Origin of the sequence: Amycolatopsis roodepoortensis (genome assembly GCF_024628825.1) — a bacterium.
GTDB lineage: Bacteria > Actinomycetota > Actinomycetes > Mycobacteriales > Pseudonocardiaceae > Amycolatopsis > Amycolatopsis roodepoortensis.
This window is the reverse complement of sequence record NZ_CP102415.1, coordinates 737517-794097: the sequence shown is the minus strand read 5'-3', so window position 1 is coordinate 794097 and position 56581 is coordinate 737517. Positions and strand designations below refer to the sequence as shown.

Here is a 56581-nt window from a genome sequence, read left to right as displayed (position 1 = left end):
GTCCGCCCAGCGGGATCACTACCTCCCGCTGAAGGTCATCAAGGAACAGCTGGACGCGGCGGATCAGGGCGCCGCGTCCGCCGAGCACACCGCGGCGATGCCGCGGCTGCCGCGGAAACTCGTGTCACTCGACGCCCCCGGGGAGAACGGCGGACTGCCGTCCCCGGGGGACTTCGAGACCGATCGCGAGATCAGGCTGACCGAGGAAGATCTGCTCCGCCAGGCCGGAATCGACGCCGCCACCCTGGCTGAGCTGCGGCAATACGGTCTCGTCCGCCCGGGAGCGGCGGGGTTCTTCGACCCGGACGCGGTCCTCGTGGCGAAGACCGTGAAGGCGATGACCGAATTCGGTATCGAGCCGAGACATCTGCGTGCCTTCCGGGCCGCGGCCGACCGCGAGGTGGGCCTGCTGGAGCAGATCGTGACCCCGGTGTATCGGCATCGTGACGAGGACGCCCAGGCGAGGGGCGACGAGGTCGTCCGGGAGCTGGCCGCCTTGACCGTGGCGTTGCACACGCTCTTGGTGAAGGCCGGAATACGGGCTGTCACAGGCGGTTGAACGGCTTCGGGGCACCGGGAGCCGTTGTCGGGCCACTTGTCAATGCCTGAATGTTCGGCACCCTATGCCGTACCGTGAGAGTTGGGTTTGCCACGGGCGAACCGAGAATGTCGGAGACAGCGAGCACAGCGCTCGGAAGACGGGTAGCGTCGGGACTGCCGTCGCTTGGTCGTCGAGACAAGCGTTGCAGCCCGTGCGCACGAGAGGGAGGCGAAGCCCGATGAGCGAGATGCGCGTCGTCGGCGTGCGGGTGGAGCTACCCGCGAATCAGCCGATCTTGTTGCTGCGGGAAACCGAAGGCGAGCGTTACCTGCCGATCTGGATCGGCTCGGTCGAGGCCACCGCCATCGCCTTGGAGCAGCAGGGAGTCCGCCCGGCCCGTCCGCTCACCCATGACCTGCTCAAGGAGGTCATCGGAGCGCTGGGCCGCGAGCTGGAGCAGGTCGTCATCACCGATCTGAAGGAAGGCACGTTCTTCGCGGAGCTGGTCTTCGACGGGGACATCCGGGTTTCGGCCCGCCCGAGCGATTCGGTGGCGCTGGCGCTGCGGGTCGGGGTGCCCATCCACGCCGTGGACGCGGTGCTGGAGGAAGCGGGCCTCATCATCCCCGACGAGCAGGAGGACGAGGTCGAGAAGTTCCGCGAGTTCCTCGACTCGGTCTCGCCGGAGGACTTCCGCGGCGCGGACACCTGATCCCGAGACTTGGACGAAGGGGCGGCACCTGATGGTGCCGCCCCTTCGTCGTACGTGCGTTTGGTCCTCTGAATGCGTTCGCGAATGCTTCTTGTACTTCGGCGTGGTGCGAAGGCCGAGTTTCCTCGGCTGAGCCGAGGCAAGGGGCCCTTCACGCGCGGCCGCTGTGACTGCCCTCACGGACTTCCGCATGACGGCCGTGGCTCAGGCGGCGGTCGCCTTGACGAAGAGGTCCGCCAGCTCGCGCCCGTACCGCTCCAGGTCCAGCCTCGGATCCGCCGCGAACTTCGCCGCGACACCGTCGATGGTCTGCGCGATCGACAACGCCATCACGTCCGGCGCGAACTCGCCGAAAGCGCCTTCCTGCTGTCCCTGCCGCAGCTGACGTTCGAGCCGGCCGGTCCGGAACTCTTCGACCAGCGGCGCCGACATGAACCAGCCCTCGGCGTCCGAGCCGCTCGAACCCATCTCGACCATGACCCGCACCAGTTCCGGGTACGAGCCGAGGAACGCGATCTCCGACTCGATGTAGCCGCGCAGCAGCCCGGCCCGGTCGGTCGTGCCCTGGATCCGCTCCTCGAGGAACTTGTCCTTCATCCCGGTCGCGGTGGTGACCACGGCCTGCATCAGGCCCGCCTTGTTGGTGAAGTGGTACGAGATGATCCGGGTGCTGGACAGCCCGGCCCGTTCCTTGATCTTCGCGAACGACGTCTTGTGGTACCCGAGGTCGGAGATCGTCGCGATCGTCGCCCCGATGATCTGGGCCCGCCTGGCCGCCTCGGTGACCGACAGCCCCAGCTCCGCCTGGACCTCTTGCATGGCGCTCTGCGTGGAGGGAGTTACTTGCATGAGTAAAAATTAACACGTCTGAGTAAAAGTGGCAACGGTGCAGCCGAACGGGGGACTGTGCTCGACAAGCCTCAAGAAGAGCTTGAGGTGGACCGCGCGTCGCGTTGACCGGTTTGCCGGACGCGCTTACCGTCAATGGAGGTGAATCGCCAAGGTGTGATTCGGATGTCTGGGGCATTCGTCTTGACGAGGAACTCCGGTGCGGGCTCACGTGGGTCCGCGCGGCTTTGTTCGCCGGCCGCCAGGTCGGGCGAGGGGAGGCATGGCGTGGTCGAGGCTGGTAGCCCTCAAGAGCCGCTCGTTCCGGTCGCTGACGGCGAGCAGGGCGAGCTGTTCCCCGACTCTTCCCTCCCGGACGAACTCGTCGGTTACCGCGGTCCCGCCGCCTGCCAGATCGCCGGGATCACCTACCGGCAGCTCGACTACTGGGCCCGCACGAAGCTGGTCGCGCCGAGCATCCGCACGGCGCACGGCTCCGGTTCGCAGCGGCTCTACTCGTTCAAGGACATCCTCGTCCTGAAGGTCGTCAAGCGGCTGCTCGACACCGGCGTCTCTCTGCAGAACATCCGCGTCGCCGTCGACCACCTGCGCCTGCGCGGCGTCCGCGACCTCGCCAAGGTCACCCTGTTCTCCGACGGCACCACCGTCTACGAGTGCACCTCGCCCGAAGAGATCGTCGATTTACTCCAGGGCGGGCAGGGTGTCTTCGGGATCGCGGTCAGCGGCGCGATGCAGGAGATCAGCGGCACCATCCACGAGTTCCCGGCCGAGCGGGCCGACGGCGGCGTGATCGAAACGGTCACACCGGACGAGCTCACGCAGCGCCGCAACGCCCGTCGCACCGGCTGATCATGAGGCCGCGGACGCGGCAGGGTAGGCTCACTTCCGCGGTCGACGAATCCGCGCGGGAGAGACCGAGCCGATAACCGTTGAGCTCGGCGCCGAAGGAGCAAGTCCTCCCCGGAACCTCTCAGGCACCCTGGACCGCGCGGAAGAGACGCCTCTGGAAAGTGGTTCGCCAGGTCACAGCCTGGCGGCCCCGCCGACGGTGCAAGCCCGGCTCAACACTCGGGCGAAACTCTCAGGCGCCCCCACGGGGGTACGGACAGAGTGGGGAGGGCCAGGACAATCGTCCCGGCCCCACCCCCGCGTCTTGGGAGGTCCCCGATGGAGCCCGGTTCACTGGCCGCCCTCGAATCCGGAACCCCCTTCGCGGACCGGCACATCGGCCCCGGCGCTGAAGAGCTCGCCCGCATCCTCGACGTCGTCGGCGTCGCCTCCCTGGACGAGCTCGCCGAGCGGGCCGTCCCCGCGTCGCTGCGGGAGTCCGCGGCACCGCTGGAGCTGCCGCCGCCCGCCACCGAGACCGGCGCCCTCGCCGAGCTCCGCGCGCTGGCCGCGCGCAACCGGCCGATGGTCCAGATGATCGGCCTCGGCTACCACGACACCGTGACCCCGCCGGTGATCCGCCGGAACGTGCTGGAGAGCCCGGCCTGGTACACCGCGTACACGCCGTATCAGCCGGAGATCTCGCAAGGCCGCCTCGAAGCGCTGCTGAACTTCCAGACCATGGTCTCCGACCTGACCGGCCTGCCGATCGCTAACGCCTCCATGCTGGACGAGGCGACCGCCGCGGCCGAGGCGATGACGCTGGTCCGCCGGGCGGGCAAGGCGAAGTCGAACCGGTTCGTGGTCGACGAGGACACCCTTCCGCAGACGATCGAGGTCCTGCGCACCCGCGCCGAGCCGCTCGGTATCGAGCTGGTGACCGCGGATCTGTCCCAGGGCATCACGGGGCTCGGGCTCGGCGGGGACTTCTTCGGCGTGCTGCTGTCGTATCCGGGCGCGTCGGGTGTCGTCCGCGAATGGGAGCACACCATCACCGAGGCCAAGGCGCAGGGCGCGGCGGTGGTGATGGCCGCGGATCCGCTGGCGCTGACCCTGCTGCGGTCGCCCGGAGAGCTCGGCGCCGACGTCGCGATCGGATCCACGCAGCGGTTCGGTGTCCCGATGGGCTTCGGAGGGCCGCATGCGGCGTATCTCGCCGTCCGGCAGGGGCTCGAACGGCAGTTGCCCGGACGGCTGGTGGGGGTGTCGAAGGACGCCGACGGCGCGCCCGCGTACCGGCTCGCGCTCCAGACCCGTGAGCAGCACATCCGCCGCGAGAAGGCGACGAGCAACATCTGCACCGCCCAGGTGCTGCTGGCGGTGATCGCGTCGATGTACGCGGTGTACCACGGTCCCGAAGGCCTGCGCGCCATCGCGAACCGCGCGCACCGGATGGCCACGGTGCTCGCGGCGGGGCTCGCCGAGAACGGTGTGGACGTCGTGCACTGCGAGTTCTTCGACACCGTGACGGTCTCCGTTCCGGGGCGTGCGGCGGGGATCGTCGGCACGGCCAGGGAACTCGGGGTCAACCTGCGGCTCGTGGACTCCGACCATGTGGCCGTCGCGTGTGACGAGACGACGACCCGCGAGCATCTTTCCCTGGTGTGGAAGGCGTTCGGGATAGCGGTGTCCGATGTGGACTCGCTCGACGCGGACACCGCGGACGGCTTCCCGCCGGATCTGCGCCGCACCAGCGACTACCTGACGCATCCGGTCTTCCACGCGCATCGCTCGGAGACGGCGCTGCTCCGGTACCTGAGGTCGTTGTCCGACAAGGACGTCGCGCTCGACCGGAGCATGATCCCGCTCGGCTCCTGCACGATGAAGCTGAACGCCACGGCCGAGATGGAGCCGATCACCTGGCCCGAGTTCGCCGGGCTGCACCCGTTCGCGCCCGCCGAAGACGCTGCGGGGCTGCTCACCGTGGTCAAGGATCTGGAGCGGTGGCTCGCCGGCATCACCGGCTACGACGCGGTGTCCCTGCAGCCGAACGCCGGAAGCCAGGGCGAGTTCGCCGGACTGCTGGCGATCCGCGCCTATCACCGCGAACGCGGGAACGCGGCACGCGACGTCTGCCTGATCCCGTCCAGTGCCCACGGGACGAACGCGGCCAGCGCGGTGATGGCCGGAATGCGGGTGGTCGTCGTGAAATGCGACGACGAGGGCAACATCGACCTCGGTCATCTTCGGTCCACTGTGGACGAGCACGCGGACGACCTGGCCGCGATCATGATCACCTACCCCTCGACGCACGGCGTCTACGAGGACACCGTCCGCGAGGTCTGCGCGCTGGTGCACGACGCGGGCGGCCAGGTGTACGTCGACGGCGCGAACCTGAACGCGCTGATCGGCGTGGCGCAGTACGGGAAGTTCGGCGCCGACGTCTCACATCTGAACCTGCACAAGACCTTCTGCATCCCGCACGGTGGCGGCGGGCCGGGTATCGGCCCGATCGGTGTCCGCGCGCATCTGGCGCCGTACCTGCCGAACCACCCGCTGCAACCCGACGCCGGCCCGGCCACCGGGGTGGGCCCGATCAGCGCCGCGCCGTGGGGGAGCGCGTCGATCCTGCCGATCTCCTGGGCCTACGTCCGGATGATGGGCGCCGACGGCCTGCGGCGCGCGACGCTGACCGCGGTCGCGAACGCCAACTACGTCGCGAAACGTCTCGCCGCGCACTATCCGGTGCTGTACTCCGGGCACGAGGGGCTCGTGGCGCACGAGTGCATCCTCGATCTCCGCGCGATCACCAAGCGGACCGGCGTCACGGTCGACGACGTCGCCAAGCGGCTGGCCGACTACGGACTCCACGCGCCGACGATGTCCTTCCCGGTCGCGGGCACGCTCATGGTCGAGCCCACCGAGAGCGAGGACCTCGGCGAACTCGACCGGTTCTGTGACGCGATGATCGCGATCCGCGGCGAGATCGAGAAGGTCGCCGCGGGGGAGTGGCCGGTGGCCGAGAGCCCGCTGCGCAACGCCCCGCACACCGCGCGCTGTCTCGCGGGCGAATGGGATCGGCCGTACAGCAGGGAGATCGCGGTGTTCCCGGCCGGGTTCACCGCGTCGAAGATCTGGCCCCCGGTGCGGCGGATCGACGGGGCCGCTGGCGACCGCAACCTCGTCTGCTCCTGCCCGCCACCGGAGGCCTTCGCCTGAGGGTCAGCCGGGCATCTTGTCGAGAAAGCCCAGCACCTGCTTGATCCGCCCGTCCTCGACGGTGATGACGTCGAAGCCGATCGCCAGCGGCTCCTCCGCGCCGTCGGGGCCGAGGTACCACTGGAACCGCGCGATGTCGTGGTGCGCGTCCGGGGCCGAGGGCAGGCTGAACCGCAAGCCCGCGAACTGGGCCTGGGCGCCGGCGATGAAGCCGTCGACGCCCTCGTGGCCGGTGACCGCGCCGAGCGGGTCGGTGTAGGCGGCGTCCTCGGTGAACACTTCGGCGATGAGCGCGCGGCGCTTGTCCGCGTCGGTCTCGTTCCACACGGCGATGTACTGCTCGGCGACGCGCTGGATGTCCGACATGGTGTCTCCTCGTTTTCCTGTGGGGTAACCGATGCCGCAACTCTGTCGGCTGAAGCGGGCCCCGTCGATTACGCGGGAGGTAATCGCGGCGCGACACCCGGGGTGCGTAGGTTCGTGATCGTGACGACCACAGTGACCGCGGGCCGCCCCGTCGGCGAGCTACTCCGCGAATGGCGTGACCGCCGCCGGATCAGCCAGCTGGACCTCGCCATCTCGGCGGACATCTCCACCCGGCATCTGAGCTTCGTGGAGACCGGCCGCTCCAAGCCCAGCCGGGACATGGTGCTGCGGCTCGGCGAGCACCTGGAGGTGCCCTTGAGGGAACGCAATCAGCTGTTGCTGGCGGCGGGTTACGCGCCCGCGTACGCCGAAAGCGGCCTCGGCGCCCCGGAAATGGCGGCGGTCCGCAAGGCGGTCCGGCAGCTGATGACCAGCCACGAGCCGTACCCGGCCGCCGTCGCCGACCGCTGGTGGAACCTGGTCGACGCCAACGCGAGTATCTCGATCATGACCGGCCTGGTCTCGCCCGCCTTGATGACGCCGCCGGTCAACGTCCTGCGGGTGACGCTGCATCCGGAGGGGATGGCGCCGCACGTGCTGAACCTGGGGGAGTGGCGCGCCCATCTGCTCGGCAGGCTGCGGCGGCAGGTGATCCAGACGGCCGACCCGGCGCTGACCGAACTGCTGGAGGAACTGCTCTCCTATCCGTGCGCGGATCCCGTCCCCGAGGTGGAGGTCCCCGGGCCGGGTGACATCTTCGTCCCGTTGAAGCTGCGGCACGAGGACGCCGAACTCACCTTCTTCAGCACGGTCTCCACCTTCGGGACGCCGTTGGACGTCACGGTCGCCGAGCTGGTGATCGAGTCCTTCTTCCCGGCGGACGCGGACACGGCGGAATATCTGCGCGCGTACGCGGCGCGCGGGGTGGAATGATGCCGGGAAAGAAGCCCTGCCACAGACTCCAGTGAGGATTCCTCTTCCATGGCCGTGCCTTCCGTCGTCCTGAACAACGAGGTAGCCATCCCCCAACTCGGTTTCGGCGTCTGGCAGGTCCCCGCGGGCGACACGGCCAAGGTCGTCCGGACCGCCATCGATGCCGGATACCGCAGCATCGACACCGCCGCGTCCTACGGGAACGAAGCCGGTGTCGGCGAGGCGATCCGGTCGGCGGGAGTACCCCGCGACGAACTGTTCATCACCACGAAGCTCCCGAATCCGGGCCACGGCTACGACGAGGCGCTCCGTGCCTTCGACGCCAGCCTCGCGGAACTCGGCCTGGACCGCGTGGACATGTACCTGATCCACTGGCCGACACCCGCCCGCGGGAAGTACGTCGAAACCTGGCGGGCGCTGGAAAAGCTCTACGCGGACGGCCGGGCGCGCGCCATCGGGGTGTCGAACTTCCACGTCCCGCATCTGCGGCGGCTGTTCGACGAGACCGGGATCGTGCCCGCGGTCAACCAGGTCGAGCTGCACCCGCGACTGCAGCAGAAGGCACTGCGGGAGTTCCACGCCGAGCACGGCATCGTCACCGAGGCCTGGAGCCCCCTCGCCCAGGGATCGCTGCTCTCGGACCCGACACTGACCGCCCTCGCCGCCAAGTACGGCAAGAGCCCGGCACAGCTGGTGCTGCGCTGGCATCTGCAGCTCGGCACGGTCGCGATCCCGAAATCCGTGACGCCGTCCCGGATTCGCGAGAACTTCGATGTCTTCGATTTCGAACTGGCCGAGGACGATCTCGCGGCCCTCGCCGAGTTCGACGACGGGACGCGCACCGGGCCGGACCCGGACACCTTCGGCTCCTGAGCCTTGTTTGCCTCAAGTACATGAAGGCCCCGTTCCTTGCGCCAGGCGCAAGGAACGGGGCCTTCATGTACTTGAGGTAGGTGCGAAGGTCGAGTTTCCACGGCTGAGCCGAGGGAAGGGGTCCTTCACGCGCAGTCGTTGTGGCTAATGGTGCCTGTGGGGCGAATGCGGCGATTGTCGAGTCCGTGAAGGCCACGGCGGTCAGCACTGACGCCCTTGCCGCTCACGAGGACCGAGGTACGGGAAAGGCCCCTTCCCGAGCGGCGAAGGGGCCTTTCCCGTGGTTCGAGGGGCTCAGGTGGCCTTGATACCCGCGGCGGCGAAGTCGGCCTGCTGGGCCGGCTGCTGCAGGTACTGACGGAAGGTCTGAGCGGCGCGCATCTGGACCTCGTCGATGCTCTTGCCGGCGAGGCCGACGAGCGGGTAGTCGGCCGAACGCGCCGTCGCGACCGACTGGGCGGGCGACCCGACCAGCGCGGGTTTGGCGGTGTTCAGCTCGGTCACCCAGTAGGTGGACTCGGGGATCCACGCGGCGGGGAGGCCGCCGATGGAGTCCAGGTTGGTCCGGCCGACGAGGCCGTCGAGCACGGAAGCGGAGGACAGCGCGTCGACCTGGATGACCACGCAGTGGTCGCGGACCACGGTCGCGGCGTTGTTCCACCGCTCGGCCGCCGCTCGCACGGGCTTTTCGATGCTGGGGGTGACGATGATCCGCATCGGGGTGTCGCCGGCGCTGCACGCCTTGGCCTGGGCTTCGGCACGGGTGTTGAGCTCGCCGTCGGCCCAGTTCCAGCCGAACACGCCGATCGCGACCAGGACCACGAGGACCAGGCAGGCGATCGGCCATTTGGCGATCCGGCGCCGCGGGGCCTTCTTCCCGACGATCCGGTGTGAACCGGTCGCCTCACCGCGGCCCTGAGGCCGCTTCGGCGGGTCGAGGGGATGCGGCACCGGCTCCTCGACCGCGCTGTGTCGCCCCATCGTTGTCCTTTCGAAACGTGCGCGCTCGCGCTGCGTATGCAATCAAACCGTTATCACTCTAACAGGGGAGGATGTTACGGGGAATGCGACGACTCACAGTTGTTTTCCGCGTGTCGCGGGCACCTTCTTTAACCCGGCAAGGAGCCGTTGGCAATGCGCTATCAGGTGCTCACGCAGCGGCGCCGCCCGGCGGGCGAACGCGGCCTGAGCGCGGGCGTACTCGGCCCGGCCTTCCGGGGTCTCGATCCGGACAGGGGAGTACCCGAAGTCCGCCAGGTCGTACGGGCTGGCCCGCATGTCCAGTTCCCGGATGTCCGCCGCCAGTTCGAAGCAGTCCCCGACCAGCTCGGCGGGCACGAACGGATCGAGTTTGTACGCCCACTTGAAGAGATCCATGTTGGCGTGGAGGCAGCCCGGCTGCTCGAACTCGGTCTGGTTCTCCCGCGCCGGGCGCAGCGTGTTGCGAGGCCGGGCGGGTTCGGTGAAGAACCGGAACGCGTCGTAATGCCCGCACCGGATCTCCAGCGACTCGACCACGCCGTCGGTGCCGGCCGAACCCAGCCGGAGCGGAAGTTGTGAGTGACGAACCTCATCCGCCGATTCCCGGTAAACCATTGCCCATTCATGCAGCCCGAAACAACTGAGTCTCGGAGACCGGGACGCGGTCGCGGAAAGCAGTCCGAGGACGAATTCCGCGGTCTTGGCCCGGCCCTCGGTGAAGCCCGCCGGATCGAGCATGACGCCCTCCGGGGTCTCCAGGTAACCCTTCCGCTCCAGGAACCGCCGGGCGGACGCGCCTTCGAGCACGACCCCCGGACCCGGTTGCCAGCGTTCGAGATGCCCGGGCCGGTGCGAGTAGTAGGTGAAGAGGAAGTCGAGCACCGGATGCTTTTCGCCTCGCGAACGGCGGTGCTGGTGCGGGGTCGTCCAGCGCCGCATCCGCGTGACGTGCTCGTCTTCCCGAGCCCGCCAGACGGGCTCGGGAAGGACGATCGGGCCGGTCACGACATGACGTGGGTACCGTCGCGGACAGTCCCCACGTATTCCTCGACGAGATCCTCCAGCGCGACGACGCCGACCGCCGCCCCCGCCGGGCTCAACGCCCGCGCCAGGTGGCTGCCTTCCTTGCGCATCGCCGACAACGCCTCGTCGAGCCGGGCGTCGGCGTGCAGTTCGGTGAGCGCGCGCGTCTTGTCCGGCGGAACCACGGTGGTCGGGTCCTCGCCCACGAGGTCGAGGATGTCCTTGACGTGGATGTAGCCGGTCAGCGTCCCGTCGTCGGTGCACACCGGGAAACGGGAGAACCCGGTCGAGGACACCGCGCGCTCGACGTCGCCCAATGTGGGCGAGCAGGGCAGCGTGGTCAGCTGCGCGGTCGGGACCAGCACGTCGGCCACCGTCTTCTCGACCGAGGACAGGGTCTTGCTCAGCCGCTGGTGCTCGGAATGCTCCAGCAGCCCCTCGCGCCGCGACTCGCTGAGCAGTTCCGCGAGCTCGTCGGAGGTGTAGGCGGTTTCGAGTTCGTCCTTCGGCTCCACCTTGAACAGCCGCAGCAGGGAGTTCGCCACGAAGTTCAGCAGCCAGATGAACGGGTTGGCGAGTTTCACCCACGCCACGTGCACCGGGACCAGCCACAGCGCCAGCCGTTCCGGCTCGGCGATCGCGAGGTTCTTCGGCACCATCTCGCCGATGAGGACGTGCAGGATGGTGATGAACGCCAGCGCGATCGCGAACGAGATCGGGTGCAGCAGGACGTCGGGAAGCCCGAACAGCTCGAAGAAGCCGGCCAGCTGGTGCGCGACGGCCGGCTCGCCGAGCCGTCCCAGCAGCAACGAGCAGATGGTGATGCCGAGCTGCGCCCCCGCCAGCATCAGCGAGACGTTCTTGCTCGCGTTGATGACGATCTTGGCGCGGGTCTTCCCCTGCTCCAGCAAGGCTTCCAGCCGGTCGCGCCGCGACGAGATGAGCGCGAACTCGGCGCCGACGAAGAACGCGTTGGCCAGCAGCAGGACCACGACGAGGAAGATGTTGAACCAGTCGTTCATCGGGCGGGCTCCTGCTCGGCGGAAGTCGCGGTTTCGCTGACCCGGCGGACTTCGACCTCGGCGATGCGGAGACGGTCCATCTTGGTCACCGTGAGCCGCCAGGCGTCGAGATCGGTGGCGTCGCCGGGGGAGGGGATCCGGCCGAGCCGCTCGAGGATCAGCCCGGCGATGGTCTCGTAGTCGCCGTCAGGCATCCGGAACCCGGTCTCGTCGGTGACCTCGTCGGCGCGAAGCTGCCCGGAAACGAGCCAGTTGTCGGCGCCGACCTGCTGGGAGGACGGCGCTTCCCGTTCGTCGTGCTCGTCGCGGACGTCGCCGATGATCTCTTCGACGACGTCCTCCAGTGTCACGAGGCCCGCGGTGCCGCCGTATTCGTCGACGACGATCGCGAGCTGGAACCGGGAATCGCGCAGCCGGTTGAGCAGCGAGTCGCCCGGCAGCGATTCGGGCACCGTCGGGATCGGCCGCATGACCGAGCCGATCCGTACCGTGGCGCGCTGGGCGGCCGGGATGGTGAACGCCTGCTTGATGTGCACCGCGCCCTGCACGTCGTCGAGGTCCTCGGTGTAGACCGGGAAGCGCGAGAAGCCGGTGCGGCGGGAGATCTCGATGAGGTCGGCGATCGTGTCGTCCACGGTCAGCGATTCGAGCTGGACGCGGGGCGTCATCAGCTCGTCGGCCGTCCGCTCGCCGAAGCGCAGCGACTTGTCCAGCAGTTCGGCCGTGGACGTGTCGAGCGTGCCGCTTTCCGCGCTGGACCGCACGATCGAGCCGAGTTCCTGCGGCGACCGGGCCGACCGCAGTTCCTCCTGCGGCTCGACGCCGAACTTGCGGACGAGGAAGTTGGCGCTGTTGTTCATCAGGGTGATCAGCCAGCGGAACAGCGACGAGAACCGCGAGTGGTACCCCGCGACGGCGCGCGCGGTCTGCAGCGGCCGGGCGATCGCGAGGTTCTTCGGCATCATTTCGCCGAGGATCATCGACAGCGACGTGGCCAGGATCAGCGCGACCGCGAGCGACACCCCGTCCGCCACGCCCTCGGAGAACCCGACGGCGGTGAACAGCGGGTGGAGCAGGTCACCGATCACCGGCTCCGCGAGATAACCGGTGATCAGGGTGGTGATGGTGATCGCCACCTGCGCGCCGGACAGCTGGAACGAGAGCGTGCGGTGCGCCTTCTGCACGGTGTGCGCGCGCTTGTCGCCGACCTGGCGGACGTTCGCGTCGACCGTGCTGCGCTCGAGCGCGGTGAGGGAGAACTCGGCGGCGACGGCGAGACCGGTGCCGACGGTCAGCAGGAGGAACAGGAGGATGCCGAGAACGGCGAGCAGGACTTCCATCATTCCCTGCCGGCGGGGACGGCGGGAAGATCAGCGGAACAGCCGGGTGTGCCACCCGGCTCGATACTGTCACCAGGTGACTGCGCGTCGCGCACGAAAAGAGTCACTCCTCGATCGGAAACCAACAGACACCACCGCTGTACTGCGGCGATGGGACAATCTTAACGCGTTCCCCCGGCCGCGTGGGCCCGGTGCCGCCGCACGCTCTCCTCGACCAGGTCGAGGACGGGGCCGAGATCGTCACCCGGCTGGCCCATCGCCAGGTGCGAGACGAGACCTTCGAGGACGAGCTCGAGGTACGCGGTCAGGACGTCGACGTCCACGTCGTCACGCAGGATCCCGGCGTCGCGCTGACGCAGCAGACGGCGGCGGGTCGCGGCGGTCAGCTGGTGGGACCGCTCGGCCCAGCGGGCGCGGAACTCGGGGTCGGTGCGCAGCCGCCGGGAGACCTCCAGCCGTGTGCCGAGCCAGTCGGCGGGGTGCTCGCTGCGGTTCGTCAGCAGCTCGCGCATCACCTGGACGAGACCCTGCTCGGCGACGATGTCGGCCATGCGCACCGCGTCGTCCTCGGCCAAGGCCAGGAAGAGGGACTCCTTGTCCCGGAAATGGTGGAAGATCGCACCGCGGGAAAGGCCGGTGGCTTCCTCCAGCCGCCGGACGGTGGCACCCTCGTAGCCATAGCGTGCGAAGCACACGCGGGAGCCGTCGAGGATCTGGCGCCGGCGTGCGTCGAGGTGATCCTGGCTGACCCGTGGCATCCTGGAATCCTGTCACCGAGGACCCGCTCAATGCAATCCGTACGTACGTACTGTGACCGGTTCGCGGGATGATCGGCCGCCGTGGGAACCGAACGGCCTCGCGACACGTCCGACTACTCGGCCGGATCGGCTGACACGCCGTCCGCCGCTTGGCTACGCTTTGTCCGTCACGGTGCGTGAATGCTGAGGGGAAGGTGCGGGCGTGAACATCATCGGCGACGCCGCGAGCGCGATCAAGGCCGTCTGGGGTGACCTGACCACGCCGAAGGAGCCGACCGTCTACGGCGGTGGTGGCGGTGGCGGCGGCGGGTTCGAGATGAGCCCCGAAGAGCTGAAGACCGTCATCGGGCTGTGGGAAGACGAGCTGGAGAAGGTCGTGAAAGACGGCGACGAGATCCGCCGGATCTCGGAGGACCTGATGCCGCCGGGAAAGGACGAAGCCAGCTCGAGTTACGTCGATTCCGGGATCACCTCCTTGATCTCCCTGCAGAACCAGAACGACTCGATGAAGGCCTACATCGAGGGGTACATCAAGAAACTCGAGCTCGCTCGCACGAAGACGATGGCCACCGATCAGGCCAACACCCTGCGCACGACCTGAGGATGCCGAACGTGTTGAGAAATCGTGCCGCCGCGGTGGCGCTCTTGTTCGTTTCCGCCGTGGTCGCGGGGTGCGCGGGGGAGACTCCAGGTACAGCGAGCCCCACCCAGGGAACGGCACCGTCATCGGCTCCCTCGGCCGCGCCGGAAGACCCGAACGTCCCGAAGGTGACGAATCCCCTGGACGCCTCGGCGTTCGTCGGTGACGCGTGCAAGCTGCTCCCGGCGGCAGCGACTGCGGAACTGGGGTTCACCGAGCCAGGAGAACCGAAGAACGACACCAGTAACCCCGCTTGCAGCTGGGGAATCCGGGGCAAGGCCGAAAGTCTGCAGATCATCCTCGGCAGTGGCAACCGCGAAAAGGGCATGGGCGGCCTGACAGGCCTGCACAAGGCCAAGGAAGCCGGGCAATTGAAGTTCCTGGAGCCCGGCCCCGACGTCGACGGCTATCCGACCGTCTATTACGGACTGCAGGACCGGCGAGCGCGTGGCAACTGCGACCTTTCGGTCGGCGTCGCCGATGACCTGGCGATCAGCGCTCAAGCCGAGGGCTACGAGAACGAACAGGATTCCTGTGGGACCGCGCAGAAGGTCGCGTCGGCCCTGGTCAAGACACTCAAGGGGGCATGAGGGTGGACGGCAAACAGATCTTCGAGAACTTCACCCAGGGCGATACCCGCAACCTGCGTTCGGCGGCCGATCGCATCGCGAAACTCTCGGAGGCCTACGTCGAGCGCGGGATGGCCATCAAGTCCCTGCAGACGCGGATGACCTCGTCCTGGACGGGCTCCGCCGCCGACGCGGCGAACGCCGGCGCGGGCCCGCTCGAGCAGGCCTTCAAGGAGACCGCGGATCCGCTGTTCCAGACCAGGGATTCGGTGACGACCCAGGCCGACAGCTTCGACGACTCGGGGTCGTCGGTCGTGCCCGTGCCGCCGAAGCCGGACAAGCCCAACCCCTGGACCACCGGCCTGAAGGGCGCGATCCCGATCGCCGGGCCGTTCATGGTCAACAACGACATCAAGAACTACCAAGAGGGCGTCGCGAAGCACGAGGCGGCGAACCAGAACAACGTCCGGGTGATGGACCAGTACGACTCGGTCACCAGCAGCACGAGCTCCAGCCTGCCGACCGATTATGGCGTACTGAAGAACGACGGCGCGAACGTCAGCGTCAAGACCCCCGGCGGTACGCCCCCGATCGTCATTCCGCCGTACCCCCCGGTGAAGCCCGGCAGGAACGGCAGCGGTGACGACGACGGCACCGACACCAGCGGCACGGACGACAACGGCACCAACCAGAACCAGAACAGGCCGGGCGGCGACCAGAACCAGAACAGGCCGGGCACCAACGAGGACCGTCCGGTGCCGCCGAGGGACAGGCCCGACGGCAACATCACGACGCCGACGCGGAAGCCGCCGGGTACCGGCGACGACGACACCACGCGCCCGACCGGCGGTGGCAAGGGGAAGCCAGGACCGACGACCGACATCCCGGGCCGGGTCCCCGGACGCGGACCCGGTGACTCGGACAACGTCATCGGTCTCCCGAACGGGCCGGGACAGAACTACAACCCCGGCGGTAACACCGGGCAGAACCCGCCCGGCGGCACCAGCGGACGCAACGTTCCCGGCCCCAACAGCGCGGCCGGCAGGCTGCTCGGCGGTGAGGGCGGTACCGGTGGTCGCGCGGGCGGTCCCGGTGGGCCCGGTTCGGGCGGTCTGGGCGCGGGCCGGGGTTCCGGCATGGGCGGGCTCGGCGGTCTGGGCGGCGGAGACCTGGCCGGCGGGCGTGGTGGCGCCGGCCGTGGCGGCGCCGGCGCGATGGGCCCGATGGGGGCGGGCGGCAGGCGTGCCGACGGTGACGAGGACGACGAGCACCAGCGTCCCGACTACCTGATCGAGGCCGACCCCGACGCGATCTTCGGCACCGACCAGCGGACCAGTCCGCCGGTCATCGGCGAGTAGCGGATGACCGTCAGAACGGGCCGGGTGGACGTCCCGGTCGAAGCCTTGGCGGCGCTCGCGGAACGCGAACGCGTCGGCGACCTGCACATCACGCTGCGCCCCGAGCCGCGCTGGCTGTCCAGGACGGCTCGTGCGGAAGCGGACAAGCGAGTCGAAGCGGCGTTGGCGCAGGCCGGGCTGCTGGATTCGAGCGGCCGTGCGTCGGTCGACTTCCTGGACTGGCTTCCGGTGCTCACGAAACCGGCCATCGAGTACTACGGCTGGGTGAACGCCGGAGGCCAGACCTACGGCCTCCTCGCCGCCTCGCTCGGCTTGCAGGCGGTCCTGGCCGTGGCGTCCGGTGACTGGGTCGGGTTGCAGGAGATCGATCGGCGGCGGCTGCCGGAAACGCTGATCGAACAGCTGCCGCCCGTTCCGGCGGGCGGCGGCAGGCTTCGCACGGTCCGCGCGTACGAGCTCGAAGAGGCGGCCCGGCGCGGCCCGGACACGCATTCGCTTCCGCCGGTGATCGCGGACATCGTCAGCCTCGTGCAGCGGCCGGTCGAGGGGAGCGGCGAGCTCTACGTCGGCAAGCGGGACGAGATCGGCAGGCATGTGGCCGTCGAGGATCCGCTCCACTTCGCCGACACGGATTGGGGTCGCTACCTCAGCTACACGACCGGGCACGGCAACGACGCGGTGGTCCACATCGGACCCGCGGGCCCGGCGGAGCTGGCCGACGCGCTCCGGCACGTCTCCGGGACCTTGCCAGGCTAGTCACAGCCCAAGTACATGAAGGCCCCCTTCCTTGCGCCAGACGCAGGGAAGGGGGCCTTCATGTACTTAAAGCACGCGCGCCCAGGAGCGCTCCCCGGCTATTGTGACAGCGCTGTTGTATTTTGGGTGCGGTCTGGGAGGACGAGAACGTGACACGGTTGTATCCGGAAATCGAACCGTACGACCACGGGATGCTCGACGTCGGCGACGGGCACCTCGTGTACTGGGAGGTCTGCGGGAACCCCGACGGCAAGCCCGCCGTCACGCTGCACGGCGGCCCGGGGACCGGGTGCGGCACCGGCCTGCGCCGGTACTTCGACCCGGCCAAGTACCGGGTCGTGCTCTTCGACCAGCGTGGCTGCGGCCGGAGCACGCCGCACGCGGGCGAGCCCGAGACCGACCTCTCCGCCAACACCACCGACCACCTGCTCGCCGACATGGAGCTGCTTCGCGAGCATCTGGGCATCGGGAAATGGCTGCTCTTCGGCGGATCCTGGGGTTCGGTGCTCGCGCTGGTCTACGCCCAGCGATATCCGGACCGGGTCTCGGAGATGGTCCTGATGGGCTTGGCCACCGGCCGCCGGAGCGAGACCGACCTACTCACCCGCGGCCTCGGCGGTGTCTTCCCCGAAGCGTGGGCGAAGTTCCGCGACGGCGTTCCCGAGGAGGATCGCGACGGCGATCTGGCGGCGGCCTACCTGAAGCTGCTGATGGACCCGGACCCGGCGGTGCACGAGAAGGCCGCTGCGGATTGGTGCGCCTGGGAGGACGCGATCGTCCCGACTTCCCCGCCCTACAAGAGTTTCGAGACGCCGGAGTTCCGGCTCGCCTTCGCCAGGCTGGTGACCCACTACTGGAGCCACGGATCCTTTTTGGACGACGGCGTGGTCCTGCGGGAGGCCGGGAAGCTGGCCCACATCCCGGCCGTGCTCGCCGAAGGAAGCCTCGACCTGGGCAACCTCATCGGTACCCCGTGGGAACTGGCCCACGCGTGGCCCGGCAGCGAACTGGTGATCATCGACGAGGTCGGCCACAGCACCCAGGACGAGCCGATGCGCGAAGTCCTCATCGGCGCGACGGACCGCTTCGCCTCCTGAGCGACGGATCGCGCGTGAAGGCCCCCTTCCCGCGACTGAGCCGAGGGAAGGGGGCCTTCACGCGCATGACGTCAGGGGATGACCAGGGCGGGGGCGGTCTCGGGAGCGGTGGCGTCCGAACGGGTGGTTTCGGCGAGCCGCAGGCCGGTGGTGCGCGGGGGGATCCGGTCGAGATTCCACGAGCTCAGCAGCAGCGCCACCTTCGCCCGCATCTCGGTCCGCAGGCGCAGGAACGAATCGGCCGGATCGGCGCCGACCTCGCCGAGGAGGAGCCACCAGGCCCAGGCGGCCGCGCCCGCGTTCGCGACGAAGTCCGGGATCACCGGGATGCCGCGAGCGGCCAGTCCAGCTTCGGCGTCGGGAGTGGTCGCCGCGTTGGCGGCTTCGATGACGACCTTCGCCTTGACCGCGCCTTGGTTCCCGGCGCGCAGCGCGTAGGAGATCGCCGCCGGGACGAGGATGTCGGCGTCCGTCGCCACGATCTCGTCGCGAGGAAGCAGCCGGACGTCGGCGGGAAGGCGGCTGCGGTCGATCTCGCCATAAGCGTCCCGCAGCTCCAGCAGCGCCGGGATGTCGAGGCCTTCGGGCCGGTACAGCGTCCCGGCCGCGTCGGCGACCGCGACCACCTTCATCCCGGCTTCGTGCAGGTACCAGGCCGCCCCGCCGCCCATGGTGCCGATGCCCTGGACGGCGACCGTGGTGTTCTCGGCGGCCCATTCCCAAGCGTCCGCGACACCGAGGCAGGCCTGCGCGACGCCGTAACCGCCGATCACGTCACCGAGCAGGAGCCCGCCGGGGACCGGGGTGCTCAACCCGGCCTGCACGCGGCGAAGGGTGTGCGCCGGATCGGCCGAACGGCGGATCGCCGCGTGGTACGACTGCTCGAGCCCGAGCTTCGCGAACACCTCGTCGATCAGGTGCTGGGGCACGCCGAGATCCTCGGCGGTCACCCAGTGGTCGTCGATCCACGGCCGCAGGAACGCGCAGAACCGTTCCAGCACACCGAAAGCGCGCTCGTCCTTCGGGTCGAAGTCGATGCCGCCCTTGGCCCCGCCGACCGGCAGGCCGAAGGTCGCGGTCTTGTTCGCCATCCCCCTCGCCAGGTCCTCGACCTCCGACATCGTGCAGCCCGCGCGCATCCTGGTCCCGCCGGTCGCGATACCGGAGACCAGGCTGTGCACTACGAGGTAGCCGGTGGCACCGGTGACGGGGTCGGTCCAGATGAGCCTCATCAGCGGTTCGGCGTTCCTCGCGGCCATGCGGCCACCTCCTTCGGGATTCGGGGTCGTCCTGCGCCACTTCCGAGGGTGCGCCCTGCCCGCCACGGGCGTCCATTTACCGAATCTGAACGATGTCGTGCAGAGAAACTGGTGTAACGCGCCATCCGGCGTCCGTGACCGCGCCCGATTACGTTGGGGTCATGGAGCTTTCGTTGCACCGCCTGAGGATGCTCCGCGAGCTGAGTCGTCGTGGCACCGTCACGGCGGCCGCCGCTTCGCTGCATTACACCGCTTCGGCGGTGTCGCAGCAGCTGGCGCAGCTGGAGCGGGACGTGGGCGCGAAGCTGTTCGAGCGCTTCGGCAGGCGGGTGCAGCTCACCGAACTGGGGCTGTTGCTCACCGAGCACGCCGAGGAGATCCTGGGGTCCGTCGAACGGGCGACACTGGCCTTGGAGGAAGCACAGGACACCGTCTCGGTACGGCTCATGGCCGGGGTGTGGGCGTCGGTCGCTTCGGGACTGCTTCCCCACGCGCTGACCGCACTCGCGGGTGAGCATCCGGGCATCCAGGTCCGGACCCGTGAGCTCGCCCCCGAGGACACCGCCGACGCCGTCCGGGACGGCGAGCTGGACCTGTCGTTCGTGATCGACTACTCCGACGCGCCGATGCCGTGGGACGCCGGGCTGGAACGCGCGGTGATCGCGGTCGAACGGCTGCACGCCGCGGTGCCCGCCGGCGCCGTCCCCGCGGGGAGCGCGTCGCTGCTCGAACTGGCCGAGCACCCCTGGATCCTCGCCAGCCCGAAGAGTCACTTCGGTCGCGCGGTGCGCACGGCGTGTCATCGGCACGGGTTCGAGCCGAAGATCAACCACGAGGTGGAGGAGCAATCGACGGCGATGGCGATGGTCCGGGCCGGGCTCGGGGTGACCCTCGTTTCGGATCTCGGGCTCGGCCTCCGGCCGCCGGGGATCGACGTCGTCGCGTTGACCACACCGTTGCTCCGGACGGTTTCGATCGCCTACCGGACGACCTCGTCGCGGCGACCGGCGCTGCAGCTGGTGATCGAGGCGGTCCGCGACGCGGCAGCCGCGCTGGGACTCGGCACGGAGCCCGCTTTGCCCGGAATCGCCCGGTCCTAAGAGGTGGTCGGGGGATCTTGCCCCGCAAGAACCGGCCTGAATTTGTCGGACCCCGCGTGTAGCGTCCGAAGTCAAGGTATCTCAGTTATCGGACAACCGACTGGACGGCGGAAAGATGACTACTGTTCATGATTTCCCCGAGAAGTCCGGGAGCGCGTCGAACGCGACGGCGAAGGTCCTCTCGGACCGCGCCGAGGGCGAGGCGTATGTGGCTTCCGTGTGCTTCAAGCACGGCCCACCGAGACTCCTCGGCGTAGAGCTGGAATTCACCGTGCACTACGCCGACGAGCCCGCCCGGCCTCTCGACCCCGACGATCTCGCCTCCGCGCTCGGCCCGCACACCCCGCGGACGTTGCGCCCCGACAGCCCCGCCCTCCCGCTTCCGGCAGGCTCGCCGCTGAGCCTCGAGCCCGGATGTCAGGTGGAGATCTCCGCCCGGCCACAGACCACGCTGCGCCAGCTGGACGCCGTCGTCTCGGCCGATCTGGCCCACCTCGAAAACCTTCTCGCCGCCCGAGGCCTGTACCTGGGTGATTCCGGGATAGACAGGTATCGCGCCCCCGCCCGCAAACTGGGCACACCGCGCTACGCGGCGATGGAACGCCGCTTCGCCCCCATGGGAGCCGGGGGCGCGACCATGATGTGCAGTACCGCCGGCCTTCAGGTCTGTGTGGACACCGGCGAGGCCGGCGACCTGGCCGACCGCTGGGCCGCCGTCCACGCGCTCGGCCCGCCGTTGCTGGCCACCTTCGCCAACTCCCGGGTCCACGCCGGACGCGACACCGGCCACGCGTCCGCGCGCTGGCTGGCCGTGATGGAGACGGAAAAGGTCCGCACCCGGTCGGCGGAACCGACCCGGGATCCGGCGGGTGCATGGGCGCGCCGGATCCTGGACACCCCGTTGATGGTGCTCCCCGGTGGCGACGGCCGCTGGGACGCGCCCGATTCCCTGACCTTCGCCGACTGGATCGCCGGACGGGGCGAGGGCGCCGGGCTCGGCAGGCCGACCGAGGAAGACCTGGCCTATCACCTGACGACCTTCTTCACCCCGGTCCGGCCACAGGGGTACCTGGAGATCCGGTACCTGGACGCCCAGCCCGCCGCCAGGTGGCTGCACCCGGTCGCCCTGCTGGCCGCACTGCTCGCGCGACCGTCCACAGTGGACAAGGTGCTCGAACTGTGCGAACCGGTCGCGGGCGGTTGGGAGCGCGCGGCCCGGCGCGGCCTGGCCGACCCGGCGATCGCCACCGTCGCGAGCAAGGTGGTGGACCTCGGCTGTGCCGAACTCGGCACCACCGGTCTGCCGCCGGAGACCATCACGGAGATCAGCGAGGGCGTGCAGTCCCTCTTGCGCGGTTCGAGGAGCCACCAGTCATGAGCGTGGAAAGCACCGAGACCAACCCGCTTCGCGCGCTGAGCCCGCAAGACCTGCGGGCGCACGCGGCCGAGGCGCTCACCAGGGCCCGCGAGCGCAGCGTCGCGCTGACGGACGTGGACGACGAAGACCTGGTCCGCCAGCATTCGAAACTGATGTCGCCGCTGGTCTGGGACCTCGCGCACATCGGCAGCCAGGAGGAGCTCTGGCTGGTGCGCGACGTGGGCGGCCGTGAGGCGCTCCGGCCCGACATCGACGACATCTACGACGCGTTCCAGCACGCCCGCGCGGATCGGCCGGCGCTCCCGCTGCTGGGCCCGGAGGAGGCGCGCAAGTACGTCCGCGAGGTCAGGGAGAAATCCTTCGACATCCTGGAAACCGTTCCGCTGCAAGGCAGGCGGCTCACCGAGGACGCCTTCGCCTTCGGCATGATCACCCAGCACGAGCAGCAGCACGACGAGACGATGCTGGCCACCCACCAGCTCCGCAAGGGCGATCCGGTGTTGCACGCGCCCGCGCCGCCGCCGTCGCGGTCCGGGTCGCTGCCCTCGGAGGTGTTCGTCCCCGGCGGCGTCTTCACCATGGGCACCTCCGCCGAGCCGTGGGCGCTGGACAACGAGCGCCCGGCGCACGAGGTCGCGGTGGAGGCGTTCTTCATCGACACCACACCGGTCACCTGTGGGGCGTACGCCGAGTTCCTCGACTCCGGGGGTTACGAAGACCCGAAGTGGTGGAGCGAACGTGGTTGGGCGTACCGGAGCGAGCACGGCATCCAGGCGCCGCGCTTCTGGAAACGCGAGCAGGACGGCTGGTGGCGGACGCGGTTCGGCGTCTACGAGAAGGTGCCCGCCGCGGAACCCGTCGTCCACGTCTCCTTCCACGAGGCCGAGGCGTACGCCGCCTGGGCGGGGCGTCGCCTGCCGACCGAGCCGGAATGGGAGAAGGCCGCCCGGTTCGACCCGGCGACCGGCCGGTCGCGCCGGTTCCCTTGGGGCGACGAGGAACCCACTCCCGACCACGCGAATCTCGGGCAGCGGCATCTGCGGCCCGCGGAGGTCGGCGCGTACCCGGCGGGTGTCTCACCGCTGGGCGTGCACCAGCTGATCGGCGACGTCTGGGAGTGGACCAGCAGCGGCTTCGAGGCGTACCCGGGATTCGCCGCGTTCCCGTACAAGGAGTACTCCGAGGTGTTCTTCGGCGGGGACTACCGGATTCTGCGAGGTGGCTCTTTCGGCACGGACGCCGCGGCCATCCGCGGCACGTTCCGCAACTGGGATCACCCGATCCGGCGGCAGATCTTCTCCGGGTTCCGCTGCGCCCGGGACGCCCGTCCGAGCGAGGTGGCCTGAGGGGCATGTGCCGTCACCTCGCGTATCTCGGCGAGCCGCGTTCGCCCGCCGAGATGCTCTTTCACGCCCCTCATTCGCTGCTCGTGCAGTCCTACGCCCCGCGTGACATGCGGGGCGGCGGTTCGGTCAACGCCGACGGGTACGGCCTCGGCTGGTACGCCGACGGCACGGAACCGCTGCGCCTGCGTAGGTCCGCTCCCTTGTGGACGGACGGGGATCTGCCGGCGCTGGCCGGATCGGTGCGGTCGCACGCCTTCCTGGCGGCGGTCCGGAACGGTACGACGGCGATGCCCGTGGTCGAGGCGGCGAACGCGCCGTTCACCGGCGGCGGTTACCTCTTCAGCCACAACGGGCTGGTGCGGGGCTGGCCGGAGTCGATGGCCGAGCTCGCCGCGAAACTGCCGATCACCCGCCTGCTGACGTTGGAGGCGACCACGGATTCGGTACTGCTGTGGGCGTTGCTGCGGGAGCGGCTCGAAGCGGGCGAAGACCCGCTCGCGGCCGTCACGTGGCTCACCGGAGTGGTCGAGGAGGCGGGGCCGGGTTCCCGGCTCAATCTCCTGCTGACCGACGGCCGGACGCTGGTCGGTACCGCGTGGACGCATTCCCTGTCCTATCGGGACACCGGAGGCGGTGTGCTCGTCGCGTCGGAACCCTGCGACGACGATCCCGGCTGGACCCCCGTCCCTGACCGCCACGCCGTCCGGGTCACCGGCGCGGGCGTGGAAATCCTTCCCCTCGAAGCCGATCGGAGCCCTGAGGCACGATGACCGAAGTCGACCTCGACGTACACCACAGCGAATCGGATATCACCGAGCAGCTGCGCTCGGACGTCCGCGCCGGCCTGGAGGCGGACCAGAAGTGGTTGCCGCCCAAATGGTTCTACGACGCGCGCGGCAGCGAACTGTTCGAGAAGATCACCGCCCTCCCCGAGTACTACCCGACCAGGAGCGAGCGGGAGGTCCTCGCCGCGCGTGGCGGCGAGATAGCCGAAAGCTCGGACGCGCACACCCTCGTCGAACTCGGTTCCGGATCGAGTGAAAAGACGAGGCTTCTCCTCGACGCGCTTACGAGCCATGGCACGTTGAAGGAGTTCGTCCCGCTCGACGTCTCGGAAACCGCGCTCGCCGACGCCGCGGAAGCCATCACGGCGGATTACCCATCCCTTAAGGTCCGGGGCGTGGTCGGCGACTTCACCCGGCATCTCGACCTGTTGCCGGGTGACCGCCCGCGGCTGGTGGTCTTCCTGGGCGGCACGATCGGCAATTTCCTCCCCGCCGACCGCGCCACCTTCCTGCGCTCGGTCCGTGAGGTGCTCGACGAGGGGGAGTGGTTCCTGCTCGGGACAGACCTGGTGAAGGATCGGGAAACCCTGGAACGCGCGTATGACGACGCGGCCGGGGTCACCGCCGAGTTCAACCGCAACATGCTCCGCGTGATCAACAACGGTCTCGGCGCGAACTTCGACCCGGCCGCCTTCGACCACGTCTCGTATTGGGACGAGGAGAACGAATGGATCGAAATGCGCCTGCGCGCCCGCGAACCGCTGACCGTCGACATCCCGGGCGCCGACCTGCAGGTGAAGTTCGCCGAGGGCGAGTACGTGCGTACCGAGATCTCCGCGAAGTTCCGGCGGGAGGGAATCGCCGCGGAACTGGCCGCCGCCGGTTTCTCGGTGGAGAAATGGTGGACGGACTCGGAATCGCGGTTCGGGGTGAGCCTGGCAAGATCTGTCCGTGGCTAACCCTCTCACGTCGCTCGCCCGCGTCCTCGGCACCAAACCGTGGCTGATGGGGCTCGCGGGCGGGATCATCTGGGTGGACAAAAGACTCCACCGGTTGTTCAAGGGGAAGGTGAGCCTGGTCGCGCTGGCCGGGCTCCCTTCCCTGCGCCTGACTACGACCGGCCGCAAGAGCGGGCTGCCCCGCAGTACCAATCTCCTGTACTTCCCGCACGGTGAGGACTTCGTGCTCGTCGGCTCCAATTGGGGGAGGCCGAACGATCCCGCGTGGACACACAACCTGCGGTCGAATCCCGGCGCGGTCGTCGCGCTTGCGGGCAAGGAGATCCCGGTCAGGGCCAGGGAACTGCGCGGAGACGAGTACGAAGCGATGTGGAAGCTGCTGCTGGAGTTCTGGCCCGGTTACTCCATGGAGGAGCAAGCCGCTCGCCGTGTGTTACCGATTTTCGAGTTGAAGACAACCACTCGATAGGTTCGTACCATCCTTTCGGCCGGTGACTGGGTTACCGGCTTGTGCGAGGCTCGCTTGGTGTTACGCGCCGTGACGTCGACGGCGCGCCGAGCGACGTGGTCCGTCACGTCGCCAGCCGAGGGAGGAGTCGTTTTGCCGAGATCCACAAGGAGGCCGGTGCGCGGTTTCGCACTGGTAGGGGCACTCGTGGCCGGCGCCGCGCTGACCGGGGCGTCCGGGACGGCGGTGGCCGCCCCGGAGGCCGGGCCGCCCGCCGCCCAGGTCGGCGCGACGGCGCCGGTGAACTGGGGTACCTGCACGGCGGACCAGATCCGCGGTGTTCCCGCCGACCAGGCCAAGTTCTACAGCTGCGCGCGGTATCGCGTGCCGATCGACCACGACAACGCGGCGCTCGGCACCATCGACATCGCGATGCTGAAGCGGGCGGCGAAGACGCCCGACAAGAAGGTCGGCTCGCTGTTCCTCAACCCGGGCGGTCCCGGCGGTTCCGGGTTCCGGATGCCGATCGGCGCGGCGAACTACTTCCAGCCGCAGGTGCTCGACCGGTTCGACCTGATCGGGTTCGACCCGCGCGGGGTCGGGGCCAGCAACCCGCTCAAGTGCTTCACCACGCAGGAAGACGCGGACGACGTCTTCTCCGCGCAGATCCCCGTGCCGCTGACCCGGCAGGAGATCTCCGGAACCCTGGCCTCGTACCGCGACTACGGCCAGTTCTGCAAGAACAACGCGGGCTCGCTGCTGAACCACATGTCCACCAAGGACGTCGTGCGCGACCTCGACAAGATGCGGGCGGCCGTCGGCGACCAGAAGCTGACCTTCGTCGGCTTCTCGTACGGGACCCTGATCGGGTCGACGTACACGTCGATGTTCCCGAAGCAGAGCCGGGCGATCGTCGTCGACGGCAACGTCGACCCGGCGCTGCGCACCAGCGACGGCGTGCAGTACGACCGCGAGCGCGCTCGCGGCTTCGAGATCGCGCTGGACGGCTTCCTGCGCAAGTGCGCGCAGGTCGGGCCGAAGTGCTCGTTCAGCGCCGGTACGCCGCGGGAGAAGTTCGACGAGATCCGCGGCTACCTGCGCCAGCAGCCGATCAAGCTGCCGGACGGGAGCAGCTACGACATCAACGCGTTCACCAGCACGGTGGCCGGGGTGCTGTACTCGCCGACGTCGTTCCCGCCGCTGGCCGACGACCTGCAGGCGCTGTACAACATCGTCCACCCGCCCGCGGCGCAGGCGCAGGCGGCCCAGGCCGTCGAGCTGAAGGTGCTGCGGTCGGGGGCGAACGGGCGCGCGGACGCGAACCCGGACAGCCCCTACACCGGTGACGACTCCTACTTCGCCGTGAACTGCTCGGACAAGAAGATCACGATCAAGCAGGAGAAGGTGCCGGAGATCGCCGCGAAGTGGGAGAAGGAATCGCCCACTTTCGGTCGCTACCAGGCGTTCTCGGACATCGCGGGCTGCCCGGTGTGGCCGGCGAAGAAGCCGGACGTCTACCGCGGCCCGTGGCAGGCCAAGACCGACACCCCGGTGCTGGTCATCGGCAACTACTACGACCCGGCGACCCAGTACCTGTTCTCGAAGCGGATGGCCGACCAGCTGGGCAACGCCCGCCTGCTCTCGGTCGACGCCTTCGGGCACTGCATCCTCGGCGACTCCCTCGGGGTGGACAAGGTGACGGCCGACTACCTGATCGACCTGAAGGTGCCCGCCAACGGCCAGGTCTTCCAGCCGAACGTCCAGCCGTTCGAAACCGCCTGATCCAGGGCTGATGAACACGAAGGCCACCGCCCGCGGCGGTGGCCTTCGTGGCGTTCGGGACCGGTCCCGAACCCCCGGCCCTAGTGTTCCGGACGGGGAGGGCCGGATCGGCCGGACGAACTGCTCGTCCAGGAGATCCGGGTGGGTAACCAGGGCACCGGCTTCGGCTTGGTCGCGGCCGCCGGTGCGCCTGGCTCACCCGTCGCCCGGCGAGGTTGAGGCATGCTGGACGGATGGACCCCGTCCGTATCGCTCGCGAAGTGGTCGAGACTCGTTTCCCCGCCGCGAGGGCCGCGATCCTGGGCGGAAGCGCGGTCAGCGGAAGGCGCACCTCGACTTCGGATCTCGACGTCGTCGTGTTCCTCGACGGGCCGCCCGCGCCGTACCGCGAAACGACCGAACTGGACGGCGTGCCGGTCGAACTGTTCTGCCATACCGCCGAGTCGTACGAGGACTTCGCCGATCGGGAGACAGCGGACCGCCGCTCGCCTTTGCTGCACATGTGCGGTGAAGGTGTCGTTCTCCTCGACCGCGACGGCTTCGGACAGCGGGCGTGGGCGGACGCCCGGGCGCGCCTGCGAGCCGGGCCTCCGCCGTTGTCCGCGGCCGACCTGGAGGACCGCCGTTACCTGCTCACCGATCTCCTGGACGATCTCGACGGGGCCGGTGATCCCGATGAGCTGGTCTTCATCGCCGATCGGCTGATGACCGCGGTGGCCGAGCTGGTCCTCCTGGCAGGTGGCCGGTGGCGATCCCACGGCAAGTGGCTCCTGCGACGGCTCAGAGAGGCCGAACCGGAGATCTGCCGGGAACTCCTGCTCGGCTACCGCCAGGTCGTGTGCGCGGGGGATCCGGCTCCACTGGGGCGTGTCGCCGCCGCTGTCCTCGACGGTGTGGGAGGCCGTCTTCTGGTGGGCTACCGGCGAGGCGCTCCCGCCGGGTTCAGACGTTGACGCTCGCGTAGGCGTCAAGACCGTAGTTCGCCGCGTACGCGTTCTCGACCCCGACCAGAAGGTCGACGACCTCGAAGTACCGATCCCAGAATGGCGTCTCGCGCAGCGCCTCGATGAGCAGCTGGTACGAGTGATGGTCGTCGGCCTCCCACACCCACACGTCGGTCACTCGCGCGGAGTAGAACTCCGTGTCGAAGAACCGGGACCGGACACCCTTCACCCTGCTCTCGATCACCGGGAGGATTTCGGTCTTGAAGGCCGTCACGCGCTGTTCGACGGTGAGGCCGAGCCATTCCGGCATGGTCTTCACCAGCATGAAAGCGGTCACTTCGGACATGATGTTTCCTTTCGGTCGGGCTTCGGTCCGCTACTTGGCTTCGCGGGAAAGTCGTGCTTGGAGGACGACGAGCGCCCCGAGGACGAGCACGCTGACGCCGATCACCCGCAGCGCCGTGCTCGCGGCGGTGACGAACGCGGAGATCACTTCGGGGGATCGGCCGGGTACGACCGCCAGCGCCTGCGCGACGGTGTGCGGATCATGGCCCGCACGGATGTCGGACGGCAGCGCGGTGACGAACCGTCCGGTGAGGACGGTGCCGATGACCGCCACCCCGAGCGCGCTGCCGAATTCGCGGGTGGTGGCCTGTAGCCCGGCGCCGACACCGGCCTGCGACGGCGGCAGCGAACCGGAGATCGCGGCGGACAGGGTCGGAAGGGCCAGCGTGACACCGACACCGGTCACCACCAGCCAGGCCGCGTAGACCGGATACGGCGTCGAAGCGTCGCTTGTGGACAGTCCGACCAGGCCGCCGCCACAGAAGACGAACGCCATGGCGATGACAGCGTCGACTCCGAAGCGCTGCACGAGCTTGCCAACGTGCCGCGCGCCGAGGACGACCGGGACGGTCAGCGGGATGATCCCGAGCCCGGTCAGCAGTACACCGAAACCCTTGCCGTACTGGAGAAAGGACGCGTTGACGTAGAACAGCGCGAACATCCCGAAGAAGATCGCGGTCATGCCGAGACAGGCGCTGCGCAACGCGGGCACGCGGAACAGCCGGGGATCGAGCAGCGGGTGCTCGGCCTTCAGCTCCACGAACGTCCACAGCGCGAAAAGCACGACCGCACCGGCGAATCCGGCCAGGACGATCGGGCTGCCCCAACCCGCTTCAGGCCCCTCGACGATGCCCAGCAGCAACGCGACCGACGCGCCGACGAGCAGGACGGCGCCGAGCGGACTGAGCGGGCGGTCGTGCCTCGGGGACACCGGTGCGATCCGGGCGGCGAGCACGACGAGCGTCAGCGAGACCGGGACGGCGGCCGCGAACAGCCAGCGCCACGATCCGCCCGCCAGCACCGCGCCGCCGCCGACATTGCCCACCACGCCACCGATGCCCGTCATCGACGCCCAGGTCGCGATGGTGACGCCCTTGCGTTCGGCGGGGACGGCATGCAGCAGGACGGCGAGCGTGTTGGGCAGCACAGCGGCGGCCCCGATCCCCGTGATCGCCCGGCCCGCCAGCAGGAAGGGCACGCTCGGCGCGAGCGCCGACAGCAGCGCGCCGAGCGCGAACAGTGCCAGACCGGCGAGCAGGACGCCCTTGCGGCCGAAGCGGTCGCCCGCCGCTCCGCCGGGGATCACGAGACAGGCGAAGAAGACGACGTAGGTGTCGACGATCCAGATCAGTGCCGACGCGGACGGATGGAGGTCGCTCGCGGCCAGCATCGGGACGGCGAGGTTGATCGCGGCGACCATACCGACCATGAGCACGACACAGGCGCACATGACGGCCAGCAGGCCGCGCCGGTCCGTCGCGGCTTCGGGAATGTCGCGGACTTGAAGTCGGAGTGGCATGTCCACGACGCTATGGGCCAGCGCGTTGTTCGTGCCACGCAACTTCGGTAATGCAGAGTTGCGTACGATGCAACCATGGCCGACCAGCTGGACCTCAACCTTTTGCGCGTGTTCGACGCGTTGCTGCGGGAGGGCAGCGTGACGGCGGCGGCCGAACGGCTGCATCTGTCGATCCCGGCGGCCAGCCGCGCGCTCGGCCGGTTGCGGCGGGCCATGGGCGACCCGATCCTGGTGCGCGCCGGCCGCGGGATGGTGCCGACGCCGTTCGCGCTCCGGACGGCCCCACGGGTGCGGTCCCTGCTCGACGAGGCGTCTGCCCTGATCAGCGCCGACCGCGAGCTGGCGATCGGCGACCTCGAACGCACCTTCACCATCCGCATCAACGACGGTGTCGCCGCGACCTTGGTGACGGCCGCCGCCGAGGCGACCGCCGCGGTCGCGCCGGGTGTCGTGCTGCGTTTCGTCGCCGAAGGCAGCGAAAGCGCCGAGGCACTGCGAGACGGCTCAGTGGATCTCGACATCGGCGCGGGCGACGTCACCGCGCCTGACATCCGCTCGACGCTGCTGTACCACGAACGAGTGGTCGCGATCGTCAGGGCGGACGGGCCGCTCGGCGGCGTGCGCCGACCGACGCTGGCCCAGCTCTGCCGGTATCCGCACGTGTCCGCTTCACGGCGCGGCCGGGGCAGGGGACCGCTCGACGACGTGCTCGAGGCGGCCGGTCTCCAGCGCCGGGTCACGGCGGTCGTCCCCACCTCCGCCGTCGCCGCGTTCCTGGTCGCGTCGAGCGACTACGTCGGCCTCGCGCCCCAGCGGCTCGCCGAGCAGTACGGGCGGTCGCTCGGCATCCGCTGGTTCCCGATTCCCGCGGAGCTCCCGTCCATCGAGGTCTGCCAGCTCTGGCACGCGCGGCTCGACGCCGACCCGGCCCAGCGCTGGCTACGTGACACGATCCACGCCGCGCTCGGGGCGTCCGGTGGTAAAGTCCCGAAGGTTGATCAACACCGATCGAGTACGAAAGCGAGGTGAGCGGCACATGCCGGAAGACAGTCCTGGACCGGCCGGAAGTGGTCGCCGTTCACCCGTGTGCGCGGTGCGCTGACCTGCTCCGGCCTCCTTTCCCTGTCTGGCTTTGTGTACGCACGCCAGAAAAGAGCCGGAATCATGAACACCTTCGAAATGCTGCTCAGGGTCGGCACCGGCGTCGGCCTCGGCGCCGTCATCGGCATCGAGCGCCAGTACCGCGCCCGGATGGCCGGACTCCGCACCAACGCCCTCGTCGCCGTCGGCGCGACCCTCTTCGTCCTGCTTTCCGCCCACGGTTTCGGCGGGCTGAACACCAGCGGTGACGCCGACCCGACGCGCGTCGCCGCCCAGATCGTCTCCGGTATCGGTTTCCTCGGCGCCGGGGTGATCCTGCGGGACGGGCTGAACGTGCGCGGGCTCAACACCGCCGCCACGCTGTGGTGCTCGGCGGCCGTCGGATCCCTTGCGGGAGCGGGCCTTTACGGCGTCGCGCTCGCCGGGACCGTGGTGATCGTCGGGGTCAACGTGCTGTTGCGCCCGCTCGGCCGCGTCGTCGACCGCCGCCCGGAGCACCGGGAAGAAGACCTCGTGAGTGGTGAGGACGGTTAGCGCGAAGGGCTCCTTCCCAAGTACATGAAGGCCCCCTTTACTGCGCTAGGCGCAATGAAGGGGTCCTTCATGGCATGGTGGCGTGCTCGGAGCGTCGCCACCTTCGTCTTATGGGGCGGGGGAACCCGCCGTGTCCCGGCCCCTGCAGTCGGGCGGTTTCGCGTGACTGCAGGGACGACACGCGTGATCAGACGGACGACACGCGTGTCCAGGCGGACGACTCGTGGCGGACGCGACGCCACTCACGAGGAGGCCAGGAAATCCAGCAGTATCCGGGAGAACTCGGCGGGTTTCTCCAGATTGATCATATGCGCGACCCCGGGGACGACCAGTTTCCGGGCGTCGCGTGCTTCGCTTTCGATCTGGTCGGCGATGGCGGCGATATCCGTGGAATCCAGGTCTCCCACCAGGGTCAGCGTGCGCGGGGCCAGCTCGCCGGTACGTTCGATGGCGCGTAGCTCGTCCATTTGCGTGAAGCCGGACAGTCCGTGCCGGACGACCGTCTGCGTGTACATCGCCCGGCACAGGCTCCGGACTCGCTGATCGACGTCCGCGGGCGCGCGCTTCGGCCCGTCCACCCACATACGCAGGATGCACTCGATGGCGGCGGGAACATCACCCCGGGCGCCCGACTCTTCGAGCTTCTTGGTCTGTTCCAGGACGAAAGGATCCTTCGGCACCATCGCGCTGAGGCCGGTTGCGACGAGCACGAAGTTCTCGACCAGATCCGGGTAGGTCAGCGCGAAGTCGACCGCGATTCGCCCACCGCCGGACAGCCCGACCAGCGAAGCGCGGGGGAGGCCCAGCGCGGCCATCAGCTCGCGGAGATCCTCGTAGTGCTTGAATCGCGCTGAGGGCGTCGAGGAATCGCCGTGCCCGCGCGCGTCGTACCGGATGGCGGTGTGGTGACGGGCGAGCGCCGTCATCTCCGCGTCCCACATCCGGGAGTCGAGCATCCCGCCGTGCAGCAGGATCACCGGATCGCCTTCACCTCTGACCTCGTACGCCAATTCGCCGTTCTCGACCTGAACTCTCCCCGTGGTCATACGGCCACGCTACCGAAGAACACGAAGGGCCCCTTTCCCCGAAGTGCGGGGAAAGGGGCCCTTCGTGTGCCGTGCTTACGCCTTGGTCATCTTCCGCAGGACGTACTGCAGGATGCCGCCGTTGCGGTAGTAGTCCGCCTCACCCGGGGTGTCGATGCGGACGTCCGCGTCGAACTCCACCTTGGTGCCGTCGGTCTTCGTCGCGGTGACGTGGACCGTGCGCGGCGTCTCGCCGTCGTTCAGCTTCGTGATACCCGAGATGTCGAACGTCTCGGTGCCGTCGAGGCCGAGCGAAGAGGCCGACTCGCCCGCCGGGAACTGCAGCGGGATGACACCCATGCCGATCAGGTTCGACCGGTGGATGCGCTCGAACGACTCGGTGATCACCGCGCGCACACCCAGCAGGCGCGTGCCCTTGGCCGCCCAGTCACGGGACGAACCGGAGCCGTACTCCTTGCCGCCCAGGACGACCAGCGGGATGTCCTGCGCCGCGTAGTTCTGCGCCGCGTCGTAGATGAACGCCTGCGGGGCGTCGTCCTGGGTGAAGTCGCGGGTGTAGCCGCCCTGCACGTCGTCCAGCAGCTGGTTGCGCAGCCGGATGTTCGCGAAGGTGCCGCGGATCATGACCTCGTGGTTACCGCGACGCGAACCGTAGGAGTTGAAGTCCTTCTTCTCCACGCCGTGCTCGGTCAGGTACTGCGCGGCCGGGGTGCCCGGCTTGATCGCGCCGGCGGGGGAGATGTGGTCGGTGGTGACCGAGTCGCCCAGCTTCGCCAGCACGCGCGCGCCGGAGATGTCGGTGACCGGGGCGGGCTCCGCCTGCATGCCCTCGAAGTACGGGGGCTTCCGGACGTAGGTGGACTCCGCGTCCCAGTCGAAGGTCTTGCCCTCGGGGGTGGGCAGCGACTTCCACCGCTCGCCACCGTCGAAGACGTCGGCGTAGTCCTTGGTGAACATCTCCTGCGTGATCGCGTAGTCGATGGTCTCCTGGATCTCCTTGGCCGACGGCCAGATGTCCTTCAGGAAGACGTCGTTGCCTTCGGAGTCCTGGCCGAGCGGCTGGGTCTCGAAGTCGAAGTCCATCGTGCCGGCGAGCGCGTACGCGATGACCAGCGGCGGCGACGCGAGGTAGTTCATCTTCACGTCGGGGTTGATGCGGCCTTCGAAGTTCCGGTTGCCCGAGAGCACCGAAACCGCGGTGAGGTCGTTCTCCTGGATCGCCGCGGAGATCTCGTCCGAGAGCGGGCCGGAGTTGCCGATACAGGTGGTGCAGCCGTAGCCGACCAGGTGGTAGCCCAGCTTCTCCAGGTACGGCCAGAGACCGGCCTTGTCGTAGTAGTCGGTGACGACCTGCGAACCCGGCGCCATCGAGGTCTTGACCCACGGCTTGACCGCGAGGCCCTTGTCGACCGCGTTCCGGGCGAGCAGCGCCGCACCGAGCATGACCGACGGGTTGGAGGTGTTGGTGCAGGAGGTGATCGAGGCGATCACCACGGCACCGTGGTCGAGGATGAACTCGCCGCGGTCGGAGGTGCTGACCTTGACCGGGTTGGTCGGGCGGCCGGTGTGGCCGTTCGCCGCCGACTGGATGTCGACCGCGCCCTCGTCCTTGAACGAGAGGGCGGCCGGGTCGCTGGCCGGGAAGGATTCCTCGACGGCCTCGTCCACGTTGGTGTGCGGGACTTCTTCGCCGCCGACGTAGTCGTGGATCGATTTGCGGAACGAGTTCTTCGCGTCGGTGAGCTCGATGCGGTCCTGCGGGCGCTTCGGGCCGGCGATCGACGGGACGACCGTCGACAGGTCCAGCTCGATGTACTCGGAGTACTCCGGCTCGTGCGACGGGTCGTGCCAGAGGCCCTGCTCCTTGGCGTAGGCCTCGACGAGCGCGACCTGCTCCTCGGAGCGGCCGGTGAGCTTGAGGTAGCGGACGGTCTCCTCGTCGATCGGGAAGATCGCCGCGGTGGAGCCGAACTCCGGGCTCATGTTGCCGATGGTGGCGCGGTTGGCCAGCGGCACCGCGCCGACGCTCTCGCCGTAGAACTCGACGAACTTGCTGACCACACCGTGCTTGCGCAGCATCTCGGTGATGGTGAGCACGACGTCGGTGGCGGTCACGCCGGTCGGGATCTCGCCGGTGAGCTTGAAGCCCACGACGCGCGGGATGAGCATGGAGACCGGCTGGCCCAGCATGGCGGCCTCGGCCTCGATGCCGCCGACGCCCCAGCCCAGCACGCCGAGGCCGTTGACCATGGTGGTGTGCGAGTCGGTGCCGACGCAGGAGTCGGGGTACGCCTGGCCGTTGCGGGCCATCACCGTGCGCGCGAGGTGCTCGATGTTGACCTGGTGCACGATGCCGGTGCCCGGCGGGACGACCTTGAACTCGTCGAAGGCGCCCTGGCCCCAGCGCAGGAACTGGTAACGCTCGCGGTTGCGCTCGTACTCGATCTCGACGTTGCGCTCGAAGGCGTCGGCGCGGCCGAAGACGTCGATGATCACGGAGTGGTCGATGACCAGCTCGGCGGGGGCGAGCGGGTTGACCTTGTCGGGGTCGCCGCCGAGGTCGGTGACGGCCTCGCGCATGGTGGCGAGGTCGACGACGCAGGGGACACCGGTGAAGTCCTGCATGATCACGCGGGCGGGCGTGAACTGGATCTCGATCGACGGGTCGGCCTTGGCGTCCCAGTTGCCGAGCGCGCGGATGTGGTCGGCGGTGATGTTCGCGCCGTCCTCGGTCCGCAGCAGGTTCTCGAGCAGGATCTTCAGGCTGTAGGGAAGGCGCTGGGAGCCCTCGACCTTGTTCAGGCGGAACACCTCGTACGAGGCGTCGCCCACCTTCAGCGTGTCTTTGGCGCCGAAGCTGTCCTTGCTGGCGGGTGCGGTCACTTCTAACTCCAGTGGCGGGTCAGTTCGGTGAGTTCTCCAGGCCGTTCGGGTCGGCCGGGAGCGAGTCTTGCGCACCCCCACCGTAGGTCCGGACGCGGGATGGCACACCTCGTTCGTCTCCTCAAACAGTACGCCCGTCCTTTTTGACTGGCAAGCCGACACGCGGGTCACGAAGGTCTCATCGACCTGCGGCCGTTCGAGTGACGAAGCGTTCGTCTGTTCGTCCCCCGTTGAGGGGAAATGGTGCCTACGGTGTGTAAGTTCCTGGTGGTGCTTCTGGTAATGCTGTGACGGCAGTGGCACAGTGAGGTCGTTGTTCAAGATCGGGAGGTGGGTGGATCGTGCGTGGTGAAGCCGGGTCTGGGGCCGGTGCCCGCCGTGGCATGACCATCGGCGCGCTCGCCATCGCCCTGTTGCTGGGGGTGACGGGCACGGCCGTCGCGGTTCCGCCGCCTCCGCCGAACCCCAGCGATTCCGAAATCAACTCCAGCAAGGCCGAGGCCAACGCCAAGGCGGGTGACGTCGGCAGGCTCACGAACCAGCTTGCCCAGGCCGAGTCGAAGCTCGCCCAGCTCAACGACGACGTCCAGCTGAAGATGGAAGAGGCCAACAAGGCGAGGGTCGACGCGGAGACCGCGCAGGACGAAGCCGCCCAGGCCGATCGCGACGCGCAGGCCGCCCGCACCGAATCGGACGCGGCGCAGGCCGCCATCGACAAGGCCCGCGCCGACCTCGACCGGTTCGCCGCCGCCAGCTTCCAGCAGGGCAGCAAGATCGGCTCGGTTTCGGCCTATCTGACGGCCAACAGCCCGAAGGAACTGCTCGGCCGCGCCCAGATGCTCGACGCGGTCGGCGGCAGCAGGCTCAACGCGCTCGACACGATGAAGCGCGCGCAGACGGACAAGTCCAACAAGGACGCGACCGCGCGCAAGAAGCTGGAGATCGCGCAGGAGCGCAAGCGCGCGGCCGACGCGGCCAAGCACGAGGCCGACAACGCCCAAAGCGCCGCTCAGCACGCGCAGGACACCCAGGCCGCGCAGAACGAGAAGCTCGAAGCCGACAAGGCGAGTGTCGAGAAGCAGCTCTACGAAGCGCAGCAGAAGGTCAGCGGCCTGCAGGGGCAGCGGCAGCGCTACGAGGACTGGAAGGCACAGAAGGCCCGCGAGGACGAGGAACGCGCCCGTCAGGCCGCTCTCGCCGCGTCGAGGCCCAGCCCCAGCCAGGGCGGCGGTGGCCGTCCGACCGGCAGGCCCGTCCAGTCCGCCCCCGCCGGGGCGAGCGTCGAAGCCGTCGTCCGGCGGGCTTTGTCGCAGCTCGGCGTGGTGTACGCCTGGGGCGGTGGCAACACGTCCGGGCCGACGCGCGGTATCCGCGACGGTGGCACGGCGGACCGTTACGGCGACTACAACAAGATCGGCTTCGACTGCTCGGGCCTGATGATCTACGCGTTCGCCGGGGTGAAGTCGCTCCCGCACTACAGCGGCTACCAGTACAACGCCGGGCGGAAGGTGCCGCTGTCGCAGATGCGCCGCGGCGACATGCTCTTCTGGGGCGGCAGCGCGCGGGGTATCCACCACGTCGCGATGTACCTCGGGAACGGGCAGATGGTCGAGGCGCCGCAGTCCGGTCTGCGGGTCCGCATCGCGCCGGTGCGCTACGGCGGCATCATGCCGTACGCGACCCGCTTGATCGGCTGAGCGTGCCCTACGCGGGGATCGTGCTGGCCGGCGGCGCCGCGCGTCGCCTGTCCGGTGTGGACAAACCCGCGCTCCCCGTCGGCGGGAAGCCGTTGCTTGCCAGGGCTTTGGCCGCGCTCGCGGACGCCGATCCGGTGATCGTCGTCGGCCCGGAACGGCCGGGATTCGGCGACGTCGTCTGGACCCGGGAGCCTTCGCCGGGAACGGGGCCGGTGGCCGCGCTGGCCGCCGGGCTCGCGTTGGTGCGCACGGAGCTCGTCGTGGTGCTGGCCGGTGACCTCGCGGGCGTGCGGAAGTCCACTGTGGACAGGTTGCTGGCCGGCCTCGGGTCCGCCGCGGGCGCGGTGCTGGTCGACGCCTCGGGGGAGCGGCAATGGCTGCTCGGCGCCTGGCGTGCGGAGGCACTGCGCGACGCCCTGCCGGAGACGGTGGAGAACGCGTCGCTGCGGCGGACGCTGGGCGGGCTGGAGATCGTCGAGGTGCCCGGGGAACCGGGCGAAAGCGACGACATCGACACGCCCGAGGATCTGGACCGGCTCTCCTGAGAGCTTCACAGCCGTCATACCGCTGATCGGGTTGGCTACCGTCACGAACGGCTGTGTCACCGACCACTACGGTCACATCCGGACGCATGTACGCAAGCGGGGAACACAGGAGGCACAGTGACCGAGCCCGGCTACGCCGACGGCGCGCAGCAGCAGCCCGGAACGCCGGCGCGGGACGCCCAGTTGCTTGAGCGGACCGTGTTCGAGGTCAAGCGGATCATCGTCGGCCAGGACAGGCTGGTCGAGCGGATGCTGGTCGGCCTGCTGGCCAGGGGGCACCTCCTGCTCGAAGGCGTTCCCGGTGTCGCGAAGACGCTCGCCGTCGAGACCTTCGCGCGCGTGGTCGGCGGTTCGTTCTCGCGGGTGCAGTTCACCCCGGACCTCGTCCCCGCCGACATCCTCGGCACCCGGATCTACCGCCAGGGCGCGGAGCGGTTCGACGTCGAACTCGGCCCGGTGGTGGCGAACTTCGTGCTCGCCGACGAGATCAACCGCGCGCCGGCGAAGGTGCAGTCGGCGATGCTCGAGGTGATGGCCGAGCGGCACGTGTCGATCGGCGGCCAGACCTTCCCGATGCCCGACCCGTTCCTCGTGCTCGCCACGCAGAACCCGATCGAGAACGAGGGTGTGTACCCGCTGCCCGAGGCGCAGCGTGACCGCTTCCTCTTCAAGATCGTCGTCGAATACCCGACGGCCGAGGAGGAGCGGGAGATCATCTACCGGATGGGCGTCACCCCGCCCACCCCGCAAGAGGTGCTGACCCCGGCCGAACTGGTCCGGCTGCAGAACGTCGCTTCGCAGGTCTTCGTGCACCACGCGCTGGTCGACTACGTCGTCCGCCTCGTGCTCACCACCCGCACGCCGAACGACCACGGCCTCGCCGACGTCGCGGGCTGGGTGTCCTACGGTGCCTCGCCGCGCGCCAGCCTCGGCATCATCGCGGCGGCCCGTGCGCTGGCACTGGTCCGCGGCCGGGATTACGTGCTGCCGCAGGACGTCGTCGACGTCGTTCCCGACGTGCTGCGGCACCGGCTCGTGCTGTCCTACGACGCGCTCGCCGACGGCGTGCCCATCGACCACATCATCACGCGGGTGCTGCAGACCGTGCCGTTGCCGCAGGTCTCGGCCCGTCCGCAGGGCGGCGCCGGACAGGGCGGCCCGGTCCCGGCCGGCGCGCCGGTCAGGTAGGGAAGCGTGAAGAACGAGAAGGGCGAACGTCCTTCCTGGGCTCCGCCGGTACTCCGCGGGGAGCGGATGGAGGCGGGCCTGCGCACGCTCGAACTCGACGTGCGCCGCCGTCTCGACGGCCTGCTGCAGGGAAACCATCTCGGCCTGGTGCCGGGGCCCGGTTCGGAACCGGGGGAGGCCCGGCCGTACCAGCCCGGTGACGACGTCCGCCGGATGGACTGGGCGGTCACCGCGCGGACGACGAGCCCGCATATCCGGGAGACCGTCGCCGACCGTGAACTGGAGACGTGGCTGGTTGCGGACGTGTCCGCGAGCCTCGACTTCGGCACCGCGCTGTGCGAGAAGCGCGACCTGGTCGTCTGCGCGACGGCCGCGGTCGCCCACCTCACCGGCGGTGGCGGCAACCGGATCGGCGCGCTCGTCACCAACGGGGCGGGCAGCATCACGCGGATTCCGGCGCGCGGTGGGCTCCCGCACGCGCGGGGACTGGTCCGCAAGATCGCCGAGACCCCGCGTGCCGAAGAAGGTGTCCGCGGGGATCTCGCCGCGGCGCTGGAGAAGCTGCGGCGCCCGCCCCGTCGTCGCGGGCTCGCCGTCGTGATCTCCGACTTCCTCGGCGACACCGAATGGCAGCGGCCGCTGCGCGCGCTCGGCGGGCACCACGACCTCATCGCCATCGAAGTCCTCGACCCGCGCGACATCGACCTGCCCGACGTGGGCACCGTCGTGCTGGCCGACCCGGAGACAGGGAAACAGCGCGAAGTGCACGCTTCGGCCTTGCTGCGCAAGGAATTCGGCGCCGCGGCGCATGCTCACCGGCAGGAGGTCGCGGCCGCGCTGCGCCGCGCCGGTGCCGCGCATCTGGTGCTGCGCACCGATTCGGACTGGATCGCGGACATGGTCCGGTTCGTGGTGGCCCGCAAGCGCCGCTGGTCCGGTGGTGTCGCGTGAGCCTCACCGGATTCGCCTCGCCGTGGTGGTTCCTGCTGCTGCTGGCGGTCGCCGCGGTGGCCGTGGGCTACGTGCTTTCCCAGCGCGCGCGGCGCAAGCGCACCATGCGGTTCGCCAACCTGGAGCTGCTGGAGAAGGTCGCGCCGAAGAGCCAGGGATGGGTGCGGCACGTTCCCGCCATCCTGATCGTGCTTTCGCTGCTGGTGCTCACCGTCGCGCTCGCCGGGCCGACGGCCGAGCAGAAGGTGCCCCGCAACCGGGCCACCGTGATGCTGGTGATCGACACCTCCCTGTCGATGGAGGCGACCGACGTCGCCCCGACCCGGCTGAAGGCGGCCCAGGAGTCGGCGCGTTCGTTCGCGCAGAACATGACGCCGGGGGTGAACCTCGGGCTGATCTCCTTCGCGGGCACGGCGACCGTGCTGGTCGCGCCGACCACCGACCGCGGTGGCGTGGTGAAGGCGATCGACAATCTCAAGCTGGCGCAGTCGACGGCCACCGGTGAAGGGATTTTCGCCGCGTTGCAGTCGATCGAGAGCTTCTCGGCGATCGTGGGCGGCGCCGAAGGCCCGCCTCCCGCCCGGATCGTCCTGATGAGTGACGGGAAGCAGACCGTTCCGGACGACCTGTACGCCCCGCGCGGCGGCTACACGGCGGCGCAGGCGGCGAAGCAGGCACAGGTGCCGATCTCGTCGATCGCGTTCGGGACCACGCACGGTTCGGTCGACATCGACGGCAAACCGCAGGAAGTCAAGGTCGACGTCGAGTCGCTGGAGGAGATCGCCCGGCTTTCGGGTGGCGACTTCTACAAGGCGGCCAGCGCCGAAGAGCTGAAGCGCGTGTACGACGACCTCGGTGAGCAGATCGGGTATGAGCTCAAGGACGCGGACGCGAGCCGTCCCTGGGTGATTCTCGGGACTTTGGTGCTGATGATCGGTGCCGCGGCTTCGCTGTTCCTGGGGCAGAGACTGCCTTAGCGGCCTTTCCGAGAGCGGCGGCAGCGTGTTGCGAAAGCCACTTTCGCAACCTTCAACGTTGCGAAAGTGGCTTTCGCAACGCCTGCGGTTGCGCCAGGGCGGGGAGCTACGGGGTCGCGAAGCCGTTCTGCCGCCAGGCCTCGTAGACGCTGATCGCCGCGGTGTTCGACAGGTTCAGCGACCGGCTCGACGGCAGCATCGGCAGCCGCACCCGGTCGGTCACCTGCGGGGACTCCTGGATCTCGGCGGGCAGCCCCGCCGACTCCGGCCCGAACATCAGGACGTCCCCGGGCTCGTAGGCGACGTCGGTGTGCAGCCGCGTCGCCGAAGCGCTGAACGCGTAGACCCGGGCGGGCAGCAAAGCCGCCCAAGCCGCGTCGAGATCCGCGTGCACGTGGACTCGCGCGAGGTCGTGGTAGTCGAGCCCGGCTCGCCGCAACTGCTTGTCCTCCAGCGTGAAACCGAGCGGCTCCACCAGGTGGAGCTCGCAGCCGGTGTTCGCGGTCAAGCGGATCGCGTTACCCGTGTTGGGCGGGATTTCCGGGCGGTAGAACAGGATGCGGAACACGAGGGTTGATCGTCTTTCGTTCACGGGCGCTTCGCCTGAGCGCGGCCGGGCGGCCATCAAGCCGGACGAGCATGAGGCCCGCCCGTGACCATCCCACCACAGGAGGGCTTCATGCCTTCGCTCCCTCACCCCCTGTCGCGGCGTCGCTTCCTCGGATATGGCTCCGCCGGCGCGGCCGCAGTCCTGCTGGGGACCGGTGCCTGGAACGCCGCCGGCGCGATGCCGCTAGCCAGCGGTGCCGGTAACCCGTTCACCCTCGGTGTCGCGTCGGGCGACCCGTTGCCCGGCGGTGTCGTGCTCTGGACCAGGCTCGCGCCGAAGCCGTACGAGGCCGACGGCTTCGGCGGTATGCCGCGGACACCGGTCCGGGTCGAGTACGAAGTGTCGCTCGACGAGCGTTTCCGCGCCGTCGTCCGCCGCGGATCCGTGGTCGCCACGCCCGAACTCGGTCACTCCGTGCACCCCGAGGTCCACGGCCTCGCGCCGGACCACGAGTACTTCTACCGTTTCCGCACGGGTGGCGAGATCTCGCCGGTCGGGCGCACCCGCACGGCGCCGGTCGCGTGGTCGTCGCCGCGCGAGCTGAACTTCGCGTTCGCGTCCTGCCAGAGCTGGGAGGCCGGGCACTTCACCGCCTACGACCACATGGCGGCCGAGGATCTCGACCTGGTCGTGCACCTGGGCGACTACCTCTACGAAAGCGGTGTCACGGGTGTCGGCCGCGGAACGCCGGTGGGGCCGCAGTTCAAGGGCGAGACCTTCGACCTGGCCCGCTACCGGCTCCAGTACGCGCTCTACAAGTCCGAAGCGCCGCTGATGGCAGCGCACGCCGCCTTCCCGTGGATCCACGTCAACGACGACCACGAGGTGGAGAACAACTGGGCGGGCGACATCTCGCAGATCGACAAGGAACCGGATCAGGACCGCGCGGTGTTCCGGCAGCGGCGGGCCGAGGCGTTCCAAGCGATGTACGAGCATCTGCCGTACCGGATCGCGCAGCTGCCGAAGGGGCCGGACGCGCGTCTCCACCGGCGGCTGAGCTACGGCACGCTGGCCGACTTCACCATGCTCGACACCCGCCAGTACCGTGACGACCAGCCGTGCGGTGACGGCCAGTCGGCGAACTGCACGGAACGGTTCGACGAGAACCGCACCCTGCTCGGCTCGGAGCAGCGGAACTGGCTGCTCGACGGCTTCTCCCGGTCCCGCGCGCGGTGGCAGATCCTCGGCAACCAGGCGCCCATGGGCCAGACCGACACCGACGCGGGCGAGGCGACGAACGTCCACCTCGACCCGTGGGACGGCTACGTCGCCGACCGCGACCGCGTGCTCGCCGCCGCGCAGGACCGCGGCGTGCGGAACCTGGTGGTGATCACCGGCGACCGGCACCAGAACTACGCCTGGGACCTCAAGCGCGACTTCACCGATCCCGATTCGCCCACCGTGGCGAGCGAGTTCGTCGGGACGTCGATCACCAGCGGCGGCAACGGCGCCGACATGACTCCGGCCGGTGAGAACTTGCTGAAGGCCAACCCCCACATGAAGTTCTTCAACAGCCAGCGCGGGTACGTCCGGGTCAACGTCAACCGGCAGCGCTGGCGGAGCGACTTCCGGGTGGTTCCGTTCGTCAACACCCCCGGCGCGCCGATCAGCACGCGCGCCAGCTACGTCGTCGAAGACCGGCGGCCCGGCGTTCAGTCCGGCTGAGCGGGCAGGAGGGCGGCGTACACCTCGCGCACCGACGCGGGTGGCGCCGCCTTCATGAGCGTCTTCGGATCGACGAAGACGTACCGGGTCTTCACCTCGGTGCACAGGTCACCGCCGCGGGTGATCTCGAAGTCGATGATCAGCGAGGTCGTCCCGAGGTGGTCCAGGTACACGGCCACGACCAGTTCGTCGTCGTAGCGGCAGGGCGCGCGGTAGCGGAGGTTGGATTCGGCGACGACGACGTCGACACCGCGGGCCAGTGCCTCCTGGTGGGAGCCGAAGAGGGTCTTCTCCACTTCGAACATGGCCATGTCCACATAGGCGAGGTAGTTGGCGTTGAACACGATGCCCTGCCCGTCGCATTCGTGGTAGCGCACGCGCAGCGGCATTTCGACGATCGGTTTCCGTGGCTCGGTCACGGTTCCAACCTACGTGAAGGCCCCCTTCCCGCGGCTGAGCCGGGGGAAGGGGGCCTTCACGCGCGTCCGCTCACTCGATGAAGTCGATGTTCGGGTGACGCGGCGACTCGCCGTCGAACAGGTGCCGGTCCCGGCCCTTCAGATGCAGATCGAAGAACGCGCCGATGTAGTCCCGTTGCGCGGCCAGCGAACGGCGGGGATCGATCGTGCCGATGACGGCCTCACGCTTCTCCGGCGCCACCCGCGAACCGAGCTGCGGCACCACGACCTGGAGATCGCTGTACGCCATGTGCGTGCTTCCGCCGCGCAGCAGCAGGTCCCGCTTCCAGCCCCGCTGGTTCGCCCAGAAATCCGCCCAGCTGCGGTCGAAGTCGGGCTGCCGGTGCGTGTGCTCCAGCGGCTTGCCGTTCTCGTCGACACCCTCGGCGCCCATCAGCAGGAACGGCCGGTCGAGACCGCGTTTCGTGACCTCACCGGGTACGTAGGCGCTGCCGGGCGGGTAACCGAACGCGGTCGCCATCGCGCCGTCGAGGTTGATCCCCGCGTCGACCCGGCGGTCGTGGACCATCGTCTCGCCCGCGGTGAACCCGCCGTAGGAGTGACCGTAGGCGCCGACCCTGGACAGGTCGAGCGACCAGCCGAGCCCGCGGGGGAGCGGCCGGTTCTCCGCGTCCGGGTTCTGCCCGCGGGTGATCTTCGCCAGCTGGTCGAGGACGAACCGGCTGTCGGCGACCCGCGCGTCGAGCGCCTTCTTCATGAAGTCGGGGCCTTCGCCCGAGACGGCCGTTTCGAGCCGTCCGCCGGGGAACTCGACCGCGGCGCTCTCGTAGGTGTGCGAGAGCGAGACGACGACGTACCCGCGGCTCGCCAGGTCGTCGACGATCGCCGTGTACGTCTCCCGCGGCCCGCCGAAACCGGGGGAGAAGAGCGCCACCGGCTTCGGTGCGCCGTGCGCCGCGGGGACGCCGATCTCGGCCCGCCGCTTCGCCGACGCCCAGTCGATGGAGCCCGCGGGGAGACCGAGGTAGTCCTCGCTCGCCAGCACCTGGTCGATGACGGAGCTCATCCCGGGCGTGAACCACGGCGCGCGCGGGCCGTCGGCGAACCGGTCCGCCGGATAGGTGACGGTGACCATGAGTTCCCGGCGCCGCTCCGGTTTCCACGGGTCGGGGCGGGACGGGTCGACGAGGTGGAGATCGGTCGTGCCGACCTCGTGGTGGCCGGTGAGGGCCGGTGCGGTGAGCTTGGCCTGGTCGGCCGCGACGGCGGGAGCCGCCGTGGCGAGCCCGCCCGCGAGCGCGAGGCCCGCGATCAGCGCCGAACCCCGCATCACCCTGGTGTGTCTCGATCCCACTGCGGGAGTCCTTCCGGATCGGGGCGGCCCGACGGCCGCCTGTTTCCGACCATGGCAGCGCCCCGGTGCGACGCGCATCCCTCTGAAGATGGAGCCCGGATCACCCGTGCAGGGCACGGTAGGCCGAGGCGGCCCCGGGATGCAGCGGGACCTTGCCGGTGCCGATCAGCGTCCGGACGTCGAGGAACTGCGTCCCCACCGCGGCCGCCGGGACGAGATCGGCGGCGTGCCCGGCCAGTACCCGGGTCACCGCCGCGGCGACGTCGTCCGGCAGGGAAGGGGCCGCCAGCAGCAGGTTCGCGACGCCGATGGTCCGCAGCTCGCCCACGCCCTGATAGGCCTGCGCCGGGACGTGGACCTGGTCGTACACCGGGCCGTAGCCGGCGCGCAGGGCGGGGAGATGGGCGTCGAGCGGGAGAAGGGTGATCGGGGTGGTCCGGTTCAGTTCGGTGAGCGCGGGGGTCGGGATCCCACCGGACCAGAGCAGCGCGTCGACCTCGTGGGCCGCCAGCGCGTTGATCGCTTCACCCAGAAGGAGGTTCTTGGCCTTCACCGGGACCCCGGCACGGGCGAACAGGCGCGTGCTGAACACCGCGACACCGGATCCGCTCGCGCCCATCGCCACCGGCCGCCCGGTCAGATCGGCGAGGGAGCGCACTCCGCCGTCCACCCGGACCACGAGCTGGTGGTAGTTCTCGTAGACGCGGCCGATGGCCGAGAACGCGATCGGCACGGAGAACGGCTCCGCACCGGCGAAGGCGGACTCGGCGACGTCGCCGAGGACGAGTCCGAGATCGGCCCGGCCGTCCCGTAGCCGCCGCAGGTTCTCGACACTGGCTTCGGTGGCGACGGCGCTCGCCCGCAGCCGTGGTTCCGCCTGGTTCAGCCGCTGGGCGAGGAGTTCCGCGAAGGCGAGATAGAAACCGCCGCTCTCGCCCGCCGCGATGAAGACCTCACGCTCCGGGCCCTGATAGCCCGTGGCCGAACATCCGGCGATCGTCGCGAGCCCGGCGAGGAGTGCGGTGCGCCTGGTGACCGTCATGCCTTTTCCCCCGCCGCGAGAGGAAGTTCGACGCGGACCTCGAGCCCGTGCGGTTTCGCCTCACGCAATTCGAGTTTCCCGCCCCTGGCGAGCACGTGCTGGCTCGCGATCGCGAGGCCGAGGCCCGTGCCGCGTGGCGCGCCGTCGCCCCCGGCCCGCCAGAAGCGTTCGGTCGCGCGCTCCCGGTCCTCTTCGGACAGTCCGGGACCGTTGTCGGACACGAAGAGCGTCGCTGTCGTGTCACCGATCTCGTAGCCGGTGGTGATCGTGGCGCCGCGTCCCGCGTAGTGCACCGCGTTGTCCAGCAGGACGTCCAGCACTTGGGCCAGTTCGCTTTCCTCACACCGCACCGGAACCGGCTCGTCGTGGCCTTCCGAAGCCGCGAGGCCGACTCCGGCGTCTTCGGCCGAAGGACGCCACGCGTCGACCCGTTCGGCCAGGACGGCCGGAAGATCGCAGGGTTCGTCACCGGATTCACCGGCGGCGAGCCGGGTCGCGGCGCTTTCGGCGAGCGCCAGCGCGAGCAGGCCGTCGAGCAGGGACTCCAGCCGTTCGACCTCCGCGACGGTCGCGCGATAGGCCCGCTGGCCGTCCCCGTCGACCTGGGCGGCCAGCGAATCCACCCGCAACCGCAGGGCGGCCATGGGATTGCGCAGCTGGTGCGAGGCGTCCGCGACGAGCCGCCGCTGCTGTTCGGACGCTTCGACGACGGCGTCGGACATCCGGTTGAACGACGTCGCGAGGGAACGCAGCTCGCGGGGCCCGGCCCGGTCGGGAACCTGGGCGCGATGCCCTTCGGTCACCGCCTGCACGCCGGTCTCCAGTTCGTGCAACGGCCGCACCATCCAGCGCGCCAGCAGGACCGCGAGCAGCACGAACACGGCCGCGACCAGCACCGCGCCCGCGACGATCGCGGACCAGCGGGCGGCGACGTCGGCCGCCGCCGTGGTCACCGACGCGCGGAGCACCACCACGCCGGCCACCCGGGTCCCGGTGCCCACCGGACGGGCGAAATGGACCGGATCGGACGACCACGGGCTCAGCTGTTCGGGGCCTTTGGCGGGCTGGTTGCGGAGCGCGGCCTCGACCAGCGAACGGACCACGGGTTCGGCGGCCGTCATCCCGCCGGTCTCCACCAGCGGCACCCCGCGCGCGTCGACCACCACGACGGCCTCGCCGTATAACGACGAATACCGCTCGGCGTCGACCGCCAGCGCGGTCGGGTCGGCGGCGTCGACGGCCTGCTGTGCCAGGACGACGAACCGGTCGACGTCGGCGTTGCGGGCGATCACCAGTTGCTGTGTCCGCTGCGCGGCGGTCGAACCGAACAGCGGGATCGCGAACGCGGCGACCACGGTCAGCGCGAGCGCGACGAGGACCACCAGCAGCCGGGTGCGCACCGGTCAGTCCCGGCCGAGCCGGTAGCCGAAACCCCGGATCGTGGTCAGCAATCCCGGCCTGTCGAGCTTCGCGCGCAACTGGGTCAGGTGCACGTCCAGCGACCGGGAGACGGCGAGATACGCGTCGCCCCAGACCTCGTCCATCAGCTGCTGACGGCTCACCGCCGTGCCCGGGCGGGCGGCGAGCACGGCCAGGACGGCGAACTCCTTGGCGGTGAGCCCGATGTCGTTCCCGCCGACCAGCACGCGGCGCGCGCCGAGGTCGATCTCGACGTCTTCGACACGGACGACGCCGTCCTGAGGGGCGGCGGAGACGGCGGCGCGGCGGACGACCGCGTCCATCCTCGCCAGCAGCTCGGCCAGGCGGACGGGTTTGGTCAGGTAGTCGTCGGCGCCGAGCCGCAGCCCGCGCACCACGGACCGTTCGTCCCCACTCGCGGTGAGCACGAGCACCGGCACCGGCGAGACCTGCCGGACCTTCCTGAGGACGTCGAGCCCGTGCATGTCGGGCAGGTTGAGATCCAGCAGGATCACGTCGGCCGCGCGATGCCGGTGCAGCGCGTCGCTGCCGCGGATCGCGTGGGAGACGGTGTGGCCGCGCGTTTGCAGCGCTTCGGCGAGCGCGTCGGCGACACCGGCGTCGTCCTCGACGAGCAGCACCCGCACGGCCACACCTTCCCGCCTAGCCTTCGCGGCCGGACACGAGCTCGGGCTCGGGCCGCTTCTTCTTGTCCAGCTCCGAGGTCTTCGAGGTTTCCCGCATTGTGCCGTACACGATGAGCGACACCAGGACACAGCCCGCGACGTAGTAGAAGAACACCGATTCGTGGCCTGCCCCCTTGAGCGCCTGCGCGATGAGCTCGGCCGTGCCGCCGAAGATCGCCACGGTGAGCGCGTAGGGGAGGCCGACGCCGATCGCGCGGATCTTCGTCGGGAACAGCTCGGCCTTCACGATCGCGTTGATCGAGGTGTACCCGGTGACGATCACCAGGCCGGCCAGCATCAGCAGGAAGGCGAGCACCGGCTCCTTGGTCCCGCCCATCAGCGTCATGATCGGGACGGTCAGCAGGGTGCCGGCGATCCCGAAGAACATCAGCAGCGGGCGGCGGCCGATCCGGTCGGACAGCTTGCCCGCGAACGGCTGCAGGATCGCGGCGACGAGGATCGCGCAGAACAGGATCAGCGTCACCGTCCGGCGCGGGATGCCCGCGGTGTTCTCCATGAACTTCTGGCTGTAGGTGGCGAAGGTGTAGAACGACACCGTGCCGCCGAGGGTGAGGCCGACGACGAGCGCGATCTCCTTGGGATACTTGATCAGCGCCCGCAGCGTGCCCTTGTCGCCCGCGTCCTTGCCGGTGCCCGACGCCTTGGTCTCCTCGAAGCTGGCCGATTCGTCCATCCCTCGGCGCAGGACCATCACGACGACGGCGGCGAGCGCGCCGACGACGAAGGCGATCCGCCAGCCCCACGAGGTCAGCTGCTGCTCGGTCAGGATGGCCTGCAGCAGCAGCTGGAGACCGAGCGCCAGCAACTGGCCGCCGTACAGCGTCACGTACTGGAAGCTGGAGTAGAAACCGCGTTTGCCCGGGGTGGCCACTTCGGACAGATAGGTCGCGGAGGTCGAATACTCGCCGCCGACCGAGAGGCCCTGGATGAGCCGGGCCACCAGCAGCAGGATCGGCGCGGCGATCCCGATCGTGGCGTAGGTCGGCGTCAGCGCGATCATCAGCGATCCCGCCGCCATCAACGTGACGGAAAGCACGAGTGCGCTTCGTCGCCCGAACCGGTCGGCGAACCGGCCGAGCATCCAGCCGCCGAGCGGCCGCATGAGGAAGCCGACGGCGAACACCGCCGCGGTGCCGAGGAAGGCCGCCGTCGTGTCCTTGGTGGGGAAGAAGGACTTGGCGAAGTACGTGGTGAAAGCGGCGTAGGCGTACCAGTCGTACCACTCGACCAGGTTGCCGATCGAGCCGCGCAGCACGTTGCCGACGACTCGACGTTCGCTCACGGGCGGCGTGGATTCGCCGATCCGGGTTGTCATCTTTGACCTCCTGTGTTCCGGCTCACGGTGAACAATCCGTGACGGCCGGGCAAGGTTTCGGCGCGCTTCCTAACATCCGCTTAGGACGGTCGCGGTTACCCGGAGGTAGGGGTGGCGCGGCTCCGGCGCGAACCTGGCGAGCCGATAACCTCAGTGCCGTCAGCGCGACAGGACGAGGCGAGGAGAGCTGAAGTGGGACGGTCGGTACTGGTCACCGGCGGCAACCGCGGCATCGGTTTGGCGATCGCGAAGGACCTCGCGGCGCAGGGGCACAAGGTCGCGATCACGCACCGCGGTTCCGGCGCGCCCGAAGGCCTCTTCGGGGTGCAGGCCGACGTCACCGACGCCGAGCAGATCGACGCCGCCTTCAAGCTCGTCGAGGAGCACCAGGGCCCGGTCGAGGTCCTCGTCGCGAACGCCGGCATGACCGACGACACCCTCCTCATGCGCATGAGCGAGGAGCAGTTCACCCGCGTGGTCGACGCCAACCTCACCGGCGCGTACCGGGTCGCCAAACGCGCTTCCCGCGGCATGCTGCGCGGCAAGTGGGGGCGCTACATCTTCATCTCGTCCGTCGTCGGGCTCACCGGGTCCGCCGGTCAGGTCAACTACGCGGCGAGCAAGGCCGGTCTCGTCGGTCTCGCCCGCTCGCTCGCGCGTGAGCTGGGCTCGCGCAACATCACCTCGAACGTCATCGCGCCGGGCTTCGTCGCCACGGACATGACCGACGAGCTCGGCGAGGACCGCAAGAAGGAGATCCTCGCCCAGGTCCCCTCCGGCCGGTACGCCGAGCCGTCGGAGATCGCCGCCGCCGTCCGCTACCTCGCCTCCGAAGAGGCCGGTTACGTCAACGGCGCGGTGCTGCCGGTCGACGGCGGCCTCGGCATGGGCCACTGACGTCCCCGTTTTTCCCGTACTGATCGCAAACCCACTCCGGACTGGAGGTCCCGTGCCAGGACTGCTCGAAGGCAAGCGCCTGCTGATCACCGGCGTCATCACCGACGCCTCGCTCGCGTTCCACGCGGCCAAGATCGCGCAGCAGGAGGGCGCGAAGGTCGTGCTCACCGGCTTCGGCAGGCTGTCGCTCGTCGAGCGCATCGCCAAGCGTCTCCCCGAGGAGGCGCCGGTGCTGGAGCTGGACGTCACCAACCAGGAGCACCTCGACTCGCTCGCCGACCGGGTGCGTGAGCACGTCGACGGGCTCGACGGCGTGCTGCACTCGATCGGGTTCGCCCCGCAGTCCTGCCTCGGCGCGCCGTTCCTGGACGCCCCGAGCGAGGACGTGAAGGTGGCCGTCGACGTCTCGGCGTACTCCTTCAAGGCGCTCGCGGTCGCGACGCTGCCGCTGCTCTCGCGCGGTTCGTCGATCGTCGGCATGGACTTCGACGCGCGCGTCGCGTGGCCCGCCTACAACTGGATGGGCGTGGCGAAGGCGGCGCTGGAGTCGGTGAACCGGTACCTGGCGCGGGACCTGGGCCCGCAGGGCATCCGGGTCAACCTGGTCAGCGCCGGCCCGATGAAGACCATGGCCGCGAAGTCGATCCCCGGTTTCGCCGACCTGGAGAACGGCTGGGGCGACCGCGCGCCGCTCGGCTGGGACAGCTCCGACCCGGACCCGACGGCGAAGTCCGTCTGCGCCGTGCTGTCGGACTGGCTGCCCGCCACCACCGGCTCGATGATCATGGTCGACGGCGGCCTGCACGCCACCGGTTTCTAGGTCTTTTCAAGCCCGTGAAGGCCTCTTCCCCCGGCTCAGCCGAGGGAAGAGGCCTTCATCGGCGGGGTCACTAGGCTTGCGGCCATGTCCGAAAGTCTCACCAGCCACCTCGCCCAGCTGGAACAGCAGCGAGTCGAGGCGCTGCTCACCGTCGACACGGCCGTGTTCGACGCGCTGCACGACCCCGCCTACCAGCTGTGCAACCCGACCGGGACGGTCTGGGACAAGGCCGAGTACCGGCGCCGTCTGACGACCGGCGAACTGGCCTACAGCCGGCTCGAAACGACCTCCGAGATCGATGTCCTGGCGTCCGAGACGCTCGCCGTGCTGCGCTACCGCTGCCTGATCGCCCTAAGCGTCGACGGCACCGACATCCCCGCCCACGAGTGCTGGCACAGCGACACCTACATCCGCGCCGAAGACGGGCAGTGGAGGTGCCGGTACTCGCAGGCCACCGGCATCATGGACCCCGCCATCCCTGCGGCGGCGGGCTAGAGGACGGCGTTCGCGACGTGCCACGAGTCCTCGAGCAGCAGGTACTTGGTGATCAGGCCGTCGTCGTTCACCTCGAACTCGATGGTGAAGGCCGTCTGGATCACCTTGCCGGTGCTGCGGATAGTCGAGCGCAGGCGCCCGATCGCGACCGCGTGCGGCCCGTCGACGAGGACGCGCTCGACGTCGAACCGGTCCTTCACGAGCCCCTTGTCGAGCAGCTCGAAGAACTCGCGGATCTCCGCCCGGTTCCGGCGCGGGCCGATCCACGGGACGAGTTCGGTGGCACCGGGGATGTCCCACGTGACGTTGTCGGCGAACAGTTCCGTGGCGCCGTCAGTGTCTCCTGTGGACATTCGGCGGAAGAACTCGTCGAGGGTGGATCGCGTTCGTTCGGACATGATTCTCCTTACTGGGTAACGGGTTCGCGAAGCAGGCGGATGTCGTCGGTGCGCTGGACACCGGCGGCGAAGGTCAGCGCGACGACGGTGGCGGCGCCGAGCCCGACGCTCACCCACGCGACGCTGGGATAGCCGAGACCGGCGTCGATCGATTCGCCGCCGAGCCACGGGCCGACGGTGTTGCCGACGTTGAACGCGGCGGTCGTGCTCGCGCCGACGAGGGTGGGCGCGTTGCCCGCCACGGCGAAGGCGCGGACGTTCAAGGCGGGATTGACCCCGAATCCGGCGACGCCGAACAGGAACACGGCGAAGATCGCGAGCGGGGTCGCCGGGCCCGAGAGCGCGAGCAGGATCAGGGCGACCAGTGCGACGGCGAGGCCGCCGTAAAGGGTCGCGAAGGGCCTCGCGTCGGCGAGCCTGCCGCCGGCGGTGATGCCGATCAGCGCGCCGAGCCCGAATAGGGACAGAACTCCCGGCACCCAGCTTTCCGGCAGGCCGGCGACCTCGGTCAGCAAGGGCGCGAGGTAGCTGAAGGTCGCGAAGATCATCGCCTGCGCGAGCGCGATCACGCCGAGTGCCAGCCAGAACCGGCCGCCGCGGTAAAGCCGCAGTTCGGTCGCGACGTCGGTCTTGTCCTGGCCGTTCTGTGTCTCCGGGACCAGCGCGAAGACTCCGATCAACGCGAGCACGGTGAGTGCCGTGACCGCCCAGAAGGCCGCCCGCCAGCCCGCGTGCTGGCCGAGGAAGGTCCCGGCGGGAACGCCGGCGATGTTCGCGACGGTGAGGCCGCCGACCAGGATGGCCAGCGCGCGGCCACGGCGCTCGACCGGGACCAGCGCGACGGCGGTGGCCGCCGCGACCGCCCAGAATCCGGCGCAGGCGACCGCGCTGACGACGCGTGTCGCGAAGAGCAGGGCGTACCCCGAGCCCAGCGCGCCGACGACGTGCGAGAGCCCGAAGACGACCAGCAGGGCCATCAGGGTGGCGCGCCTCGGCACCCTCAGGGTCGCGATCGCGAGCAGGGGAGCGCCGACGACCATGCCGATCGCGAAGGCCGAGATGAGCAGCCCGGCCTCCGGGATGCCGACGTTCAGATCGGCCGCCATCCCCGGCAGCAGGCCGGTGATCATGAACTCGGACGTGCCGAGCGCGAACACGCTCAGTCCGAGTACGCAGACTGCCAAAGGCACGGAAGTTCCTCCAGTTTTGTATTGATCAGTCCAAAATGTGGGCGGCGTTGCGCACAGGGGTTGTTTCGGTCTACTTCGCGGCGATCGCGTCCAACGCGATGGCGGCGACGGACTCCATGGCCGCCCGGCCGGCGCCTCGGCGGGACATCAGCCGGAGGCCGGCGACGGTGCTGTGGGCGAACTCGGCGATCGCACCGGGGTCGCGGCCGCCGTCGATCGTCCCGTCGAGCTGCCCTTCCTTGGCGCAGGCCGAAAGCAGGGCGAGGTGCCGCCGGGTGTCGGCGTCGATCCGCGCCTTGATCTCGGCGTCGCGCTCGCCGAATTCGGCCACCGTGTTGACCACGAGGCAGCCTCGTCCGGGATGTTCGGCTTCTTCGTCGATCGTGTACGCGAACAGGGCGCGGAACCGCTCGACGCCGGTCCCGGATTCCTCCAGCAAAGCCGTCCTGGCCACGATCCCGCGATCGGCGTAGTGATCGAGCGCGCGCATGAACAGTTCGTGCTTGCTGGTGAAGGTGTTGTAGATGCTGCTGCGGCCCAAACCGGTGGCTTCGCAGAGGGCCTGTGTCGATGTGCCCTCGTAGCCGCGTGCCCAGAACGCGTCCATGGCGCGCCCGATCGCGGCGCGCTCGTCGAATTCCTTCGGCCTGGCCATGGAAGTGACCGTACCAGGTTTTGGATCGGTCGGTTCAAAATGGGCCGGGTCAGCGTGCGGGGCGCCACAGCGGCAAGATGGCGGGGTGGGTTACGACGCGCTGCTTTGGCTTTCGTTCGGTGGTCCCGAGGGGCCCGACGAGGTGATGCCGTTCCTGGAGAACGTCACGCGGGGCCGTGGGGTCCCCCGGGAACGACTGCTCGAGGTCTCGGAGCACTACCAGCACTTCGGCGGGGTCTCGCCGATCAACCGGCTCAACCGGGACGCGATCTCCGCGGTGGAGAAGCAGCTCGCGGCCGCCGGGATCGAGCTGCCCGTCCACTTCGGCAACCGCAACTGGCGGCCGATGGTCGAGGACACGCTCGCCGAGATCACCGAGGCGGGTGCCCGGCGCGTGCTGGTCTTCCCGACGAGTGCGTACGGCGGCTACTCCGCCTGCCGCCAGTACGACGAGGACATCGAGCGTGCCCGCGCGGCGGTCGGCGACGGCGCGCCGGAACTGGTGAAGCTGCGGCAGTTCTTCGACCACCCGCTGTTCATCGCCGCCTTCGCCGACGCGGTCCGGGCCGCGCACGCGAAGCTGGGCAACAAGCCCGGGACCCGCACGGTGTTCTGCGCCCACTCGGTGCCCGAGTCCGCCGACACCGCGTCCGGTCCGCCGTCGGAAGGCGGACGGCGGTACTCGCGCCAGATCGCCGAGGCCGCGCGCCTCGTCGCCGCCGAAGCGGGGATCGAGACCTACGACGTCGTCTGGCAGTCGCGCTCCGGCCCGCCGCAGGTGCCGTGGCTGGAGCCGGACATCGTCGACCACATCGACGCGCTGCACGCGGAAGGCGTCACCTCGGTGGTCGTCTGCCCGGTGGGTTTCGTGTCCGACCACCTCGAGGTGATCTGGGACCTCGACAACGAGGCCGCCGAGCGGGCCGCGGAGCACGGCATGGGCTTCGCGCGGGCCGCGACGCCGGACACCGACCCGCGTTTCGCCGAACTCGTCGTGGAACTGGTCAGGGAGCACACCGAGGGGCTGCCGCCACGGAAGCTGTCGCCGTTCCCGGCGGCCGGGTGCACGGTCAACGGCGCGCCTTGCGCGATCGGATGCTGCGAGCCCGCGAAGAGGCCCGCTCGCCCTTAAGTGCCCAGTCCTCGTGAGTGGTAAAGACGGTTCTAACCGTCTTTACCACTCACGAGACCGAGTCCCGCCATGCCACCGCTGCCCTTCCTCCGGCATTACGTGAAGGACCCCTTCATTGCGCCGAGCGCAGTGAAGGGGTCCTTCACGTACTTGGTGAGGTGCGAAGGTCGAGTTTCTTCGGCTGAGCCGAGGAGAGGAGGCCTTCACGGACCTTCGACCAAGGCCACGTCCGGTAGATGCCTCAGACCCCTTGGTCGTAACCGGCCTCACCACTCACGAGGCCGATCGTCATCGGGCCGCGATCCGAGACAGGTGCAGGTCGATGAGGGCGATGGCCTCGTCGCCGGACTGGTAGCCGAGCAGCACCGCGTCGCCGAGGCCGGACACCAGCGCGAGCAGGAGGTCGGCCTCCCTGACCGGGTCGATGGCGGGCAGGAGGTCGCCCGCCTCCCGTGCGACGGAAAGCAGGGCCGCCACCGCGTCGCGGAGCTGGCCGTGCCCGGTCCGGAAGTGGCCGGCGATCTCCGGATCCTTGAGCGCGCGCACCACGAAGGCGTTGGCGACGAGCGCGTGGTCCCGGCCCGCCTCGTCCAAGGGCAGTAGGGCGACGAGCAGGTCCCGGACGCTCGGTTCGGACGGTGTGGCGATGCGCTTCTCGACGCCACCCCGCAGGGTGGTCGTCGCGTACCGCAGCATCTCGTCCCGCGACGAGAAGTAGTGCTGGACGGACCCCTTCGAGATACCGGCTTCGGCCGCGACCTCATTCAGGCTCACCCCTTCGAGTCCCCGGTCGGCCGCGATGCGGCGAACGGCCGCGGCGATCTGCCGCCGCCGGTCCTCGTGATCGACTCGTTTGGGCACCCGTACTCCTTTTCGCAGTCCGATCGGATTGCCAACTTCTCACCAACTGTTTACAATCCGATCGTACCGTAAAAGGAGGGGTGAGAATGAAGGTGGGCGGATTCGCCTCGCCGGAGGCGCGCGCCGAGTACGAGGCCGTCTACGAACGGGGTATGGCGGCTTTGCCCGCGCCGGCCGGGATCCACGACGTCCGGACGGCGTTCGGGGTGGCGCGCGTGTACCGGTTCGGGCAGCCGGGTGCGACGCCGATCGTGCTGCTGCCCGGCCGCGCGGGGACCGCGGTGATGTGGGAACCCAACCTCGCCGCGCTGCTCGCGCACGGCGAAGTGTTCGCGGTGGACCTCATCGGCGAAGCGGGCCGCAGTGAACAGACCGCCCCGATCCGTGACGGCGCGGACCAGGCCGCGTGGCTGAGCACGGTGCTCGCCGAACTCGCCCTGCCGTCCGCGCACCTGATCGGGTACTCGTTCGGTGGCTGGCTCGCGACCAACCTCGCGGTGCGGGCACCGGAACGGCTGAAATCGCTCACCGTGATCGACCCTGTGCTGACGTTCGGCGGGCTGACCGCGGGACTGGTCGTCCGCGCGACGCTCGCCGCGATCCCCTGGATCGGCCGATGGGCGCGCCCGTCGTTCCTCGACTGGATCTCCGGCGGCGCGGAGGTCGACGCCACGGATCCGGTCGCGCGGGTGATCGACGAGGGAATGCGGACCTACCGCATCGCCCTGCCGTCCCCAAGGTTGTTCACCGACGAGCAACTGCGCTCCCTGCGGCTGCCTGTGCTGGCCCTCATCGCCGGGCGCAGCGTCATCCACAACCCGGAACGCGCGGCGGCCCGCGCCCGTGAGTTCCTGTCGCGAGGTCAGGTCGAGCTGTGGCCGTCGGCGACCCACGCCATTGCCGGCGAATCCGCTGCCGAGGTCAACGCGCGCGTCCTGAAGTTCCTGGCC

The 56581-nt window shown here is 69.4% G+C and carries 55 protein-coding genes and 1 riboswitch (2 of these 56 only partly in view); of the genes, 32 read left to right on the top strand and 23 right to left on the bottom strand.

Annotation, left to right across the window (positions count from 1 at the left end; all coding sequences use genetic code 11):
• A protein-coding gene (gene ftsR, locus NQK81_RS03920) for a transcriptional regulator FtsR (protein WP_192744475.1) crosses the window boundary here: on the top strand, positions 1-559 show its 3' portion. It extends 212 nt beyond the left edge of the window; 559 of the gene's 771 nt are visible here — the last part of the coding sequence; its start codon lies beyond the left edge, outside the window; its stop codon occupies positions 557-559.
• A 220-nt stretch (positions 560-779) separates the two neighbouring features.
• Positions 780-1253: a bifunctional nuclease family protein gene (locus NQK81_RS03915; protein ID WP_005150031.1), complete on the top strand. Its 474-nt coding sequence runs from the start codon at positions 780-782 to the stop codon at positions 1251-1253.
• Positions 1254-1457: 204 nt separating this feature from the next.
• Here the strand turns inward: NQK81_RS03915 and NQK81_RS03910 are convergent, their stop codons facing one another.
• Positions 1458-2072 carry a TetR/AcrR family transcriptional regulator gene (locus NQK81_RS03910; protein WP_257489686.1) on the bottom strand — a complete coding sequence of 205 codons (615 nt, stop codon included), beginning with the start codon at positions 2070-2072 and terminating at the stop codon, positions 1458-1460.
• A 297-nt stretch (positions 2073-2369) separates the two neighbouring features.
• Between NQK81_RS03910 and NQK81_RS03905 the strand changes: the two genes are divergently transcribed.
• A complete protein-coding gene (locus NQK81_RS03905; RefSeq protein WP_005150040.1) occupies positions 2370-2951 on the top strand; it encodes a MerR family transcriptional regulator in 582 nt (193 codons plus the stop codon).
• A 46-nt stretch (positions 2952-2997) separates the two neighbouring features.
• A riboswitch (glycine riboswitch) is annotated at positions 2998-3099 on the top strand.
• 170 nt (positions 3100-3269) lie between these two features.
• The gene (gcvP, locus tag NQK81_RS03900; RefSeq protein WP_257487073.1) at positions 3270-6149 is read left to right on the top strand and encodes an aminomethyl-transferring glycine dehydrogenase; all 2880 of its coding nucleotides are present in this window, start codon (positions 3270-3272) and stop codon (positions 6147-6149) included.
• Between the two features lie 3 nt (positions 6150-6152).
• On the opposite strand, the gene NQK81_RS03895 is transcribed toward gcvP, so the two are convergent.
• Positions 6153-6515 carry a nuclear transport factor 2 family protein gene (locus tag NQK81_RS03895; protein WP_126732067.1) on the bottom strand — a complete coding sequence of 121 codons (363 nt, stop codon included), beginning with the start codon at positions 6513-6515 and terminating at the stop codon, positions 6153-6155.
• Between the two features lie 114 nt (positions 6516-6629).
• Here NQK81_RS03895 and NQK81_RS03890 point away from each other — a divergent pair, with 114 nt between their 5' ends.
• Both NQK81_RS03890 and NQK81_RS03885 read left to right on the top strand, forming a co-directional pair.
• A complete protein-coding gene (locus NQK81_RS03890) occupies positions 6630-7448 on the top strand; it encodes a helix-turn-helix domain-containing protein (protein WP_257487072.1) in 819 nt (272 codons plus the stop codon).
• Positions 7449-7496: 48 nt separating this feature from the next.
• Complete coding sequence (locus NQK81_RS03885) at positions 7497-8321, top strand: aldo/keto reductase (RefSeq protein WP_257487071.1); 825 nt, start codon at positions 7497-7499, stop codon at positions 8319-8321.
• 294 nt (positions 8322-8615) lie between these two features.
• Here the strand turns inward: NQK81_RS03885 and NQK81_RS03880 are convergent, their stop codons facing one another.
• The 5 genes from NQK81_RS03880 to NQK81_RS03860 all read right to left on the bottom strand — a co-directional run bounded on the left by NQK81_RS03880 (position 8616) and on the right by NQK81_RS03860 (position 13445).
• Positions 8616-9302, bottom strand: coding sequence for a hypothetical protein (locus tag NQK81_RS03880; protein WP_257487070.1), 687 nt, complete (start codon positions 9300-9302; stop codon positions 8616-8618).
• 93 nt (positions 9303-9395) lie between these two features.
• Positions 9396-10307, bottom strand: coding sequence for a 3-methyladenine DNA glycosylase (locus tag NQK81_RS03875; RefSeq protein WP_257487069.1), 912 nt, complete (start codon positions 10305-10307; stop codon positions 9396-9398).
• Positions 10304-11347 (bottom strand): hemolysin family protein, encoded by a 1044-nt coding sequence (locus NQK81_RS03870; protein ID WP_257487068.1) that lies wholly within the window; start codon positions 11345-11347, stop codon positions 10304-10306. The genes NQK81_RS03875 and NQK81_RS03870 overlap by 4 nt, the downstream gene beginning before the upstream one ends.
• A complete protein-coding gene (locus NQK81_RS03865) occupies positions 11344-12690 on the bottom strand; it encodes a hemolysin family protein (RefSeq protein ID WP_257487067.1) in 1347 nt (448 codons plus the stop codon). Before NQK81_RS03865 ends, NQK81_RS03870 begins: the two co-directional genes overlap by 4 nt.
• A gap of 158 nt (positions 12691-12848) precedes the next feature.
• On the bottom strand, positions 12849-13445 hold the full coding sequence (locus NQK81_RS03860) for a TetR/AcrR family transcriptional regulator (protein ID WP_125678272.1): 597 nt from the start codon (positions 13443-13445) through the stop codon (positions 12849-12851).
• A gap of 202 nt (positions 13446-13647) precedes the next feature.
• Here NQK81_RS03860 and NQK81_RS03855 point away from each other — a divergent pair, with 202 nt between their 5' ends.
• The 5 genes from NQK81_RS03855 to pip all read left to right on the top strand — a co-directional run bounded on the left by NQK81_RS03855 (position 13648) and on the right by pip (position 17865).
• Entirely contained in the window at positions 13648-14046 is a 399-nt protein-coding gene (locus tag NQK81_RS03855) for a hypothetical protein (RefSeq protein ID WP_257487066.1), read from the top strand.
• A 2-nt stretch (positions 14047-14048) separates the two neighbouring features.
• On the top strand, positions 14049-14675 hold the full coding sequence (locus tag NQK81_RS03850; protein WP_257487065.1) for a DUF3558 domain-containing protein: 627 nt from the start codon (positions 14049-14051) through the stop codon (positions 14673-14675).
• Positions 14672-16012 carry a WXG100 family type VII secretion target gene (locus NQK81_RS03845; protein ID WP_257487064.1) on the top strand — a complete coding sequence of 447 codons (1341 nt, stop codon included), beginning with the start codon at positions 14672-14674 and terminating at the stop codon, positions 16010-16012. The genes NQK81_RS03850 and NQK81_RS03845 overlap by 4 nt, the downstream gene beginning before the upstream one ends.
• Positions 16013-16036: 24 nt before the next feature.
• Entirely contained in the window at positions 16037-16768 is a 732-nt protein-coding gene (locus tag NQK81_RS03840) for an ESX secretion-associated protein EspG (protein ID WP_257489989.1), read from the top strand.
• A 149-nt stretch (positions 16769-16917) separates the two neighbouring features.
• The gene (gene pip / locus NQK81_RS03835; RefSeq protein WP_443092893.1) at positions 16918-17865 is read left to right on the top strand and encodes a prolyl aminopeptidase; all 948 of its coding nucleotides are present in this window, start codon (positions 16918-16920) and stop codon (positions 17863-17865) included.
• Between the two features lie 71 nt (positions 17866-17936).
• Here the strand turns inward: pip and NQK81_RS03830 are convergent, their stop codons facing one another.
• Positions 17937-19124, bottom strand: coding sequence for a Glu/Leu/Phe/Val dehydrogenase dimerization domain-containing protein (locus NQK81_RS03830; RefSeq protein ID WP_257487063.1), 1188 nt, complete (start codon positions 19122-19124; stop codon positions 17937-17939).
• Between the two features lie 161 nt (positions 19125-19285).
• Here NQK81_RS03830 and NQK81_RS03825 point away from each other — a divergent pair, with 161 nt between their 5' ends.
• The 8 genes from NQK81_RS03825 to NQK81_RS03790 all read left to right on the top strand — a co-directional run bounded on the left by NQK81_RS03825 (position 19286) and on the right by NQK81_RS03790 (position 27875).
• On the top strand, positions 19286-20224 hold the full coding sequence (locus NQK81_RS03825; RefSeq protein ID WP_257487062.1) for a LysR family transcriptional regulator: 939 nt from the start codon (positions 19286-19288) through the stop codon (positions 20222-20224).
• A gap of 115 nt (positions 20225-20339) precedes the next feature.
• The gene (locus NQK81_RS03820; RefSeq protein ID WP_257487061.1) at positions 20340-21602 is read left to right on the top strand and encodes a glutamate-cysteine ligase family protein; all 1263 of its coding nucleotides are present in this window, start codon (positions 20340-20342) and stop codon (positions 21600-21602) included.
• A complete protein-coding gene (gene egtB / locus NQK81_RS03815; protein WP_257487060.1) occupies positions 21599-22948 on the top strand; it encodes an ergothioneine biosynthesis protein EgtB in 1350 nt (449 codons plus the stop codon). Before NQK81_RS03820 ends, egtB begins: the two co-directional genes overlap by 4 nt.
• A gap of 5 nt (positions 22949-22953) precedes the next feature.
• On the top strand, positions 22954-23718 hold the full coding sequence (gene egtC, locus NQK81_RS03810) for an ergothioneine biosynthesis protein EgtC (protein ID WP_126732053.1): 765 nt from the start codon (positions 22954-22956) through the stop codon (positions 23716-23718).
• Positions 23715-24692: an L-histidine N(alpha)-methyltransferase gene (egtD, locus tag NQK81_RS03805; RefSeq protein ID WP_257487059.1), complete on the top strand. Its 978-nt coding sequence runs from the start codon at positions 23715-23717 to the stop codon at positions 24690-24692. Before egtC ends, egtD begins: the two co-directional genes overlap by 4 nt.
• Positions 24693-24738: 46 nt before the next feature.
• Positions 24739-25161: a nitroreductase family deazaflavin-dependent oxidoreductase gene (locus tag NQK81_RS03800; RefSeq protein WP_371878939.1), complete on the top strand. Its 423-nt coding sequence runs from the start codon at positions 24739-24741 to the stop codon at positions 25159-25161.
• 156 nt (positions 25162-25317) lie between these two features.
• A complete protein-coding gene (locus NQK81_RS03795) occupies positions 25318-26922 on the top strand; it encodes an alpha/beta hydrolase (RefSeq protein ID WP_257487057.1) in 1605 nt (534 codons plus the stop codon).
• Between the two features lie 233 nt (positions 26923-27155).
• A complete protein-coding gene (locus tag NQK81_RS03790; protein ID WP_257487056.1) occupies positions 27156-27875 on the top strand; it encodes a nucleotidyltransferase domain-containing protein in 720 nt (239 codons plus the stop codon).
• Here NQK81_RS03790 and NQK81_RS03785 read toward each other — a convergent pair.
• Together NQK81_RS03785 and NQK81_RS03780 are read right to left on the bottom strand one after the other, a co-directional pair.
• Positions 27865-28212 (bottom strand): darcynin family protein, encoded by a 348-nt coding sequence (locus tag NQK81_RS03785; RefSeq protein WP_257487055.1) that lies wholly within the window; start codon positions 28210-28212, stop codon positions 27865-27867. The two genes, NQK81_RS03790 and NQK81_RS03785, sit on opposite strands and share 11 nt — an antisense overlap.
• Before the next feature lie 30 nt (positions 28213-28242).
• Positions 28243-29661, bottom strand: coding sequence for an MFS transporter (locus NQK81_RS03780; RefSeq protein WP_257489987.1), 1419 nt, complete (start codon positions 29659-29661; stop codon positions 28243-28245).
• 144 nt (positions 29662-29805) lie between these two features.
• On the opposite strand from NQK81_RS03780, the gene NQK81_RS03775 reads away from it, so the two are divergent.
• Both NQK81_RS03775 and NQK81_RS03770 read left to right on the top strand, forming a co-directional pair.
• Positions 29806-30759: a LysR family transcriptional regulator gene (locus NQK81_RS03775; RefSeq protein WP_257487054.1), complete on the top strand. Its 954-nt coding sequence runs from the start codon at positions 29806-29808 to the stop codon at positions 30757-30759.
• Positions 30760-30894: 135 nt separating this feature from the next.
• The gene (locus tag NQK81_RS03770) at positions 30895-31365 is read left to right on the top strand and encodes an MgtC/SapB family protein (protein WP_257487053.1); all 471 of its coding nucleotides are present in this window, start codon (positions 30895-30897) and stop codon (positions 31363-31365) included.
• A gap of 242 nt (positions 31366-31607) precedes the next feature.
• On the opposite strand, the gene NQK81_RS03765 is transcribed toward NQK81_RS03770, so the two are convergent.
• Entirely contained in the window at positions 31608-32411 is an 804-nt protein-coding gene (locus NQK81_RS03765) for an alpha/beta fold hydrolase (RefSeq protein ID WP_257487052.1), read from the bottom strand.
• Between the two features lie 75 nt (positions 32412-32486).
• Complete coding sequence (locus NQK81_RS03760) at positions 32487-35294, bottom strand: aconitate hydratase (protein ID WP_126732044.1); 2808 nt, start codon at positions 35292-35294, stop codon at positions 32487-32489.
• Between the two features lie 341 nt (positions 35295-35635).
• Between NQK81_RS03760 and NQK81_RS03755 the strand changes: the two genes are divergently transcribed.
• From NQK81_RS03755 to NQK81_RS03735, 5 genes are all read left to right on the top strand, one after another.
• Positions 35636-36991 (top strand): NlpC/P60 family protein, encoded by a 1356-nt coding sequence (locus NQK81_RS03755; protein ID WP_257487051.1) that lies wholly within the window; start codon positions 35636-35638, stop codon positions 36989-36991.
• Between the two features lie 2 nt (positions 36992-36993).
• Positions 36994-37536: a molybdenum cofactor guanylyltransferase gene (gene mobA / locus NQK81_RS03750; RefSeq protein WP_257487050.1), complete on the top strand. Its 543-nt coding sequence runs from the start codon at positions 36994-36996 to the stop codon at positions 37534-37536.
• A gap of 117 nt (positions 37537-37653) precedes the next feature.
• A complete protein-coding gene (locus NQK81_RS03745; protein WP_034306533.1) occupies positions 37654-38724 on the top strand; it encodes an AAA family ATPase in 1071 nt (356 codons plus the stop codon).
• A gap of 66 nt (positions 38725-38790) precedes the next feature.
• The gene (locus tag NQK81_RS03740; protein ID WP_257489986.1) at positions 38791-39675 is read left to right on the top strand and encodes a DUF58 domain-containing protein; all 885 of its coding nucleotides are present in this window, start codon (positions 38791-38793) and stop codon (positions 39673-39675) included.
• Positions 39672-40652: a VWA domain-containing protein gene (locus NQK81_RS03735; protein WP_257487049.1), complete on the top strand. Its 981-nt coding sequence runs from the start codon at positions 39672-39674 to the stop codon at positions 40650-40652. Before NQK81_RS03740 ends, NQK81_RS03735 begins: the two co-directional genes overlap by 4 nt.
• A gap of 106 nt (positions 40653-40758) precedes the next feature.
• Here NQK81_RS03735 and NQK81_RS03730 read toward each other — a convergent pair whose 3' ends face one another.
• Complete coding sequence (locus tag NQK81_RS03730; protein WP_037337394.1) at positions 40759-41220, bottom strand: tRNA (cytidine(34)-2'-O)-methyltransferase; 462 nt, start codon at positions 41218-41220, stop codon at positions 40759-40761.
• Positions 41221-41331: 111 nt separating this feature from the next.
• On the opposite strand from NQK81_RS03730, the gene NQK81_RS03725 reads away from it, so the two are divergent.
• Positions 41332-42927 carry an alkaline phosphatase D family protein gene (locus NQK81_RS03725; RefSeq protein WP_192744450.1) on the top strand — a complete coding sequence of 532 codons (1596 nt, stop codon included), beginning with the start codon at positions 41332-41334 and terminating at the stop codon, positions 42925-42927.
• Here NQK81_RS03725 and NQK81_RS03720 read toward each other — a convergent pair.
• The 6 genes from NQK81_RS03720 to NQK81_RS03695 all read right to left on the bottom strand — a co-directional run bounded on the left by NQK81_RS03720 (position 42915) and on the right by NQK81_RS03695 (position 49183).
• Positions 42915-43346 (bottom strand): acyl-CoA thioesterase, encoded by a 432-nt coding sequence (locus tag NQK81_RS03720; protein ID WP_257487048.1) that lies wholly within the window; start codon positions 43344-43346, stop codon positions 42915-42917. The genes NQK81_RS03725 and NQK81_RS03720 overlap by 13 nt on opposite strands.
• 70 nt (positions 43347-43416) lie before the next feature.
• Positions 43417-44700 carry an alpha/beta hydrolase family protein gene (locus NQK81_RS03715; RefSeq protein WP_257487047.1) on the bottom strand — a complete coding sequence of 428 codons (1284 nt, stop codon included), beginning with the start codon at positions 44698-44700 and terminating at the stop codon, positions 43417-43419.
• A gap of 100 nt (positions 44701-44800) precedes the next feature.
• A complete protein-coding gene (locus NQK81_RS03710) occupies positions 44801-45742 on the bottom strand; it encodes a TAXI family TRAP transporter solute-binding subunit (protein ID WP_257487046.1) in 942 nt (313 codons plus the stop codon).
• On the bottom strand, positions 45739-47142 hold the full coding sequence (locus NQK81_RS03705) for a sensor histidine kinase (RefSeq protein ID WP_257487045.1): 1404 nt from the start codon (positions 47140-47142) through the stop codon (positions 45739-45741). Before NQK81_RS03705 ends, NQK81_RS03710 begins: the two co-directional genes overlap by 4 nt.
• A gap of 3 nt (positions 47143-47145) precedes the next feature.
• Positions 47146-47808, bottom strand: coding sequence for a response regulator transcription factor (locus NQK81_RS03700; RefSeq protein ID WP_257487044.1), 663 nt, complete (start codon positions 47806-47808; stop codon positions 47146-47148).
• A 16-nt stretch (positions 47809-47824) separates the two neighbouring features.
• The gene (locus tag NQK81_RS03695) at positions 47825-49183 is read right to left on the bottom strand and encodes an MFS transporter (RefSeq protein WP_257487043.1); all 1359 of its coding nucleotides are present in this window, start codon (positions 49181-49183) and stop codon (positions 47825-47827) included.
• 192 nt (positions 49184-49375) lie between these two features.
• On the opposite strand from NQK81_RS03695, the gene fabG reads away from it, so the two are divergent.
• From fabG to NQK81_RS03680, 3 genes are all read left to right on the top strand, one after another.
• A complete protein-coding gene (gene fabG / locus NQK81_RS03690; RefSeq protein WP_016334125.1) occupies positions 49376-50080 on the top strand; it encodes a beta-ketoacyl-ACP reductase in 705 nt (234 codons plus the stop codon).
• Positions 50081-50132: 52 nt separating this feature from the next.
• Positions 50133-50900, top strand: a complete 768-nt coding sequence (gene fabI / locus NQK81_RS03685; RefSeq protein WP_061986623.1) for an enoyl-ACP reductase FabI — start codon at positions 50133-50135, stop codon at positions 50898-50900.
• An 84-nt stretch (positions 50901-50984) separates the two neighbouring features.
• Positions 50985-51395, top strand: coding sequence for a nuclear transport factor 2 family protein (locus tag NQK81_RS03680; RefSeq protein ID WP_257487042.1), 411 nt, complete (start codon positions 50985-50987; stop codon positions 51393-51395).
• Here the strand turns inward: NQK81_RS03680 and NQK81_RS03675 are convergent.
• The 3 genes from NQK81_RS03675 to NQK81_RS03665 all read right to left on the bottom strand — a co-directional run bounded on the left by NQK81_RS03675 (position 51392) and on the right by NQK81_RS03665 (position 53638).
• Entirely contained in the window at positions 51392-51793 is a 402-nt protein-coding gene (locus tag NQK81_RS03675; protein WP_257487041.1) for a nuclear transport factor 2 family protein, read from the bottom strand. The two genes, NQK81_RS03680 and NQK81_RS03675, sit on opposite strands and share 4 nt — an antisense overlap.
• 8 nt (positions 51794-51801) lie before the next feature.
• Positions 51802-52983 (bottom strand): Cmx/CmrA family chloramphenicol efflux MFS transporter, encoded by a 1182-nt coding sequence (locus tag NQK81_RS03670; RefSeq protein WP_257487040.1) that lies wholly within the window; start codon positions 52981-52983, stop codon positions 51802-51804.
• 70 nt (positions 52984-53053) lie between these two features.
• Positions 53054-53638: a TetR/AcrR family transcriptional regulator gene (locus NQK81_RS03665; protein ID WP_257487039.1), complete on the bottom strand. Its 585-nt coding sequence runs from the start codon at positions 53636-53638 to the stop codon at positions 53054-53056.
• Positions 53639-53723: 85 nt separating this feature from the next.
• On the opposite strand from NQK81_RS03665, the gene NQK81_RS03660 reads away from it, so the two are divergent.
• Complete coding sequence (locus NQK81_RS03660; RefSeq protein ID WP_126732027.1) at positions 53724-54770, top strand: ferrochelatase; 1047 nt, start codon at positions 53724-53726, stop codon at positions 54768-54770.
• A 288-nt stretch (positions 54771-55058) separates the two neighbouring features.
• On the opposite strand, the gene NQK81_RS03655 is transcribed toward NQK81_RS03660, so the two are convergent.
• Positions 55059-55631 carry a TetR/AcrR family transcriptional regulator gene (locus NQK81_RS03655; RefSeq protein ID WP_257487038.1) on the bottom strand — a complete coding sequence of 191 codons (573 nt, stop codon included), beginning with the start codon at positions 55629-55631 and terminating at the stop codon, positions 55059-55061.
• Positions 55632-55717: 86 nt separating this feature from the next.
• Between NQK81_RS03655 and NQK81_RS03650 the strand changes: the two genes are divergently transcribed.
• Positions 55718-56581, top strand: partial view of an alpha/beta fold hydrolase gene (locus NQK81_RS03650; RefSeq protein WP_257487037.1) — the 5' portion only. The gene runs 21 nt beyond the window's last position; only the first 864 of its 885 coding nucleotides appear in the window; the start codon lies at positions 55718-55720; its stop codon lies beyond the right edge, outside the window.

Coding starts and splice junctions, on each gene's coding strand:
- egtB (WP_257487060.1), top strand. CDS start 21,599: ATGAGCGTGGAAAGCACCGAGACCAACCCGCTTCGCGCGCTGAGCCCG.
- NQK81_RS03665 (WP_257487039.1), bottom strand. CDS start 53,638: ATGGCCAGGCCGAAGGAATTCGACGAGCGCGCCGCGATCGGGCGCGCC.
- NQK81_RS03825 (WP_257487062.1), top strand. CDS start 19,286: ATGGAGCTTTCGTTGCACCGCCTGAGGATGCTCCGCGAGCTGAGTCGT.
- NQK81_RS03850 (WP_257487065.1), top strand. CDS start 14,049: ATGCCGAACGTGTTGAGAAATCGTGCCGCCGCGGTGGCGCTCTTGTTC.
- NQK81_RS03775 (WP_257487054.1), top strand. CDS start 29,806: ATGGCCGACCAGCTGGACCTCAACCTTTTGCGCGTGTTCGACGCGTTG.
- NQK81_RS03785 (WP_257487055.1), bottom strand. CDS start 28,212: ATGTCCGAAGTGACCGCTTTCATGCTGGTGAAGACCATGCCGGAATGG.
- NQK81_RS03695 (WP_257487043.1), bottom strand. CDS start 49,183: ATGACAACCCGGATCGGCGAATCCACGCCGCCCGTGAGCGAACGTCGA.
- NQK81_RS03910 (WP_257489686.1), bottom strand. CDS start 2,072: ATGCAAGAGGTCCAGGCGGAGCTGGGGCTGTCGGTCACCGAGGCGGCC.
- NQK81_RS03880 (WP_257487070.1), bottom strand. CDS start 9,302: ATGGGGCGACACAGCGCGGTCGAGGAGCCGGTGCCGCATCCCCTCGAC.
- egtD (WP_257487059.1), top strand. CDS start 23,715: ATGACCGAAGTCGACCTCGACGTACACCACAGCGAATCGGATATCACC.
- NQK81_RS03915 (WP_005150031.1), top strand. CDS start 780: ATGAGCGAGATGCGCGTCGTCGGCGTGCGGGTGGAGCTACCCGCGAAT.
- gcvP (WP_257487073.1), top strand. CDS start 3,270: ATGGAGCCCGGTTCACTGGCCGCCCTCGAATCCGGAACCCCCTTCGCG.
- NQK81_RS03865 (WP_257487067.1), bottom strand. CDS start 12,690: ATGATGGAAGTCCTGCTCGCCGTTCTCGGCATCCTCCTGTTCCTCCTG.
- egtC (WP_126732053.1), top strand. CDS start 22,954: ATGTGCCGTCACCTCGCGTATCTCGGCGAGCCGCGTTCGCCCGCCGAG.
- NQK81_RS03725 (WP_192744450.1), top strand. CDS start 41,332: ATGCCTTCGCTCCCTCACCCCCTGTCGCGGCGTCGCTTCCTCGGATAT.
- NQK81_RS03895 (WP_126732067.1), bottom strand. CDS start 6,515: ATGTCGGACATCCAGCGCGTCGCCGAGCAGTACATCGCCGTGTGGAAC.
- NQK81_RS03790 (WP_257487056.1), top strand. CDS start 27,156: ATGGACCCCGTCCGTATCGCTCGCGAAGTGGTCGAGACTCGTTTCCCC.
- NQK81_RS03885 (WP_257487071.1), top strand. CDS start 7,497: ATGGCCGTGCCTTCCGTCGTCCTGAACAACGAGGTAGCCATCCCCCAA.
- NQK81_RS03710 (WP_257487046.1), bottom strand. CDS start 45,742: ATGACGGTCACCAGGCGCACCGCACTCCTCGCCGGGCTCGCGACGATC.
- NQK81_RS03800 (WP_371878939.1), top strand. CDS start 24,739: ATGGGGCTCGCGGGCGGGATCATCTGGGTGGACAAAAGACTCCACCGG.
- NQK81_RS03740 (WP_257489986.1), top strand. CDS start 38,791: ATGGAGGCGGGCCTGCGCACGCTCGAACTCGACGTGCGCCGCCGTCTC.
- NQK81_RS03765 (WP_257487052.1), bottom strand. CDS start 32,411: ATGACCACGGGGAGAGTTCAGGTCGAGAACGGCGAATTGGCGTACGAG.
- NQK81_RS03770 (WP_257487053.1), top strand. CDS start 30,895: ATGAACACCTTCGAAATGCTGCTCAGGGTCGGCACCGGCGTCGGCCTC.
- NQK81_RS03870 (WP_257487068.1), bottom strand. CDS start 11,347: ATGAACGACTGGTTCAACATCTTCCTCGTCGTGGTCCTGCTGCTGGCC.
- NQK81_RS03845 (WP_257487064.1), top strand. CDS start 14,672: ATGAGGGTGGACGGCAAACAGATCTTCGAGAACTTCACCCAGGGCGAT.
- NQK81_RS03820 (WP_257487061.1), top strand. CDS start 20,340: ATGACTACTGTTCATGATTTCCCCGAGAAGTCCGGGAGCGCGTCGAAC.
- NQK81_RS03860 (WP_125678272.1), bottom strand. CDS start 13,445: ATGCCACGGGTCAGCCAGGATCACCTCGACGCACGCCGGCGCCAGATC.
- NQK81_RS03830 (WP_257487063.1), bottom strand. CDS start 19,124: ATGGCCGCGAGGAACGCCGAACCGCTGATGAGGCTCATCTGGACCGAC.
- NQK81_RS03780 (WP_257489987.1), bottom strand. CDS start 29,661: ATGTGCGCCTGTGTCGTGCTCATGGTCGGTATGGTCGCCGCGATCAAC.
- NQK81_RS03680 (WP_257487042.1), top strand. CDS start 50,985: ATGTCCGAAAGTCTCACCAGCCACCTCGCCCAGCTGGAACAGCAGCGA.
- NQK81_RS03675 (WP_257487041.1), bottom strand. CDS start 51,793: ATGTCCGAACGAACGCGATCCACCCTCGACGAGTTCTTCCGCCGAATG.